This window comes from Sphingomonas sp. J315 (assembly GCF_024666595.1).
GTDB lineage: Bacteria > Pseudomonadota > Alphaproteobacteria > Sphingomonadales > Sphingomonadaceae > Sphingomonas.
This window is the reverse complement of sequence record NZ_CP088296.1, coordinates 3,866,487-3,921,565: the sequence shown is the minus strand read 5'-3', so window position 1 is coordinate 3,921,565 and position 55,079 is coordinate 3,866,487. Positions and strand designations below refer to the sequence as shown.

The window sequence follows — 55,079 nt, the reverse complement described above, 5'->3', positions numbered from 1 at the left end:
GGGGGCGACGGCGTTGATTGCGGTCGCCGCCTGCGATCCCGGCCCGGTCAAGACCAAGGCGGATCACGTCAAGGACGCGCGCGCGCAAGCGGCGCGTGACGAAGCCGAGGGGCGGATCCCCTGCGCGCTGGGCGGTGGCGATGACTTTTCCACGCGCTGCACGATCGACCGCGCGCAGACGCAGGACGGGCTGATACTGACGATCCGCCACCCCGATGGCGGGTTCCACCGGCTGCGCGTCACGCGCGACGGGCGCGGGGTGATCGCCGCTGATGGCGCGCAGGCGGCGGCGGTGACGATCATCGACAAGGACGCAATCGAGGTGGCGATCGACGACGCACGCTATCGGCTGCCCGCGACGGTGAAGGGTGCGCGCAAGAGGTGAACGCCGCGAGACGATGGGGCTGGGCGCTGTTCTGGCTGGTCGTGGCGGCCGCAGCTGCCTGGTTCCTGAGCGACTCGTTCCGATTCATCGCGACGCGCGAGGTGCCGACCGGCGAGACGTTTTGGGGGCGTCGCATCTGGTATTTCGCGCATGTTGCGCTGGCCATTCCCGTGCTTCTGATCGCACCGGTTCAGTTCGCGGCGACGGTGCGCGGGCGCTGGCCATGGCTGCATCGCGCGCTTGGCCGGGCCTATCTCATCGCATCGCTGCTCGCCGGGCTGTTCGCGCTGCATCTTGGCAGCAGCATCGCAGCGCAGGAGACGCAGGTGCCCCTGACGCTGTTCGCAGCCGTGTGGATCGGATTCGTCGTGGTGGCGTGGCAGGCGGCGTGTCGGCGACGGTTCGACCTGCATCGCGGCTTCGTCATACGGGCGACCGCGATTGCGCTGTCGTTCGTGTGGCTGCGGATGATGGCGGCGGGGGAGGGTGCGTTGTTGGGCTTTATCGAGAATTCGGAACTGCGTGCGGCGACGCGGGGGTGGCTGAGCTTCGTCCTGCCGCTGCTGGTAGCGGAAGTGTGGTTGTCGTGGTGGCCGGCTGCAAAGCCGCTATTTGCACCGCGCCGGGATTGAGCCTATCGCAGCCGACGCCAGAGGGCCGGGCGGCCGCGTTGCATGAAGATGCACCGAGGAAAGTCCGGGCTCCACGGAAACACGGTGCCGGGTAACGCCCGGCGGTCCCGGTTCGCCGGGGTCAGGGAAAGTGCCACAGAGAGCAGACCGCCCACTGGTCTTCGGACTGAGGGCAAGGGTGAAAGGGTGCGGCAAGAGCGCACCGCGCGACCGGCAACGGAAGCGGCACGGCAAACCCCACCGGGAGCAAGATCGAATAGGGACCGCATATGGGGAGTTCCGCCCCGCGGTCCGGGTTGATTGCTTGAGCCCCCCATGCAAATGTGGGCCTAGAGGAATGGTCGCCTATCGCGCGCACCTCCCTTGCGGGAAAGGGCCGCGTGGACAGAACCCGGCTTACAGGCCCTCTGGCAACTGGTTTCGTCTGAATTGAAAGGCTTGTCACGGCATCTCCCACTGGGGGATAAGAGGGTGGAGGCGGATCCATGGCACGCGGCATCCTCTTTGGCACCGGCGTCTCGATCGCGGCGTTGATCTGCGGTCATGCAGAGGCGCGTGACGGCGATTTGCGCAGGGCGTGCGCGCAGGAAGCGCGGCTGCCCACCCCTGATGACAAGACTGGCGTGCAGTTCGACGACATGGTCGCCGAGCGCGCGATCGAACTGTGTCGCCGCGCGCTGGAGGCGCATCCGCGCGACGCTGCAGTCATGGCCAATCTCGGCCGTGCCTTCAGCAAGGCCGGGGATAGCAAGGCGGCGCTGAGCCTGATCGAACGTGCGGCGGCGGCGGGCAGTCTTCAGGCAGTGAACACGCTCGCGTCGATGTATGAGACCGGCAATGGCGTGCCCAACGACCCGGCTCGCGCCTTCGCGCTGGCCAAGTCGGGGGAGAGGGGGGCGCAACATCTGGCTGCTGGGGCGGTTGGCGGAATATTATCTGAATGGCACCGGCACGCCGAAGAATGTCGAGGCGGCGATCGCCACCTATGTTCGTGCCGCCGACCTTGGCCATGATGGCGCGGCGAAGGCGCTGGCGGATCACTACCGGTTCGGGACCAGCGGAGTGACCAAGGATCTGGCGCTCGCCCGCAAATGGTATCAGCGGGCGATGGAGCTGGGAGAGGCCGACGCCATCGTGGCGCTCGGCTATATGGCGGAGATGGGTCTTGACGGCCCGAAGGATCCGGTTGAGGCGCGGCGGCTCTACAAGCTCGGTGCCGATCGCGGATCGGGTTGGGGCGCGGAGAATTACGCGATCCTGCTTCAGGTCGGCAAGGGCGGCGCCAAGGACGAAAAGGGCGCTGCGGACTATATGCGTCTGGCGGTCGATCGTGGGCAGACCGGCGCGATGCGGCGGCTGGGCACCTATTATCGCGACGGGATCGGCCTGGAGCGCGACACCCAGATGGCGATCGCCTGGTACCGCAAGGCGGCGGATGCCGATGATTCCGACGCGATGGTCGAACTGGGCGACATGACAACCAACGGGCGGGGGATGCCGCGCGACGAGCTTGCAGGGCGCGAATGGTACCGCAAGGCGGCAGAGGCCGGGAACGGGGCCGGCATGCGGAAATTGGCGCTCGGGCTCGCGTCGAGCGAGTTCACCGGCGTCCCGAGCGACAATCCCGCCGCGATCAGATGGTATCACAAGCTCGCCGAGACCGACGATCCCGAGGATGCTGCCTTTGCCGCCGACGCGTTGGCCGAGGGCAAGGCGGTGCCGATGGACCTCAAATCGGCGCGCAAATATTATGAGAAGGCCGTTGCCGCCGATGTCGCCGATACCGCGCGGCCGCTGGTCGAAACGGTGTTGCGCGACAATCCCGGCGAGGCCGAGCGTGCCTACGCACTGAAAATACTGATCGAGCGCGCAGAGAAGGGCGAGGGCTGGGCGCTCGCGGCATTGGCGCACCCTGGACCGATGATCGACGCAGCCCGGCTCGAAATTGATAGTGCCGCCTGGCGCGCGAAGGTCGCTGCGTTGACCGACCCCAAGGTGCTGACCGACGTTGCCAAGGCCCTGCAGTCGGGCAAGCTGGCGAAGCAGCAATTCGGGTTGGCGGTGCAATATGCCAAGGCGGCGAGCGACCCGTCGGTGGCCAAGGAATATCAGCTCAAGCTGATGATGGATCTTCGGTTGCAGGAGGCAGCGCAGCGCGAACTCGTCCGCTACGCCGAAACCGATGAGTTCAAGGCATTGCCCGAGGAGCGGCGCACAGTCTTTCTCGCGCAGTTCGATACGCCGTACATGTTCAACTTCAACGGCGATGCGTCGCATATTCCGACCTTTGCCGCGCTTGCGAATCTCGGGATGAAGGAGGCGGCTGCCAAATATGCGTGGCGGTTGCTCGACGACGGCAAGGGGGATTCTGCCGCAGCGATGAAGTGGTTCGTGATCGCCGCCGAGCGCGGATCGGCCGATGCGCAGCGGGCGATCGGCTATCTCCACTCCAAGGGGTTCGGCGTCGACAAGAGCGCGGTCAAGGCGGTGCGGGCGTGGGAGGATGCCTATCGCAGGGGGAGGGCTATGCGGCACTGAGCCTGGCGCTCTATTACAAGGGCGATCTGGAGTTTACCGAAGCGGAACTGGCAGGAGCGCCGCAACGTGACGCTGCGCAGGCGTTCGAATGGATGCAGCGCGCGGCGTCGGCAAGCTTTGCCAATGCCGTGCTGCTCGCGCGGATGTACCTGGCCGGCGACGGTACCAAAGCCAATCCGAAGGAAGCGATCCGCTTGCTGCGCTGGGCGGTGCATTGCGGTGATTACAGCGCGCGAGTGGCGCTCGGAGAGGCGTATCTCCACGGCTCCGGCGTAGCGAAAGACCCGGACATGGCGCTGCGCTGGTTCAAGCACGCGGCAGGCTCGGGCTGGAGCGGCGGCGCGGTGGCGATGGTGCGCGCGTCTGCGCTTGGCTGGGGGATGAAGCCCGACATCAAACAGACCCGCTTGTGGCTCGCCGAAGCGGTACGGCGTGGCAGCGACGACGCGAAAAAATGGCAGGAAGCGTGCGGAATTCAGGCCACGATCAAGTGTCTGGTGAAGATCGAGGGCTTTACCCCGCTGCCGATCGGCCCAGAAACCGAGGGCATTGCGCCTGAACCGACATTCGCGGCGCGTGAGGCGACGCTCAAGAAGGAACTCGACGCCGCGGTCGAGAATGGCTCCGAATTCGCGGTGTTCGAAGGGTTTCGCGGGCTCGAGGAACATTATCTCCTCTTCGGAGAGATGGACCGGTATCTCGCGACCAAGGTCCGTTCGCTGGCGATCAAGGAAGCCGCGCTGACCAACCGGTTCGGCAGCCGCGACAATTATTTCGCGCTGATCGAATCTTCGTGCCACTGGTCGAGCGCGGCCAAGGAGGCGAGTGGCGGCGGACGGCGCGAGGCGGCGCTGTTCTTCGCCAAGGTCGCGGTCAACAAATTGCAGGACGCGCGCAAGCGGATCGCCGACCTCGATCCGTCGATCCGCGAATGCTTCATCCGCGTGCATCAGGACCGCTATCGCTACCTCGCCGGCATCTTCATGGAGATGGGGCGGTTCGGTGAGGCCGAGCATGTGCTGGCGATGCTCAAGGATTTCGAGAGCTACAACTATACTCGCGACCGGCGGCGAGAGGGCGAAGCCTTCGAGCAGATGCCGCTCGATGCCAAGCAGACACAGAGCATCGCAGCGTTCGAAGCCGCGACGACCGCGCTCGCAGAGGCCGGAGCCGCGCGTGACCGGTTGATCGCGCTTCAGCAGAAGGGGGCGCTAAGCCCGGAGCAGCAGCAGAAGCTGGCTGCGGCGACGACGGCTCTGGGGGCGGCGCAGACAGCGTTCCGTGGCGAACTGGGCGAACTGGCCGATGTCGTCGCCGGGCTGGATGCTGCCGTGACGCAGGATCAGGCAGCAAAAGCGGATCGCGTCGCGTCGATCCAGCCCCGCCTCATTTCAACCGTCCGGCGATTGGGGAAGGACGTCGCCGCGCTGCACGCCGTCGTGCTGCCCGACAGGATTCATTGGCTGCTGACCACAGCCAATTTCCAGAAGACGATTGTCGTGCACGTCGACACTACCGCGGTGCGCAAGGATATCGGCCTGTATCGTCAGGCGATCAGCGACAAGGCGGTGTTCATCACCGATCCCGCGTCGAAGCTGTACAGATCGATGTTCGAGCCGGTGGACAGAGCGCTGCGCGCCGCCGGGATCAGCCGGGTCATGCTCTCGCTCGACGATGCGTTGCGCTATCTGCCGATGGCGGCACTGCACGACGGCAAGGACTGGCTGGCGAAACGCTATGCGTTCAGCGCCTTCCGATCGATCGATGAGGTGCAGACCGGCCCCTCCGACGCGAAATCATGGCGTGTCGCCGCGCTGGGGGCGAGCCAGGGTGGGGCGGGGCTCAGTCCATTACCCGCCGTTCCCGCCGAACTGTCCGGTATTGTCCGTGCCGATGGCACGACGACCGGTGTGTTGCCGGGTGTCGTGAAGCTCGACGCGGCATTCGACCGAACCGCGCTCGGCACCGCAATGGCCGGCGGCTATCGCGTGATCCATATCGCGTCGCACTTCGCGCTCGATCCCGCGAGCGCCGACAAGTCGTTCCTGCTGCTCGGCACGGGCAAGGAGTTGCCGCTGACCGAATTCATCAAGGACGGCAGTTTCACCGCGATCGACGTCGACCTGCTCGCGCTGTCGGCGTGCCAGACCGGCGTGCCAGGCAGCAGTCAGAACGGGTCGGAGGTCGATGCGAGCCTAGCCGAACTGGCGCAAAAGGCCGGCGCGTCGGCGGTGCTGGCCTCGCTTTGGTCGGTGGCGGACGAATCCACCGCAGTGTTGATGCAGCGCTTCTACGCGATCCATGCCAAGGGCGGTACGAGCAAGGCGGAGGCGCTGCGCCAGGCGCAGATCGCACTGATGACTGCTCAGGGAGAGGCGGGCGCCGATCGGGGCGCGGGTCGCGCCGGGCCTGACCAGCCGACTGGACCAGCTGTCACCGGCTACGCCCACCCATTCTACTGGGCGCCGTTCGTTCTGTTGGGGAACTGGCAATAGAGCCGCCGCTCACGCCGCCTTGCGCCGCTCCGCCATCTCCTCATTGAGCATTTCGGCGAGGAGGAACGCCAGCTCCAGGCTCTGACCGGCATTGAGTCGCGGGTCGCAATGGGTGTGGTAGCGGTCTGCAAGGTCATGCTCGCCGATGTCGATCATGCCGCCGGTGCATTCGGTGACGTTCTGTCCGGTCATCTCGGCATGGATTCCGCCGGCATAGGTCCCTTCGGCGCGATGCACGGCAAAGAAGCCGCGTACTTCGGCCAGAATGCGCTCGAACGGGCGCGTCTTGTAGCCGTTGGCCGCCTTGATGACGTTGCCGTGCATCGGGTCACAGCTCCACACGACCGGATGCCCCTCACGCTTCACCGCGCGAACCAGCGCGGGCAGGCCGCTCTCGATCTTGTCATGGCCGTATCGGGTGATCAGCGTCATCCGCCCCGGCGTGCGGGTCGGGTTGAGCGTGTCGAGCAGGCGCAGCAGCGCGTCCGGCTCAAGGCTCGGCCCGCACTTCATCCCGATTGGATTGCCGATGCCGCGGAGGAATTCGACATGCGCCGAATTCTCGAAGCGCGTGCGGTCGCCGATCCACAGGAAATGCGCGCTGGTGTCGTACCAGTCGCCGGTGAGGCTGTCCTGCCGGGTCAGCGCCTGCTCATAGGGCAGGAGCAGCGCCTCGTGGCTGGTGTAGAAATCGGTGCGCTTCAGCTGGGGCACGGTATCGGGGTTGATCCCGCACGCCTCCATGAAATCGAGCGCTTCGCCGATGCGGTCGGCGACGTCGGCGAATTTGTCGGCCCAGGGGCTGCGGCCCATGAAGTCGAGCGTCCATTTGTGGACCTGATGGAGGTTCGCATAGCCGCCGCTGGCGAAGGCGCGCAGCAGGTTCAGCGTCGCCGCCGACTGGGTATAGCCGCGGATCAGCCTCTGGGGGGTCGGGAATGCGCGCTTCGGGGGTGAAGGCGATGTCGTTGACGATGTCGCCGCGATAGCTGGGCAGTTCCACGCCATCGATCGTCTCGGTATCGGCCGAACGCGGCTTGGCGAACTGCCCCGCCATGCGGCCGAGCTTCACCGTCGGGAGTTTCGACGCAAAGGTGAGAACCACCGCCATCTGGAGAATGACGCGAAACGTATCGCGGATATTGTTCGGGTGGAACTCGGCGAAGCTTTCGGCGCAGTCGCCACCCTGCAACAGGAACGCCTCGCCGCGCGATACGCGGGCAAGCTCCTGGGTCAGTGCGCGCGCCTCGCCCGCGAAGACCAGCGGGGAAAGCTGGACAGGGTGTCGGTCGCGGCGGTCAGTGCAGCGGCGTCGGGGTAAACCGGAAGCTGACGCGCTTCGGCCCGGGTCCAGCTGTCGGGTGTCCAGTCCATCGCCTGCTCCAGGTTGCGGACATGGACGTACCAGTCCTGATGATGCGCGATGCCGTTCGCCGCGATCTGGTTGAGCACCGCCGGAGACGCGCGCTTGCCGTCCTCTTCCCAGCCCTGAACCGTCGATCCGGGCGTATCGAACCACGCGCCGAACGCGGCGCGGGACATGGAGCGTTCCTCGCGGAAGCGACGGATTTTGGAACCGGCAAGTGTCGTCATGCGCCGCCCTTACCCCCTGTGGGTAAATAATGGCAAGCGCAATTTTCACCCCACAGGGGTAAATGCCGCACTTCACGGCTGATACAGTTCAGCCGTGCTTCATCTGCGTATGTGCGATAGAGGAAGCGGACCTGTGGAGACCTGTATGATCCGTCCCTTCCTGATCGCAATGCTGGCCGCTGCTCCCGTGCTGGCGCAGGAGGGGGAATCCGCCGGGGCCGGTGCGCCGCCGCAGAAGGTGCGCAGCGTCCTGCTATATGGCGATGAGAGCTGTCCCAAGCCGGAGAGTCCCGATGAGGTCGTGATTTGCGCGCGACCGGGCGATTCGCCGTTCCGGATCCCCAAGGCGCTACGTAAGACCGAGCCGGGACCGGAGGGCACGAGTTGGGTGCGCCGCGCCGAGCTGATCGACGAGGTTAACCGTGCGGTGCTGCCGGGAAGCTGCAACCCGATCGGCAGCTATGGCCAGAGCGGGTGCACCATCCGCATGCTCCAGCAATGGAAGGCCGAGCAGCGGGCGAAGAAGGCCGAAGAGGCAGCTATCCCGGGCGGCGAGGACTGAGCCTTATTGGCCGAACCTGGCTTCGCCGGAACGTGCGGTTGCTTCCCGCGCCGCAGCGAACAGCGCACCTGCCTTCGCCTCGCATTCCCGCTGTTCATAGGCCGGATCGCTGTCAGCGACGATACCCGCGCCAGCGGTGACGTGCATGGTCCCGTCCTTCACGATCGCGGTGCGCAGGACGATACAGCTGTCCATTGAGCCGTCGGGCGAGAAATAGCCGACGCCCCCGGCATAGGGTCCGCGCTGGTCGCGCTCCAGTTCGGCGATGATCTCGCACGCGCGAACCTTGGGCGCGCCGCTGACGGTTCCGGCGGGGAAGCCCGCGAACAACGCGTCGAGCGCATCGGCGTCGAGGCGCAATTTACCCACCACGTTCGACACGATGTGCATGACATGGCTGTAGAATTCGACGGTGTAGCTGTCGGTGACCTTGACCGATCCAGCTTCTGCGACGCGGCCGACATCGTTGCGACCCAGGTCGAGCAGCATCAGGTGTTCGGCGCGCTCCTTTGCGTCGGCGAGCAGGCTGGTTCTGTTCGCTTCGTCCTCCGCGGCGTCCTTGCCGCGGGGACGGGTGCCAGCGATCGGGCGGATCGTCACCTCGTCATCGCGGACGCGGACGAGGATTTCGGGGCTCGACCCGGTCAGCGCGAAGCCGGGCAGATCGAGGAAATAGAGGAAGGGCGACGGGTTGATCCGGCGCAGCGCGCGGTACAGCTCGATCGGCGGCAGCGCGAACGGCGCAGTGAAGCGCTGGGCAAGGACGACCTGAAATATGTCGCCGGCGGTGATGTACTCCTTGGCGCGGGTGACCATCGCCGCATAGTCGGCGGCGGGCACCACCGGCTGGGGCACGATATCCATCGGATCGGTCGCGGCGCGCGGCGGAAGCGGGGCGGAGGCGAGCCGCGCGGCGGTCGCCTCGATCCGGTCGGCGGCTTCCTCGATCAGCCGTTCGGGGTCGCGACCGGGCCAGACCGGCGCCACCACAAACAGCGAATCCGCCAGCCGGTCAAAGATCAGGATCACCGTCGGTCGCACGAAGATCATGTCGGGCAGACCCAGTGCGTCGTTCGCGGCGCGGGGTAGGGGTTTCGACCAGCCCGATCGTGTCGTAACCGAAATAGCCGACCAGGCAGGCGAGGGCGCGGGGCAGTTCCGGCGGCACGTCCATCCGGCACGACTGGACGAGGGCGCGCAGGGCATCGAGCGTCGGGGCTTCGGCGGCGCTGAATGCGTCGCGGTCGGTCAGCCAGTGCGGATTGACCTCCGCCGCTTCGCCATGTGCGCGAAACACCAGATCGGGAGCGAGTCCAAGCAGGCTGTGGCGACCGCGCACCGCGCCGCCCTCTACCGATTCCAGCAGGAAGTCGCCGCGGCCCGGTTCGATCAGCCTGAGCGCGGCGGCGACCGGGGTATCGGTGTCCGCCAGCTGTTTCCGCCAGACCAGGGCCGGGCGGCCATCGGCCAGCGCCGCGCGGGCGGCGTCGAGGCCCTCAATCCCGCCGCGCATCGGATCAATTGCCGCCGGTTGCCTGGCCGCTCAGCTGCGCCTTGAGTGCGGCGATGGCGGCTTCGTTGCGCTTGACCTTCACCGCCTTGCGCGCCGCAGCGGCGAACTGTTCGACATATTCGTTGCCGATCAGCTGGGCGAGGCCGCCCCGGGTCTGGCCGATCAGCGCGGCGTTGCCCTTGGCATTGCCTTCCTCGATATCGTCGAGCCAGACGATCCAGTAGCCGCCGCCTTGAGGTGCCGGGACGGTCTTGGCCCTCTTTTCGGCCATGCTGAACATCAGGCGGACGGGCGGGGGAGCTGATCGCCCATCTGCGACAGCTGTCCGCGCGAGGCGTCGAGTGCTTCGACCGGAGGCAGCTTCAGCCCGCTTTCCTGCATCGCCTGGGCGAGCGGCATGCCCTTGCTCACCTTGGCAAGGATCGCGTTGGCGGCCTTGCGCGCGCCGTCGAGCTGGCGGCTGCGGACCAGGTCGTCGGCGACGCCTGGGCGGATTTCGGCGAGCGGGCGGGGTGCCGCAGCGACGACCTTGTCGGTCTTGACCAGCGCAAAGCCGCCATCGGTGCCGACCGGGATCAGCTGGGGGTCGTCGCTCGGCTCCATGCTGAAGCCGGCCTGGGCGATCTGCGCGAGCATGGGATCGGGTGCGGCTTCGTCGGCGACGGCCGCGCGCCCATCGGCGAACAGCGGCGCGCTGGTCTGCGCGGTCAGCTTTGAACTGGCGACGAGCTCGTCAAAGGTCGAATTGTCGGCGATCTCGCCATCGATCTTGGCGCGCAGATCGGCCAGCGCGGTCTCCAGCTTCGTCTTGGTGATCGCTTCTGCGAGTTCGCCCCGGACCGAGTCCAGCGACTTGCCCGCGACCTGCTCGATCCCCTCGACCCGGACGATATGCCAGCCGAGCGGCGAGCGGAGCGGGCCGACCACAGTGCCCTGAGCCCCGGCAAAGGCGGCGTCCGCGATCGCGGTGCTGCTGGCGCGGGCAAAGGCTGCCTTCTCGGCATTCGGGATGGTCGATGCCTGCAGGCCAGCAGCCTTGGCGGCATCGACCATCGACGCGCCGCCCTTCACCTTTGCAGCGATGCCCTTCGCGGCGTTTTCGTCGGCAACGATGATCTGGGCAAGGTTGCGGCGGGTGCTGGCGGCATATTGCGCAGCATTCTTCCGGTATTCGGCGGCGATCTCCGCCTCGGTCGCTTTGGCGCTTTCCGCAAACTGGGCGGGATCGACCACGGCGTAGCGCACCACGCGGCGTTCGGGCAGCGTGTAGCGGCCCGAGTTCTTCTGGTAATATGCCTGAAGTTCGGCGTCGGTCGGCGGGTTGCCGGGGGCAATCGCGCCGATTGGGACATAGCCGACCGAACCCTTGCGCCGCTCCAGCATCAGCGAGGCATAGGGCAGCGCGAGTTCGACCGGAACCGGGCCGGGGTTCGCGATCGGGCTGATGAGCCACTGAACCAGCGTTTCGCGACGGATATCGGCCCGCACCTGCTCTGCGGTCAGCCGCTGTTCCGCCAGGAGCTGGTCGAAGCGCTGCTGGCTGAACTTGCCGTCGAAGCCCTGAAAGGCGGGGATCGACGCGATCTGGCCGTCGATTGCGGCGGGGGACACCGCCATGCCCTGCTGCGTCGCATATTCCTCCAGCGCCATACCGTCGATGACCTGGTTCAGCACTTGTTCGAACCCGCCGGTACGGACGAACTGCGCCATGTCGAGCATCGGCTGTTGCTGCCGCACCCGCTCCAATGCGTTGCGGAGGCGGTCCTGAAGCTCCTGCTGCGTCAGCTTCTTGTTGCCAACCTGAACCAGCGGGCCGCTGGACGACGGGCCGCCGACGCCAAGATTCTGGACGTCCATCATCGCAAAGCCGACGCCGAGCGCCACCAGCAGCAGCAGGGCAACGATCTTGCCGGGGGTCGAGAAAATGACGCGGCGGAAGTTGGTGAGCATGGAAACCCGCTGAAATGGGAAAGATTGGCCTCGCTTTAGGGGGCAGGGGCATTGGCATCAAGCGACAACGGCAGCGGTGGCGGGCAAGATGCTTGTGCGGCGTGGGATCGCCGCCTATCGGGCTTGTCCGATAATGGACAACAGGGGAAGCGGGATGCGGCGCAAGCTGGTGGCGGGCAACTGGAAGATGAACGGCGTCACCGATTCGTTGGGCGAAGTGGCGGCGATTGCCGAAGCGGCGGCTGCCCATTCCGGCGTTGATGTCGCCTTGTGCCCACCGGCGACGCTGATCGCCCGGGCAGTGGCAGTGGCAGGCGGCATGCCGATCGGCGGGCAGGATTGTCATGAGAATGACAGCGGTGCGCATACCGGATGCATCTCTGCCCCGATGCTGAAGGATGCCGGCGCCACGCTGACCATCGTCGGGCATAGCGAGCGGCGGGCGGACCAGAACGAGACCAGCCACGACGCCTGGGCCAAGGCGGCGGCGGCGCATCGCCATGGCCTGAACGTAATCCTCTGCGTTGGGGAGACCGAGGCGGAACGCAATGCCGGTCGCGCCGAGCGGGTGGTGCAGGCGCAGATCGAGAAATCGGTGCCCGAGGATGCCGACGGCAGCTGGTTCACGCTGGCCTATGAACCGCGCTGGGCGATCGGGACCGGGCGGACCCCGACGCTGGAGGAAATCGAGCTGATCCACGCCATCGCCCGCGCCAAGCTGGGCATGATGGTCGGGACGGAGAAGGCCGAGGGTATTCGTATCCTGTATGGCGGGTCGGTTACGGGTTCGAATGCAGGCGAGATCCTGGCGGTGGACAATGTCGACGGCGCGCTGGTCGGCGGGGCGAGCCTGACCGCCGCGAAGTTCGTGCCGATCATCGAAGCCGCCGCCAAGCTGTAGGCGATGGCGGAGCTGCCGGAGACGCGGGGGCGGCGGATCGGGCGGTGGCTGCTCGCGATCTTCTATGCGACGGCAGGGGTGGCGCATTTCCTGTTCACCGATGCGATGGCGCGGATCGTGCCGGCATGGGTGCCGTGGGACGCGCGCGAGTGGGTGCTGACTACCGGCGCGGCAGAACTGATCTGTGCCGCCGCGCTGATCACCCGGCGGTGGCGGCTGGCGGCGGGTTGGGCGCTGGCGCTCTATGCGCTGTGCGTGTGGCCGGCCAATGTGAAGCACGCGATGATCGACCTGGCGTGGCTGGGCGGGAGCGGGACGGGGCTGTCGGCGTGGTATCATGTGCCGCGGTTGCTGGCGCAGCCGTTGATTATCGCGTGGGCGTTGTGGGCGGTCGGCGCGGTGCGCGTGGAGCGGGGCGTCGCGGCGTCGCGAAACTGACGAAGTTCCGCGCAACGCGCTTCATTCTGTCAGTTTGCGATGGCGCTGCGGCGGTTTGGGAGGTTCGGCGAGCGCCGCCATCGCCATGCGGAAATCGGGGCGGGTGATCGTGCCGATCTCACGCCCGCGATAGTAACGCGGCGGGTGACGCCATTGAGCGCGCGGTCCATCGCCATGCTGAACATGCGGTCATAGCCCATCATTAGTGCCGCATCCCACGCGCGGGCGAAGTCGGCCGCCTCGGGCCGCTCGCGCAATTTGTAGGCTGTCTGGCGGCTCATCCCGACCGCTTTGCAGGCGCGGGTGACGGTGCCCATGACGGCGAGGGCGTGGATGAAGTCGGTTTGTCGGCGCGCAGTCCAGCCATCGGCGCGGCCACAATTGGGGGCGGGCGTGAAGGCGAGGATGGCTTCATCCTCGTCAGACGCGGCGGGCGGGGTGGGTGAGTCGTTCATCCACCAGTTTATGTGCTGGGATGGGGCTTGTAGGAAAGGGGGCGCTTATCCCCTTGCGACATGTAAGGCTTTGTGGCATACAATCCCTATGTCGAACAAAGCCCCAACGCTCCGTCAGTTTCAGGACCGCTTCCCGACCGAAGATGCGTGCCTGGATCACCTGTTTCAGGTTCGCTACGGCACCGACTTCGCTTGCCCCGGTTGCGACCGCCCCGCGAAGTTCACCCGCGTAAAGGCTCGCCGTTCGTATCAGTGTCAGTGGTGCGCCTATCAGGTCTATCCGACCGCTGGCACGCCGTTCGACCGCACCCGCACCCCGCTGCGGGACTGGTTCTTCGTCATGTTCCAGTTCTGCGCATCGCGGAACGGTGTCGCGGCGAAGGAAGTCGAGCGTCAGCTGGGAGTGACCTACAAGACGGCATGGCGCATGTGCCACATGATCCGCGAATACATGGGCGCGGTTGACGGCAGCGCCCCGATTGGCGGTCTAGGCCGCACGGTCCAAGTCGATGAAACGTTCATCGGTGGCTATCAGAGCGCCAAGGACAAGCGCGATGCTGGCGCGTCAAACAAGACGGTCGTGTTCGGGATGCTTGAGCATGGCGGCGATCTGGTCACGCACGTTGTTCCCGACCGCAAGAGCGGCACCCTGCTTCCGATCATCCGCGCGACCGTGAAGCGCCCCAGCAAGGTCCATACCGACGATTGGCTGGGCTATGGCGGCGTTGGCACGATGGGCTATCAGCACGCCACCGTGAACCACTCGCTTGACCAGTATGTTTGCCGCAAGACCGGCGCGACCGTGAACGCAATCGAGGGCTTTTGGGCGCAGCTAAAGCGCGGCATCAACGGCACGCATATTCACGTCAGCGGTCGTCACCTTCCGAAGTATCTGGGCGAGTTCGAGTATCGCTGGAACATGCGTCAGACGCCTCACCTGATGCTTGATCGTCTGATGTTTTCTTTCGCCCGGTAACAGGCGCGTGACCGTGGGCCATCGCGTCTAGGAGGCGGTCGAAGCGGGTGTTGGGGTTGTCAGGCACCATTCTCTCCAATCTCAATACGCACGAAACTTTGGGTCGACCATGCTGGATTGCCGGCCCTCAGGTCGACGCCTTCAAGGCCCGATGCGGACAGCGCGTTCGCGATGACTGTGGCAAAATCTATTGATTGCTGGTTCTCTGCGGGGTTCACACGAACGCCAACAAAGGTCTCGCCGCCTCCAAACATACCCTGCGAACCAGCCTCGAACCCTAGCTCCTGAAACGCCGCGTTAATCGACGATTCGAGCACCTTCTTTTCGTGTTCTGTGCCAAATGACCGGGTTCGGACGGGGACGGGCGCGGGAGCAGATGCCAACATTTGAGCGAACGTAGATCCGACACTTCGCTGCGGCGGCGCTTCGTGATAATTTTGCGTGCCAAAGTTATTGCCGGCAAAGTTGCCCTTGCGATTGTCGTCGCCCATGATCCTCGCTCCTTCGCCGATAGCGAGAGTATTATCATTTCCGGTTATGATCGGCGAGTTGGGGCCGGAAGACCCTGGCATCGTCGGCGATGAATTCGGCTTTCGAAGTCCCCAGAGCCACAAAATAACAGCTATAAAAAGCATGGCGGCGGCGGCCCACAATAGAGCATCCGCCACCCAAGGTTGAAGGTTCGGGTATCTCATCGGCAATACCCACCCGCCAATGGCGAAGGCCACCGACGACAGGCCTGTAATGATCGCTGGACGCATACCTCCCCCATCACGCCGACTCGCTTCCGGCATGGTGGTGCGTTACTACATTTGCTCCTACATGTCCAAAGGGGATAGACGCCGGAAAGGGGTTTGTTTGTGGTTTGTCCACATCGGTTGTCGAGGGGGCTATGGCGTGCCGATAAACGGCAAGCGCTTGTTCCGTTCGCTCGTGTCACCTTGCTACGTGAATAGATGCGCGCCACAGTGCATCCATGGGTCCGTCGCACTTGCAAGCCGCGCAACAATACTTCCCAACCTATAAGCTCGACAATGATCGTGCTGAGGTTGGGATCAAAGAATATGAACTCGCCGCCACGGCACTACAAGCCGACCAGAGAAGCCTCACCGCTGCGGCAGGGCTTGCGCTGTTTTTCAGCGGAACCTTGATCACTATTGTGGGATCTACGGGAAATTTGGCCAGCCTACAAAACATGGCGACTAAGTTAGGCACCAACGCCGAGATTGTGATCTCACTGATGCTTCTGACCGTTTCAAGTATCACGGTGCGATATTTCGCGCTTTTGCAGCGGTCGGCAGTCTATGCCGCACGGAAGATAATCGTGCTCAGGCGCCTGTTAGGGTCGGGACCCATAAACGGGATTCCCTTGGCGGCTGGGATGTGATTCATGCGCTGCGCCAGCAGGAGCGTGGATTTGAGCGAGTTTTGGTTGAGTGAAGCCCAGTTCGAGCGGCTGCGTCCGCTGCTGCCGGACAAGGTGCGCGGTGTGGCGCGGGTCGATGATCGGCGGGTGATCAGCGGCATCATTCATGTGGTGAAGTCGGGCGGGCGCTGGGTCGACGCGCCGGCCTGCTACGGGCCGAGGAAGACGCTCTACAACCGGTTCGTGCGCTGGGCGGCAAAGGGTGTGTGGCAGGAGCTGTTCGTCACGCTCGCGGCAGCAGGCGGGCCGCCCGCCGAGGTCCTGATCGACAGCACGCATATGAAGGCGCACCGCTCCGCGGGCGGTGGAAAAGGGGGGCGCTCGTCCAGGCGATCGGGATCAGCCGGGGCGGCCGCAACAGCAAGCTCCACGCGCTCACCGACGGCGAAGGTCGGCCGCTCCGCTTCCTGCTGACCGGTGGCCAGGTCGCCGACTGCCGCGCAGCCGATGTGTTGCTCGATGATCTCGCGCCGCGCACCATCGTGCTCGCGGACAAGGCTTACGACAGCAATGCGATCCGCGACCTGATCGAGCGGCAGGGTGCCGTTCCGAACATCCCCTCCAAGACGAACCGCCGCTGGAAAAGCTGCTTCTCCAAGACGCTCTACAAGGGCCGCAACGCCGTCGAGCGCATGTTCTGCCGCCTCAAGGATTATCGCCGCATCGCCACCCGCTACGACAAGCTCGCCACCAACTTCCTCAGCGCCATCTACCTCGCCGCAGCCGTCACATGGTGGTTATGAGTCCCGACCCTAGGATTGGATTATGGGAGCATTGAAACAGTGCTCCCAGCCGATCGACTTGAGGGAGCGAACGAGCCCTTTGCCATCCATATGTTCCCTGGCTGGACGTCCCTACAAGCAATTCCAACCCTATCGGTGGCGTTGTTGGCAGCGGCAGGGCAGGGGGTGGTATTCACCGCATTTCGCGTAGCGTTTCCTGGTAGTCCAACTTGGTTTCTAGGGTCGGGACCCATAAACGGGATTCCCTTGGCGGCTGGGATGTGATTCATGCGCTGCGCCAGCAGGAGCGTGGATTTGAGCGAGTTTTGGTTGAGTGAAGCCCAGTTCGAGCGGCTGCGTCCGCTGCTGCCGGACAAGGTGCGCGGTGTGGCGCGGGTCGATGATCGGCGGGTGATCAGCGGCATCATTCATGTGGTGAAGTCGGGCGGGCGCTGGGTCGACGCGCCGGCCTGCTACGGGCCGAGGAAGACGCTCTACAACCGGTTCGTGCGCTGGGCGGCAAAGGGTGTGTGGCAGGAGCTGTTCGTCACGCTCGCGGCAGCAGGCGGGCCGCCCGCCGAGGTCCTGATCGACAGCACGCATATGAAGGCGCACCGCTCCGCGGGCGGTGGAAAAGGGGGGCGCTCGTCCAGGCGATCGGGATCAGCCGGGGCGGCCGCAACAGCAAGCTCCACGCGCTCACCGACGGCGAAGGTCGGCCGCTCCGCTTCCTGCTGACCGGTGGCCAGGTCGCCGACTGCCGCGCAGCCGATGTGTTGCTCGATGATCTCGCGCCGCGCACCATCGTGCTCGCGGACAAGGCTTACGACAGCAATGCGATCCGCGACCTGATCGAGCGGCAGGGTGCCGTTCCGAACATCCCCTCCAAGACGAACCGCCGCTGGAAAAGCTGCTTCTCCAAGACGCTCTACAAGGGCCGCAACGCCGTCGAGCGCATGTTCTGCCGCCTCAAGGATTATCGCCGCATCGCCACCCGCTACGACAAGCTCGCCACCAACTTCCTCAGCGCCATCTACCTCGCCGCAGCCGTCACATGGTGGTTATGAGTCCCGACCCTAGGGTCGGGACCCATAAACGGGATTCCCTTGGCGGCTGGGATGTGATTCATGCGCTGCGCCAGCAGGAGCGTGGATTTGAGCGAGTTTTGGTTGAGTGAAGCCCAGTTCGAGCGGCTGCGTCCGCTGCTGCCGGACAAGGTGCGCGGTGTGGCGCGGGTCGATGATCGGCGGGTGATCAGCGGCATCATTCATGTGGTGAAGTCGGGCGGGCGCTGGGTCGACGCGCCGGCCTGCTACGGGCCGAGGAAGACGCTCTACAACCGGTTCGTGCGCTGGGCGGCAAAGGGTGTGTGGCAGGAGCTGTTCGTCACGCTCGCGGCAGCAGGCGGGCCGCCCGCCGAGGTCCTGATCGACAGCACGCATATGAAGGCGCACCGCTCCGCGGGCGGTGGAAAAGGGGGGCGCTCGTCCAGGCGATCGGGATCAGCCGGGGCGGCCGCAACAGCAAGCTCCACGCGCTCACCGACGGCGAAGGTCGGCCGCTCCGCTTCCTGCTGACCGGTGGCCAGGTCGCCGACTGCCGCGCAGCCGATGTGTTGCTCGATGATCTCGCGCCGCGCACCATCGTGCTCGCGGACAAGGCTTACGACAGCAATGCGATCCGCGACCTGATCGAGCGGCAGGGTGCCGTTCCGAACATCCCTCTCAAGACGAACCGCCGCTGGAAAAGCTGCTTCTCCAAGACGCTCTACAAGGGCCGCAACGCCGTCGAGCGCATGTTCTGCCGCCTCAAGGATTATCGCCGCATCGCCACCCGCTACGACAAGCTCGCCACCAACTTCCTCAGCGCCATCTACCTCGCCGCAGCCGTCACATGGTGGTTATGAGTCCCGACCCTAGGGGGGCAGGTGCTTGTTTCAGAAACGAAGGTCGCGGCGGCGTTGGCTAGCTTCACATTAGTGCTGTTGCTCACATTGTATCGATGGTCGCTCCGCGAAGATTACGAGAATACTCGGCTTTATCTTGGTAGAAAGGTAGCGTGGCTGGTTGGCTCTCGTCTGAAGGAGCGAATTGGCCATGTGCTGTATCGCATGAGATTGTCCGTTTTCGAAGCGGGTCGGTTGGGAATCGATTTAACAAAATACCATGCGATGCTAGTTTTCATCGAGGATAAGAGGCACTTTGAGCATAATGGAAACAGTATCAAAGCTGCTGCTGCTGCTCTATATCGCAGAGTGCGTTATGGGACTCGGAGTGGTGCATCGACAATTCATCATCAACTTGTACGATCTAATTTTCTCAAGTCGATAGAGCGGCCTATATCGCGTAAAATAGTTGAATGGATAATTGCGCCTTGGGTCAACAGGATGTTCTCAAAGTCCGCAATTCTAGATTTGTATCTCTGTTCTGTGAGATATGAGCGAGGTGTTATTGGCCTTCCGGCTGCGATCAGGCATTTTTTTCCTCAACATGAACTGAGCAAGCCGCTGGATATTGCACAGCGCTTCTTTCTGCTTGAACGGCTATCCAATGTGACTGGCACATTTCCTAAAAAAAGAGTTGAAGCCTTATTGCGCAGTCTTCGAGAGAAGGGGCTTATCGAATCTACGGATGTCGCCAAAATTGGTAGAATTTATCGGGATCAGGGTAAGGCAGGGCGGATAAATCTGGTCGGACAAGATACTGTTCTTCGGGCATAGTTCACCCTAAACTCACAAAACTATCCATCACCCGCTTCCGCCCGGCGGCCTCGAACTCGATCTCCAGCTTGTTGCCTTCGATCTCGACGATTTCGCCATAGCCGAATTTCTGATGGAAAACGCGCATGCCGAGCGAGAGGTCGTCGCGGCCCTTGTTGCCGAGGCTCACCGCGCTACCGCGGTTTTCGACGACGCGTTTGGGGGCGGTGGTGAAGCTGGAGCTGGGGGCGGCGGCGCGTTGCCAGCCGGGGCCGCGGCCGGTGCCTCGGCCTACGTCAGCGAAGGGGTCGGCGTGTTCGCTCCAGTTGGCGCGCCACAGGCTCGCGCCGCCGGATAGGGTCGATTCCTCGTCGACATGCGCCTTGGGTAGCTCGCCGACGAAGCGGCTGGGGATGGAGCTGGTCCATTGGCCGTAGATGCGGCGGTTGGCGGCGTGGAGGATCGTCGCCTGGCGGCGGGCGCGGGTGATCGCGACATAGGCGAGGCGGCGTTCCTCCTCGAGGCTGGCGAGGCCGCCTTCGTCGAGCGCGCGCTGGCTGGGGAACAGGCCTTCCTCCCACCCGGCGAGGAAGACGGTGTCGAATTCCAGCCCCTTGGCCGCGTGGATGGTCATGATCGTGACCTTGGGCTCGTCGGCGTTATTCTCGTTATCCATGACGAGGCTGACATGTTCGAGGAACGCGCCGAGCGTTTCATACTCCTCCATCGCGCGGACGAGTTCTGAGAGGTTTTCGAGGCGGCCGGCGGCTTCGGCGGTGCGGTCCGCCTGCCACATCGCGGTGTAGCCGCTTTCGTCGAGGATGATCTGGGCGAGTTCGGTGTGGGGCAGCTGGCCGATGCGGGTTTCGGGCAGCGCCTCACCCTCCGTGGGCACGGGCGCGCGGAGCATCTGGCTCCAGCGGGCGACGTCGCCGACGAAGCTGCCGAGCGCGCGGCGGGCCTGCGGCGTCAGCTCGTCGGTGTCGAGGATGCGCGCGGCGGCGGTCAGGAGCGGGATGCCCTCGGCGCGGGCGAGCATGTGGATCTTCGCGATCGCCTTGTCGCCCAGGCCGCGCTTGGGGACGTTGACGATGCGTTCGAAGGCGAGGTCGTCGGCGGGCTGGTGGACGAGGCGGAGATAGGCGAGCGCGTCGCGGATTTCGGCGCGTTCGTAGAAGCGGAAGCCGCCGACGATGCGATAGGGCAGGCCGATGGCAATGAAGCGGTCTTCGAACTCGCGCGTCTGGTGCTGGGCCCGGACGAGGATAGCGAAATCGTCGAGGCTCTTGCCGGTGCGGATGCGGGCGCTTTCGATGTCCTCACCGACGCGGCGCGCTTCTTCCGGGCCGTCCCACACGCCGATGACGCGGACCTTTTCGCCCGCATCGATCTCGGTCCACAATTCCTTGCCGAGGCGGCCGCTATTGTTGGCGATCACCGCGCCGGCGGCGGCGAGGATATGGGGGGTGGAGCGGTAATTCTGTTCGAGGCGGATGACCTTGGCGCCGGGGAAGTCCTTTTCGAACTTCAGGATGTTTTCGACCTGCGCGCCGCGCCAGCTGTAGATCGACTGGTCGTCGTCGCCGACGCAGCAGATATTCTTGCGCTCCTGCGCGAGCAGGCGGAGCCAGAGATACTGGACGCTGTTGGTGTCCTGATACTCGTCCACCATGATGTAGCGGAAGCGCTGTTGGTATTGCTGCAGCACGTCGCGGTGGGTGCGCAGGATGGTGAGCATGTGGAGCAGCAGGTCGCCGAAATCGCAGGCGTTGAGCGCGCGCAGGCGGTCCTGGTACTGCTGGTAGAGCGACTGGCCCTTGCCGTTGGCGAAATGCTCGGACTCGCCCGCGTCGAGCATGTCGGGGGTCAGGCCCTTGTTCTTCCACCCGTCGATCAGGCCGCCGAGCTGGCGCGCGGGCCAGCGCTTTTCGTCGAGGTCGTTGGCGACGATGAGCTGCTTGAGCAGGCGCAGCTGGTCGTCGGTGTCGAGGATGGTGAAGTTGCTCTGCAGCCCGACCAGCTCGGCGTGGCGGCGCAGCATCTTCGCGCCGATCGCGTGAAAGGTGCCGAGCCAGGGCATCCCCTCGACCGCGTCGCCGACATGGTGGCGGACGCGCTCCCGCATCTCGCGCGCGGCCTTGTTCGTGAAGGTGACCGACAGGATCTCCGACGGATAGGCGCGGCGGGTCCAGAGCAGGTGGGCGAGGCGCGCGGTGAGCGCGGCGGTCTTGCCCGTGCCGGCGCCGGCGAGGACGAGGACGGGGCCGTCGACGGTGAGCACCGCTTCACGCTGCGGCGCGTTGAGGCCACGCAGATAGGGGGATCGTCGGCGGAAGGCTGGGGTACGGACATTGCGAACAGGTAGGGAACGGAGCGAGTCGGGGCAAGCGCGATTGCGTGGGGAGTTGCCGGGCGGCGCGGAGTGAGGCAGGGATGCGCGATGTTCGAGAAATATCGCAAGCGGTTCGACAGACGCAGGCTGGTGCTGATCGCGGCATTGGCGCTGGTGGGGCTGTATGTCGGGTGGCGCACGGGCGGGTTTCAGGAGCAGCAGCCTGAGCAAAAGCCGTGCGTCGAGGGGCGGAACGAGATCAAGGACAAGGACGGCAAGGTGGTGCAGGTGACGCGCACCACATGCTTTGAGGACGCGAAGAAATAAGCGGCGCCGGGGGCGCTGAATTTGGGAGGGACGGATGGACGCTGACCGGACGCGGCGACGGCGCGCGCTGTGGGCGAGTTTCGTGGGGACGGGGATCGAGTTCTACGATTTCTATATCTACGCGACCGCCGCGGCGCTGGTGTTCGGGCAGATCTTCTTTCCCAAGAGCGATGCCGGGGTTCAGCAGATGCTGAGCTTCGCGACATTGGGCGTGGCGTTTTTCGCGCGGCCATTGGGTGCAGCGGTGTTTGGCCATTATGGCGACCGGATCGGGCGCAAGGCGACCCTGGTCGCGTCACTGCTGACGATGGGGCTTTCCACGACATTGGTGGCGTTCCTGCCGACCTATGCGACCGCAGGGGTCGTCGCGCCGCTGGCCTTGTGCGTGCTGCGCTTCGGGCAGGGGTTCGGCCTGGGTGGCGAATGGGGCGGGGCGGCGTTGCTGGCGGTGGAGAATGCGCCGCCGGGCTGGCGCGCACGCTATGGCTGTGCGCCGCAGATGGGCGCGCCGGCTGGGTTCATCGCCGCGAATGGGCTGTTTCTGCTGCTGTTGAGCTGGATGACTCCGGCGCAGTTCGCCGAATGGGGCTGGCGCATTCCGTTTGCGCTGTCGGCGGCACTGGTGCTGGTCGGGCTGTGGGTGCGCCTCAAGCTGGGCGAGACGCCCGAGTTCAAGGCGTGCCTCGCCGAAGCGCCGCCGCCGCGGGTGCCGCTGGGCGAGTTGATCGAAAAGCATGGCGCGACGTTGCTGGCGGGCACGGTGGGGGCGATCGCGTGCTTTGCGGCCTATTACGTTGCGACGGCGTTCCTGCTCGGCTGGGGGACCAAGACGCTGGGCTATTCAATGCAGACGTTCCTGGGGTGCCAGCTGGTCGCGATCCTGTTCATGGCGCTGGGCATCTATCTCGCCGCGTGGCTGGCCGACGCGAAGCTCGACCCGCGCCGCGTGCTTGCGGGCGGGTGCGTCGCGGTGGTCGGCGCGGGGTTCGTGATGGCGCCGCTGATGGCGGGCGGAATTGCCGGGGTGCTGGTGTTCCTGTCGGGGATCCTGTTCCTGATGGGGTTTGTCTATGGGCCGCTCAGCGCATGGCTGACCGACCTGTTTCCCGCGCGGGTGCGCTATACCGGCGTGTCAATGGCGTTCAACGTGGCGGGAGTGATCGGCGGCGGGCTGACCCCGGTGATCGCGCAGAAGCTGGCGATGAGCTACGGGCTCGCCCCGGTGGGCTGGTATCTGAGCGGGGCTGCGGCGGTGAGCCTTGTGGCACTGGTGGCGATGCGCTCGAAAGCCTAGGCGGGCCGCAAGATCGTCAGCTTGGCCTTGCCGTGAACCCGCTCCGTATCGGTGATGAAACCGGCGACGTCGACACTTTCGGCCTTGGCGGTTTCGATGCTGATCCAGGTGGCGGGACCGGTCCAGCCGAGGCGGGCGAGCTTGTCGAGCGCGACAGATCCCGCGCCGGTGCCATAGGGCGGGTCCATCATGATCAGGTCGAGCGGCTTGGGTGCGGGGCCGAGCCCCATTACCGAGCTGGCGCGGATGTCGGGACGGATGCCGAGCTTTTCGGCATTGGTGCGCAGCGCGTCGAGCGCGGCGCGGTCCTGTTCGACGAACAGGCACGACGCGGCACCGCGTGACAGGGCCTCGAGGCCAAGTGCACCCGAACCGGCGAACAGGTCGGCGACGGCCAGCCCCTCGAAACTGCCGACGCGGCTGGTGAGCATCGAGAACAGCGCCTCACGCGTGCGGTCGGCGGTGGGGCGGGTGGCGTCGCCCTTGGGCGCGACCAGCGGGCGGCCGCGCCAGGTGCCGGCGATGATTCTCATTTGCGCGGGCCTCGCTTGCCGGGCGCGGGCGTACCGCGCGGGGGGCTTGGGCGGTCCGCCCTTGCCGGCGGGCGGGCGGTTGCCGGGAGCCGCACCGGGGCGGCGGTCATTGGGGCGGTAGGCGCGCTTGGGCCGGTCGAGCAACGGGCCGGCGTCGTCGTCATGCTGGGCGTGACGCGCGGCGGGCGTTTTGCTGAACGGCTTCCCTTTCGGGGAGCGGTTCGACCGGAGGAGTCCGGGCGCGGGGGCCGTGTAGCACCTGCAGCTGCATCGGGCCGCTGTCGGCGCTGCCCTTCCCCTTGGCCGTCGCCGAACGGGGCGGGGTTGGATTGACGTTGGGTCCTGGCCTGATGACGGCGGCGCTGGGCCACGCCGAACTTCTCGGGACCTTTCTTTTCCGCTGCGGAGCGCTGCGGACGCGCGGGTTTATAAGCCTCGGGCTCCCGAGCGTTGGCGGGGGCCTGCGCGACGATCTTGCGGCGTTCGGCGCGGTTGGTCGGGAGCGCGGCAGTGGGTGCAGCGGGCGTTTCCTCTGGGTCGGCGTCCACCGCCTTGGGCTTGCCCGACAATTGCAGGTTCGACGCCGCCTTGCCGCCGCCGGGTCCGGTCAGCGTGTTGCGGAACACCACCAGATCATGCTGGCGAATCTCGTCCACTCCTCCGATGGGCATGTCGCCGAGGTGGAAGGGGCCGTAGCGGGTGCGGATCAGGCGGCTGACCTTGAGCCCGAGATGTTCGAGGACGCGGCGGACTTCGCGGTTCTTGCCCTCGGTCAGGGTCAGTTCGATCCACACATTCGCGCCGGTGCGGCGTTCGAGATTGGCGTTGATCGAGCCATAGCGGACGCCGTCGATCTCGACACCCAACATCAGCTCTTCCAGCTGCTCCTGGCTGACCTGGCCATAGGCGCGAGCGCGATAGCTGCGCTCGACCCCGGTTGCGGGGAGTTCGAGCTGGCGCTTGAGCTCGCCATCGGTGGTCATCAGCAACAGCCCCTCGGTCGCGAGATCGAGGCGGCCGACCGGCATCAGCCGGGGAGCCCCTTGGGCAGCTTGCTGTAGATGGTCGGGCGACCGGCGGGGTCGCGTTCGGTGGTGAGCAGCCCGGCGGGCTTGTGGAAGCGGAACAGGCGTGCGGGGGCGGGGGCGGCAACCGGGTTGCCATCGACGGTGACGCCATGGAGCGAGGTCAGCACGGTTGCGGGGGTGGTCAGGACCTGACCGTCGAGCGCGATGCGGCCATCAGCGATCATGCGTTCGATTTCGCGGCGTGACGCGATTCCGGCACGGGCGAGCAGCTTGGCGATACGCTCACCGGATTTGGCTGGTTGCCGTTCAGGTTCATTGGTGGATGAGGGGGACATTGGCGCGCGATACAGCGGGTTGGGCCGGGGCGCAAAATTCTTGTGCGCGGACGAACCCGAAAGCGTTCAATGCGTTTGGCAACCGTAACATTCGGGTGGGTGCAGCGTGTTCGGGAAGAAGAAGCGGCGGATCGTTCGGGTGCTGATCGTCGAGGACGAGCCGCTGGTGGCGTTCGACACCGAACATTTCCTGTCGGAAGAAGGCTTTACCGTCGTTGCCACGACCGATTCGGTAGGCGAGGCGATTGGGTACATCATTGCGCCGGACAAGCCGGATATCGTGCTGGTCGATCTGGGCCTGAGCGATGGGAGCGGCGCGGATGTCGCCCATGCCGCCTGCGCCGAGAATATCCCCGTTCTGATCGTCACGGGCCGCAATCCCGACGAGATCGAGGCGGTCGGTCTTGGCTGCCTGACGAAGCCGTACAAGCAGCGTGACCTGATCGCCGCGATCGACATTTGCGAGGCGCTGACCGAAGGGAAAAGCCCCAAGCGCATTCCATCCGCCCTGCGCCTGTTCCAGCCCGCCGCGCAATAATCCTTCGCCGGGCTTTGCAGCGTCGAATTTGTCGCTAGGGTCGCCCGACCTAGGGAGGATTTGGATGAGCGACGCGGGGGATTGGAAGCAGGGGTGGAGGCGCGCAAGCGCAGCATTGGCGAGGTCATGCTGCCCTATGTGAAGCCGCGCCCGCTCGCCGCGCTGCTGCTGGGGATTTCGAGCGGATTTCCGCTTGCGCTGCTGCTCGGCACGATGACGTTCTGGCTGGCGAAGGTCGGGATCGACAAGAAGACGATCGGCTTCGCAGTCGGGCTGACGACCCCTATACGCTCAAATTCTTGTGGGCGCCGCTGATCGATCGGATCCGCTTGCCCCTGCTCTCGGATCTTTTCGGGCAGCGGCGGGCCTGGCTGTTCCTGATCATGGCGCTGTTGTTCGGTGCGGTCTGGATGCTGGGCGCGAGCGATCCGCGCGACGGCAATATGGGGCCGTTCGCCTTCTGGGCGATCGTCGTGGCGTTCCTCGGGGCGACGCAGGATATCGTGATCGACGCCTATCGCATCGAAATCCTGCCCGACGAGCAATTGTCGCACGGCACCGCGAACAACCAGTTCGGATACAGGCTGGGCGCGTTCGCGGCGGGCGTGGGAACGATCGCGCTTGCATCGTCGGAGGGATTCAACCTTGGCTGGGCGGCCGCTTATGGTCTGACCGGACTGTGCATCGTGCCGGGGATCATCGCCGCGTTCTGGGCCGGGCCGGGGCTGCACGAGGCGGTGATGCGGGACAAGGCGCGCCAGAGCATCGGCGGGTGGCTCCAGGAGACGCTGGTCGGCCCGTTTCGCGAGTTTTTCGGACGCAAGGGCGCGGTGCTGATCCTGTTGTTCGTGCTGATCTACAAGCTGGGCGACGCGATGGGGCAGGTGATGCTGAACCCGATGATCGTCGAGCTCGGCTTTACCGATACCGAGTTTGTGGCGATCAACAAGGTCGTCGGCTTTTGGGGGTTGATCGTCGGCACCGCGCTCGCCGCGCCACTGATGGCATGGTTGGGGCTCGGTCGCTCGCTGTTCGTGTCGGGCGTGCTCATGATGGTGAGCAATCTGACATTTGCGATGCTCGCCAGCCGTGGGCATGACGTGACCTGGCTGACCATCGCCGTCGCGACCGAACAGGTGACCAGCGGAATGGGGCTGACGGTGTTCGTGACGTACCTCTCCGGTCTGTCCAACCTGGCCTATACCGCGACCCAATATGCCCTGCTCTCGTCGCTTGCGGGCGTCGGCCGGACTTGGCTCTCGAGGTCCGGCGGGCATCGCGGCCGATGCGCTGGGCTGGACGGGCTTCTGGCTCCTCACCACGCTCGTCGCGTTGCCCGGCATGGCATTGCTGTGGCTGTTGTGGCGCAAGGGATTTGTCGTCGAAAGTGTGCGCAAGGCGCGGTCGGGCGTGACCTAAACCTCTACCGGCATCCCGGCGTCGGCGAAGGCGTTGGCGAGGGCGTTGGCGGTCGCCAGCACGCCGTCCACGCGGCGGATGCCGAGCAGGTCGGAGAGGAGGAGGCGGGCGCGTTCGCTATCGCGCTCGATGCTGGCGATCACTTCGATCAGCGCGCCTTCGGACGCGGTCATGCGCGCACAGCACCAGGGCGCGATCTGGATCGGGCCGGCGCTGGCGGCCGACATCTCTGCCATCAGCGCGCGCAGCAGCAGCAGCGGGCCGCGGAATCCCTTGCCGAAGGCGGTGATGAAGGCATGGGCGGTGGCCGCGTCATTGAGGCCCTGTGCGCCGAGCTGACGCACGCCGAACAGCAACAGGCGCGCGGCGGGGTCTTCGGGCTGGACGCGGGGGAGGGCGTTGCCGAGAGTGGCGGCGGTGAGGGGGGCGGGGGGATGAATGGCGCAACGGGGCGACTCCTTGCTCTGGAGTGCCAGTCTGCCATCCTTCTATTGATAGTCAATCGCAATAAGGGTCAGTCGGGGAGTTCGTCGTTTTCCCGGAGCACTTCGCCCGCCAGGTAGAGCGAGCCGAGGATAAGGACGAGCGGGGCCGCCGCCTGAATGCTGGCGAGTGCCGTCGGAACGTCGGGTGCGGTCGCGGTGCTGGGGATGCCGAGCGCGCGGGCGGTGGCGGCGAGGTCCGCCGGGTCGTGATGCGCGTGGCCGGGGACCGGGACTGCGGTGAAGCTGGCCGCGAGCGGGGCGAAGGGGGGCGAGCAGACCGGTCGCGTCCTTGTTCGACAACATGCCGAGGATCAGGTGCGCGGGGCGGCCGTTTGCGACCTGCGCCAGCGTGGCGCTGACCGACTGGGCGGCGGCCTCGTTATGGCCGCCGTCGAGCCAGATTTCGGCTCCGGCGGGCAGAAGCGCGTGGAGTGGGCCGGGGGTCAGACGCTGCATCCGCGCGGGCCAGCGCGCGGCGCTGGCGGCGCTGGCGAAGGCGCTGTGGGGAATCGTCAGCGTGCGCTGGTGACGCAGCGTGGCGATGGCGAGCGCGAGATTGGCGGGCTGATGCGGGCCGGCGAGGGTGGGGAGCGGGGCTTCTACCTCGCCCTGTGCGTCGCGGTAGAGCAGGCGATCGGGGGTGACGGTGAAGTCCCATGCGGTGCCGCGCGCGTGGACCGGAGCGTTCGCGGCGGCGGCGACCTGCGCGATGCGCGCGGAGACGCTGTCGCCATAGGCCATGGTGACGAGCGGGACGCCGGGCTTGGCGATGCCCGCCTTTTCGCCCGCAATCGCTTCGGCGGTGTCGCCGAGGAACGCCTGATGGTCGATGCCGAGCTGGGCGATGGCGCAGGCGGCGGGGGCGGAGATGACGTTGGTGGCGTCGAGACGGCCGCCCAGGCCAACCTCGATGATGCAGGCGTCCGCCGGGGTGCGGGCGAAGGCGAGGAAGGCGGCGGCGGTGGTGACCTCGAAAAAGCTCGCGCCGATGTCGCCGCCGGCGTCGAGCACCTGTTCGAGCAGGGCGGCGAGGGTCGCGTCGTCGATCAGCTTACCGCCAAGGCGAATACGCTCGTTGAAGCGGACCAGATGCGGGCTGGAATAGACATGCGCGGCGAGGCCCGCGGCCTCGACCGCGGCGCGCAGGAAGGCGCAGGTCGAGCCCTTGCCATTGGTCCCCGCGACATGGAGCACGGGGGGCAGGTTGAGATGCGGGTTGCCGATCCGGTCGAGCAGTGCGGTGATGCGGCTGAGGCCGAGCACATCGGCACCGGGGCCGAGCGCCCAGAGACGGTCGAGCTGGCGTTGGACGGCGGGGTGGGAGGAGGTCGCGTGGTCCATCAAACCCTCTCCCCTCCGGGGAGAGGGTTTGGGAGAGGGGCGGTGTCGAGGGCTTCGCTCAAGGCGGCCAGGACGCCATCGAGGTTGTTCATCACATCGTTGTTCCAGAAGCGGATCACGCGGTAGCCTTGCGTTTCCAGATAGGCCGTGCGCCCGTCGTCGTGCGTTGAATCGTCGTGGGTGGCCCCGTCGAGTTCGATGATGAGCTTGCGCGAGCGGCAGACAAAGTCGGCAATATAGGGGCCGATCACGACCTGGCGGGTGAACTTGACCCCTTCGAGCCGCTTGGCGCGGAGGGCGGTCCAGAGTTCGCGCTCGGGCTGCGTCATCTCGCTGCGCATCGAGCGGGCGCGTTCGAGTAACTTGGGGTTGGTCTGTGGCACTGCCCCTCTCCCAACCCTCTCCCCGGAGGGGAGAGGGCTTTTACGAATGCCTCACGCCGCCGCCTTTTCCTCCACCAGCAGGCCGATCAGGGCGCCGAGCTTTTCGCGCAGGTCCTTGCGGTGGACGACCATGTCGATCAGACCGTGGTCGAGATAATATTCGCTGGTCTGGAAATCGTCGGGGAGCTTTTCGCGGATCGTGCTTTCGATCACGCGGCGGCCGGTGAAGGCGAGGGTGGCCTTGGGCTCGGCGATCTGGACGTCGCCGAGCATCGCGTATGCCGCCATCACGCCGCCCGAGGTCGGGTCGGTCAGCACCACGATATAGGGCAGGCCGGCGTCGTGGAGCATCGAGATGGCGACGGTGGTGCGCGGCATCTGCATCAGCGACAGGATGCCCTCCTGCATGCGCGCGCCGCCGCTAGCGGTGAAGACGATGTAGGGGGCGCGGGCGCCGATCGCGGCCTCGACCCCGGCGATGAAGGCTTCGCCGACCGCCTGGCCCATCGATCCGCCCATGAAGGCGAAATCCTGCACGCCGATCACCGCGCGCTGGCCGAGGATGGTGCCGCTGGCGTTGAGGAACGCGTCCTGCTCGCCGGTGCTGGCGCGCGCGGCCTTGATGCGGGCGGGGTAGGGTTTCTGGTCGCGGAACTTGAGCGGGTCTTCGGCGACCTTGGGGTTCGGGAGGACGGTGTAGCTGCCCGCGTCGAACAGTTGCTCGAACCGCGCGCGGCCGCCGATGCGTTCATGATGGTCGCAGATCGGGCAGACCGACTGGTTTTCCTGGAGTTCCTTGACGAACACCATCTGCCCGCAGCCCTTGCACTTGTGCCAGAGGTTGTCGGGCGTCTCCGCCTTGTTCGGGATGACGAGCGAGATCGCGTTGCGGACGCGGGTGAGCCAGCTCATGCGGCGATTTCCTTGCGTGCTGCGGCCAGTGCGGCCGACAGGGATTGGATATAGGTACGGACGGCGGCGGGGGCATTGGCGCCCTGTGCCGCGATGATGTCGATGATCGCAGAGCCGACGACGACGCCATCGGCGACGCGGCCGATCGCGGCGGCTTGCTCGGGCGTGCGGACGCCGAAGCCGACCGCGACGGGCAGGTCGGTTGCGGCCTTGAGCCGGGCGACGGCGGCTTCGATGCTGTCCTGTGCCGCCTGCTGCTTGCCGGTGATGCCGGCGACCGAGACGTAGTAGAGGAACCCGCTCGCGCCATTGAGCACGGCGGGCAGGCGCGCGGCGTCGGTGGTGGGGGTGGCGAGGCGGATGGTGGCGATGCCGTGCGGGGCCAAGGCGGCGATCTCGTCCGCTTCCTCGGCCGGAATGTCGACGATGATCGCGCCGTCGACGCCTGCGTCCGCCGCCTTTTGCGCGAAGGCTTCTGGCGTCGGGCGGGTCATGGTGTTGGCATAGCCCATCAGCACCAGCGGGGTGTCCGGGTGGCGCTGGCGAAAGGCGGCGGCGATGGCGAGCACGTCGGCCGTGCGCGTGCCGGCGGCGAGGCTGCGCAGGTTCGCCGCCTGAATCGCCGGGCCGTCGGCCATCGGATCGGTGAACGGCATGCCGAGTTCGATCACATCGGCCCCGCCCGCGACGAGCGCGTCGAGGATGGCGGCGGTGTCGCCGTCACCGGCGGTGACGAAGGTGACGAGCGCGGCGCGATGGTCGCGCGCGGCGGCGGCGAAGGTGGTGGCGAGGCGGTCAGCCATTCTTCTTGCGCTCAAAATGTTCAACGACTCCCAAGCCAATCATGAACAGCGCCATACTCACGACGGTAGCATTCCTGATAAAATCCGCGTCGCTGCGCTCAGTGAACAACCATGCCCAAATGCCTATGGCCATGCTTGCAGCAAGTGCCGACGCGAAAAGCCACCCAAGGATTCTCATATCGCCACCCCCAGCGCCTCGGCGACGGTGAAGATGTCCTTGTCGCCGCGGCCGCAGAGGTTGGCGAGGATCACCTGATCGCGGCGCATTTCCCGTGCCTTGACCGCGACCGCTGCGATCGCGTGCGAAGGCTCCAGTGCGGGGATGATGCCTTCGGTGCGGCAGAGCAGCTGGAATGCGTCGAGCGCTTCGGTGTCGGTCACGCTGGTATAGGTGACGCGGCCGATGTCCTTGAGCCAGGCATGTTCGGGGCCGATGCCGGGATAGTCGAGTCCGGCGCTGATCGAATGCGCTTCGGTGATCTGGCCGTCCTCGTCCTGCAGCAGATAGGTCTTGTTGCCGTGGAGGATGCCGGGTTCGCCGCCCGCGAGGGACGCGGCGTGTTTCTTGTCCAGCCCTTCGCCCGCCGCTTCGACGCCGAGCATCGCGACATCGGCATCGTCGAGAAACGGGTGGAACAGGCCGATCGCGTTGCTGCCGCCGCCGATCGCGGCGACGAGCAGGTCGGGAAGGCGGCCGGTGCGGGCGAGCATCTGCGCGCGGGCTTCCTTGCCGATCACGCTTTGAAAGTCGCGAACCAGTTCCGGATAGGGGTGCGGGCCGGCGGCGGTGCCGATGATGTAGAAGGTTTCGTGCACGTTGGCGACCCAGTCGCGCAGCGCTTCGTTCATCGCGTCCTTGAGCGTGCCAGCGCCGCTGGTGACCGGGCGAACTTCGGCGCCGAGCAGCTTCATGCGGAACACGTTGGGCTGCTGACGCGACACGTCCTTGCCGCCCATGAAAATGGTGCAGGGCAGGCCGAAGCGCGCGCAGACGGTGGCGGTGGCGACGCCGTGCTGGCCCGCGCCGGTCTCGGCGATGATCCGCGTCTTGCCCATGCGGATTGCGAGCAGGATCTGGCCGATGCAATTGTTGATCTTGTGCGCGCCGGTGTGGTTGAGCTCGTCGCGCTTGAACCAGATTTCGGCACCCATGCCCTCGGGCGCGTTTTCGCGCAGCGCTTCGGTCAGCCGTTCGGCGTAGTAGAGCGGGCTGGGGCGGCCGACATAATGTTCGAGCAGATCGTCGAACTGTGCGGCAAAGGCGGGGTCGGCTTTCGCGGCCTTATACTCGCGCTCGAGGTCGAGCACGAGCGGCATCAGCGTTTCGGCGACATAGCGCCCGCCAAACTGGCCGAAATGTCCCCGCTCGTCAGGCTGGGCGCGGAAGCTGTTGGGTGCGGTCATGGTCAGGCGCGTTTAGGCGGGGATTGGCGCGACGCCAAGCGTTGTTGGCGGAAGGAATTCTTGGGGCCCTTATCCTCCCCCTTGCGGGGGAGGATTGGATCTCGCTCAGCTCAGCGCCGCCTTCACAAGCCCGGACGCCTTGCTCATGTCGAGGCTTGCCGCGTGGCGGGCTTTGAGTTCGGCCATGACGCGGCCCATGTCCTTCATGCCGGTGGCGCCGAGGTCGGCCTTGATCGCCTCAATGGCTGCGGTGGTTTCCTCCGCGCTCATCTGCGCGGGGAGGAAGGTTTCGATCACCGCGACTTCGGCCTTTTCCTTGTCGGCGAGTTCCTGGCGGCCGCCCTTTTCGAACATCTCGATCGATTCGCGGCGCTGCTTGACCATCTTTTGAAGCACTTCCACGACGAGCGCGTCGTCGTCGGCGACCGGCGCCTGCGTGCGCGCCTCGATATCGCGGTTCTTGATCGCGCTCTGGATCAGGCGGATGGCGGCGGTGCCTTCCTTGTCGCCGCCCTTCATTGCGGTGACGAGGGCTGCCTTGATGTCGTCGCGGATCATATTCTCTCTACCCACAGGTGAATCGGAATTATCCGCCATTAGACCGCACAGGCGGTTGACGCGAGGGGGGTAGGGGTCTAGCGGGCAGCGCTTAGCGACATCGCCGGAAAAACTGACAGGAGCGACCTTCTCTGATGGCCGAAGCCACGCCTATTATCGTGCCTGAAGGAGCTACAGGCGTTCTGGTTCTCGCCAGCGGCGAGGTCATCTGGGGCCGTGGATTCGGGGCCGAGGGCGCGGCGGCGGGGGAAGTGTGCTTCCACACCGCGATGACCGGATATCAGGAGATCATGACCGACCCGTCGTTCGCGGGCCAGATGATCTGCTTTACCTTTCCCCATATCGGCAATGTCGGTGCGAACCCGGACGACGTGGAGGCGGACAATCCGCACGCGCTGGGCATGATCGTGCGCGAGGATGTGACCGAGCCGTCGAACTTCCGCAGCGTCGAGCATCTCGACACATGGATGAAGAAGCATGACCGCATCGGCCTGTCGGGGATCGACACCCGCGCGCTGACGCGGCGCATTCGCGGCAAGGGCGCGCCGAACGGCGTGATCGCGCATTCGGCGAGCGGCGAGTTCGACATTCCCGCGCTGATCGCGCAGGCGCAGGCCTGGCCGGGGCTGGAGGGCATGGACCTTGCCATTACCGTCACCACCGAGACCCATTTCGGATGGGAAGGCGGCGTGTGGCGGCTGGGATTTGGCTATGAGGTCGATGGCGATGGCGCGCGGCCGCATGTCGTGGCGATCGACTATGGGTCGAAGCACAATATCTTCCGCAATCTGGTGAAGGCCGGGGCGAAGGTGACGGTGCTGCCCGCGACCGCGACGGCCGAGCAGGTGTTGAGCTTCAACCCCGATGGCATCTTCCTGTCGAACGGGCCGGGCGATCCGGCCGCGACCGGCGCATATGCGGTGCCGGTGATCCGCGAGTTGCTGGCGACGAAGAAGCCGCTGTTCGGCATCTGCCTGGGCCATCAGCTGCTGGCGCTGGCGGTGGGCGCGCAGACGACCAAGATGTTCCAGGGCCATCGCGGCGCGAACCATCCGGTCAAGCGGCTGAGCGACGGGACGGTCGAGATCACGTCGATGAACCACGGCTTCGCGGTCGAGAGCGCGACGCTGCCCGCAGGCGTGGTCGAAACGCATGTGTCGCTGTTCGACGGCAGCAATTGCGGGATCGAGATCGACGGCGGGCGGGCGTTCAGCGTGCAATATCACCCCGAGGCTTCGCCGGGGCCGCAGGATAGTTTCTATCTGTTTGAGCGGTTTGTGGGGATGTTGCGGTGAGGGCTGTTCTAGCGCTCTGGCTTCTTGGCACATACGCAACGGACGCCGCACCTTCGAAGGATATGTCCTATTCGTGGGGGCCGCCCACAACGGGATCGTACTGGGTTCCGAAAGGCACGACGCCGACGAAGATTGATGAGGCGGCAGCGGCGTGCTCAGCAGCTGTCACTGTCGTGGCCATTTTTCACGGGCCGCCCGTTCCTGATAAATATGACGATACTTTCCTTTATAGATTTGAGCCTGCTTCGGATGAAAACTCGCGCATCTGCACGACTGAGCGCCTCGGAGCGATCCCGGAGCTGACCTTGACGGTACAAGAGAAAAAATAATGCCTAAACGCACCGACATCTCCTCCATCCTCGTCATTGGCGCTGGTCCCATCGTGATCGGTCAGGCGTGCGAGTTCGACTATTCGGGCACGCAGGCGATCAAGGCGCTCAAGGAAGAGGGCTATCGCATCGTCCTGGTCAATTCGAACCCGGCGACGATCATGACCGATCCCGAGCTGGCTGACGCGACCTATGTCGAGCCGATCACGCCCGCGGTGGTCGCCAAGATCATTGAGAAGGAGCGGCCCGATGCGGTGCTGCCGACGATGGGCGGGCAGACCGCGCTGAATACTGCGCTGGCGCTGGCGAACGATGGCACGCTGGAGAAGTTCGGCGTCACCATGATCGGCGCGAATGCCGAGGCGATCGACAAGGCCGAGGATCGGCTGAAATTCCGCGACGCGATGGACAAAATCGGGCTCGACAGCGCGCGTTCGGCGATTGCGCACACCGAGGCGGAGGCGCTGGAGGGGCTGGAGAAGGTCGGGCTGCCGGCGATCATCCGTCCGTCCTTTACGCTGGGCGGGACCGGCGGCGGCATTGCCTATAACAAGGAAGAGTTCATCGACATCGTCCGCAAGGGGCTGGACGCATCGCCGACGACCGAGGTGCTGATCGAGGAGTCGCTGCTCGGTTGGAAGGAATATGAGATGGAGGTCGTGCGGGATCGCAACGACAACTGCATCATCATCTGTTCGATCGAGAATGTCGATGCGATGGGCACCCATACGGGTGACTCGATCACGGTCGCGCCCGCGCTGACGCTGACCGACAAGGAATATCAGATCATGCGCAACGCCAGCATCGCGGTGCTGCGCGAGATCGGCGTGGAGACCGGCGGGTCGAACGTGCAGTTCGCGGTGAACCCGAAGGACGGGCGCCTGATCGTGATCGAGATGAACCCGCGCGTGTCGCGGTCCTCGGCGCTGGCGTCAAAGGCAACGGGCTTTCCGATTGCCAAGGTCGCGGCGAAGCTGGCGGTCGGATACACGCTGGACGAGATCACCAACGACATTACCGGCGCGACCCCGGCGAGCTTCGAGCCGACGATCGACTATGTCGTGACCAAGATCCCACGCTTTGCGTTCGAGAAGTTCAAGGGCGCGGAAGCGACGCTGGGCACCGCAATGAAGTCGGTCGGCGAGGTGATGGCGATCGGCCGCAACATCCATGAATCGATGCAGAAGGCGCTGCGCGGGCTGGAGACCGGCCTGTCGGGCTTCAACAATGTCGAGCATCTGCAGGGTGCGCCGCGCGACGTGATCGAGGCGGCATTGGCGCAGCGCACGCCCGACCGGCTGCTGATCGCGGCACAGGCGCTGCGTGAGGGGTTCACGGTGGCCGAGGTGCATGCGCTCGCGGCATACGACCCGTGGTTCCTGGAGCGGATTGCCGAGATCGTCGCGGCGGAGGAAGAGGTGTGCCGGGGTGGCCTGCCGCAGGATGCGGCGGGGATGCGGCGGCTCAAGTCGATGGGCTTCAGCGACAAGCGGCTGGCGTGGCTGGCGCTCCGCTCGGCGAATCTGCGCGAGGGCACCGACGCGATGGCGCGCTCGTCGGGCCTGATCGGGGACGTCGTCAAGGCGATGACCGGCGGGGTGACCGAGGCGGACGTGCGCAAGCTGCGCCACAAGCTGAACGTGCGCCCGGTGTTCAAGCGGATCGACACCTGCGCCGCCGAGTTCGACGCGAAGACGCCGTATATGTATTCGACATATGAGGCCCCGTCCTTTGGCGAGCCCGAGTGCGAGAGCATGCCGACGTCCGCCAAGAAGGTCGTGATCCTGGGCGGCGGGCCGAACCGGATCGGGCAGGGGATCGAGTTCGATTATTGCTGCTGCCACGCCTGCTTCGCGCTGGCGGATGCGGGCTATGAGACGATCATGGTCAACTGCAACCCGGAAACGGTGAGCACCGATTATGACACGTCGGATCGCCTTTATTTCGAGCCGCTGACGGCGGAGGATGTGCTGGAAATCCTGCACGTCGAAATGTCGCAGGGGACGCTGGCGGGGGTGATCGTCCAGTTTGGCGGGCAGACGCCGCTCAACCTGGCGCGCGCGCTTGAGAGTGCGGGCATCCCGATCCTGGGCACCAGCCCCGACGCCATCGACCTGGCCGAGGATCGCGAGCAGTTCGCCGACCTGGTGTCGAAGCTGGGGCTCAAGCAGCCGAAGAACGGCATCGCGCGCAGCCGCGAAGAGGCGATCGCGGTGGCCGAGCGGATCGGCTATCCGGTACTGACGCGCCCGAGCTTCGTGCTGGGTGGTCGGGCGATGGAGATCGTCGATACGGTCGAGCAGCTCGATCACTATATCCAGACCGCGGTTCAGGTGTCGGGCGATGCCCCGGTGCTGATCGACCAGTATCTGCGCGACGCGATCGAGGTCGATGTCGATGCGATCAGCGATGGCGACGATGTGGTCGTTGCGGGCGTGCTGCAGCATATCGAGGAAGCCGGTGTCCATTCGGGCGACAGCGCCTGCTCGCTGCCGCCCTATAGCCTGCCCGACGCGATCGTTGCCGAAATCGAGCGCCAGACCGACGCGCTGGCACGCGCGCTCAAGGTCCAGGGGCTGATGAACATCCAGTTCGCGGTCAAGGACGGCGAGGTCTACCTGATCGAGGTGAACCCGCGCGCGTCGCGCACCGTGCCGTTCGTCGCCAAGGCGATCGGGATTCCCATCGCGAAGATCGCGAGCCGGGTGATGGCGGGCGAGAAGCTGAAGGATCTGCCCAAGATCGACCGGAACATCGACTATGTTGCGGTGAAGGAAGCCGTCTTTCCTTGGGGCCGCTTCCCCGGCGTCGATCCGGTGCTGTCGCCGGAAATGAAGTCGACCGGCGAAGTGATGGGGATCGACCGCGATTTCCCGATCGCTTTCGCCAAGGCACAGCTGGGTGCCAGCACGGTGCTGCCGAGCGGCGGCGCGGTATTCGTCAGCGTCAAGGACGGCGACAAGCCGGTGGTGCTCCCGGGGGTGCGGCTGCTGGTCGAACAGGGCTTTACCATCGTCGCGACCGGCGGGACGGCGGAGTATCTCGCGGCGCAGGGCGTGCCGGTCGAGCGGGTCAACAAGGTCGCGCAGGGTCGGCCGCACATCGTGGACCGGATCCGCGACGGCGATATCGCGCTGATCTTCAACACCACCGAGGGGTGGCAGAGCCTGAAGGACAGCGAATCGATCCGCGCATCGGCGCTGTCGCTGAAGGTCCCGTACTTCACCACGGCCCCCGCCAGCGTCGCCGCATCACAGGCGATTGCCGCCTTGAGTGGCCAGTCCCTTGAAGTCCGCCCCTTGCAGGCTTACTATTCGCAATCGCACAATTGATCCCCCACAACGAAGGTTAGGGTGCGGGCGAGCCAATTCAGGCACGCCGGGGGAAGGGGCTTTGACGAAGGACGCGTGTTGAAATGGCGACGGTCGAGAAGATGCCGATGCTGGCGGAAGGCTATGAGAAGCTCAATGAGCAGCTCAAGGCGCTGAAAGCCGAGCGTCCGCTGATCGTGGATGCCATCGAGGAAGCACGCGCGCATGGCGACCTGTCGGAAAACGCCGAATATCATGCGGCGAAGGAACGGCAGGGCCAGGTGGAGGCGTCGATCGCCGACATCGAGGACAAGTTGAGCCGTGCGCAGATCATCGATCCGCGCGATCTGTCCGGCGACAAGATCGTTTTTGGCGCAACGGTGACGCTGCTGGACGAGGACGACAAGACGGTGAAGTACCAGATCGTCGGCCAGGCCGAGGCGGATGCCAGGACCGGCCGGATCAGCTACAACTCGCCGCTAGGCCGTGCACTGATCGGCAAGATGCTGGGCGAAGAGGTCGAAGTGACCGTTCCCGCTGGCGACCGCTGGTACGAGGTCAACAAGATCGAGTTCATCTGATCGGGTTCCCCTCCCGCATGCGGGAGGGGAGATTGAGTTCTCACCCCTCCGCTTCCGGCTCCATCAGCCGGTGGAGGTGAACCACCACATATTTCATCTCGGCGTCGTCGACCGTGCGCTGCGCGGCACCGCGCCATGCCTTTTCGGCGCTGGCGTAGTCGGGAAAGATACCGACCACGTCGAGCTTGGTCGGATCCTGGAAATCGAGCGTCATCGGGTCGGTTACGCGACCGCCGAAGACGAGGTGCAGCTTGCTCATATATGCTCCCGGGGAATGAGATACCGGAGCGCCTTAGCCGTTATGCTGCATCGCACTCAATACCGTGCGGTGACGGAGGTCTCATCAATCCTCCCCCTGGCGGGGGAGGAGAAGAGATGATTACGCGTCTGCCTTGGCGGACGCAGCGTCCTTTGCTGCGCTGAACGCCGATCCGATGATCTTGCCGATCTGTTCCTTGGCGGCGTCGCGCTGGGGGAGGATCGCGTCAATTTCGGCCTTCCCCGCTTCGCGCGCGGCAGCAGCGGCGGCGGTGGCACCTTCGGCGATGCGCTTGCCCACCGGGGCGAGCAGTTCCTTTTCCTTTTGCAGGCGCGGGACCAGCGCGCCGATCACGACGCCCAGCGCCACGCCGCCGGCGACGATCGCGAGCGGATTCTTCTCGATGCCCTCGGCGCGGTCGGGGGTCGCGGTCTTGCGGGGGGAGTGGTCATGTTGACGATCCTTTCTTCGGACGGGGCTTGGTCCTGGATTTGGGGGTTGCGCTGCGTTTCTTCAAACTCGCCTTGGCCGCTGCGGTTGCACTGCCGACGAGCAGGCGCGTGAGCGGGCGACGGGCGAGGAACAGCAACGCCGCACCTGCCACGGTTGCGACAGTGCGCGGATGGGCGCGGACGGTGGCGACGGTGTCGCGTGCGACGCCGATTGCGACATTTTCCACCGCGTCCTGCGCCAGCGCCATCGGATTGAGCTTGTCCTGCATCCGGCCGAGCGTTCCGAACAGCCGCGCGCGAGCATTGCGGCTGCGCGCTTCGGCTTCGGCCAGGTCGGAGGGAAGAAGGTCGCTCATGGCATGTTCCGGGGGCGGATGGCGCGGCGATAGCGGCGCAGCGCCGCGCGCCCCGCGAGGGCGGCGGCGGCGAGCGCAGAGACGAACACGATCAACGTCGCGGCGGTCGGGCCGACATGCGGCGAGAGGATCAGCACCAGTCCCACGATCAGCGCGATCGCAGCGGAATTGGCGAGCAGAAACACGATCGCGCCGAGGATCAACGCGGCGCGTGCATCCTCCAGCCGGGCGAGAGCGAGCGTCTTCCAATAGCTGATTTCCGCATCGGCAAAGGCGCGCGCATCGGCGACCGCCTGGGCCACCAATGCGCCGATGCTGTCATCATCCCGTTCGTCCACGCACGCCCCCCGTCACCGATTACACCTTGGGGCCGTTGCCCGGATCACCCTTGTCGGCGAGGTCGCCCGCGGCGTCGAGCCCGGACTTGAGCAGGCGGGCGAGGATGAAGCCGACCCCTGCGGCAATGCCGACCGCGACCGCCGGGCTTTTCTTCACGAACTCGCGCGCATCGTCGAGCAGGTCGTCGACCTGCTTGCCACGCAGCGAATCGGCAAGGCCGGAAATCTGGTCGGCGGCGGAACGGGCATATTGGCCATATTGCTCGCCCAACTTCTCATCGACCGTCCCGGCGGCGTCGCGCATCAGGTTCGAGAATTCGTCGAGCGCGCCGGTCGCCTTGTCCTTGCCGGTATCGGCAAAGGAGCGCGCCTTTTCGCCCGCCTGTCCGGCCAGCTTGCTCGCCTCGTCGCGCACGAAGGCGCCGGGTGCGCGCTTGCCTTCTTCGCCCGCTGCGCCGGTGTCCTTGACCGGGCGGGTCGCGACCAGCGCGTCGGTCGCGGGGTCCATGCTCTGATCCTTGGGGAAAGTTTCGTCAGCCATCGCTCGAAATCCTTTTGCTTGTCCAATCGAACAACCACGCCGCCCCATCGCGGTTCCCCGCACGACACGATTTGCCCGACGCCGCCGAACGGGATAGAGGCCCGCGCGACACCGTCATTGCCCAACGTAGGGAGGCCATTTCGTGACCGCAATCATCGACATCCATGCGCGCCAGATTCTCGACAGCCGCGGCAACCCCACGGTCGAGGTCGATGTCCTGCTCGAAGACGGCAGCTTCGGCCGCGCGGCGGTGCCTTCGGGTGCCTCGACCGGCGCGCATGAGGCGGTCGAAAAGCGCGACGGCGACAAGTCGGTCTATCTGGGCAAGGGCGTGCTGGAGGCGATCGAGGGCGTGAACGGCGAGATCGCCGAGGAGATTACCGGCCTCGATGCCGAGGATCAGGCCGAGATCGACTATGCGATGATCGAGCTGGACGGGACCGAGAATAAGGGCCGGCTCGGCGCGAACGCGATTCTGGGCGTCAGCCTCGCGGTCGCCAAGGCGGCGGCGGATGCGCGCGGGCTGCGGCTCTATCGCTATGTCGGCGGCGTTTCGGCGCATGTGCTGCCCGTGCCGATGATGAACATCATCAATGGCGGCGAGCATGCCGACAATGCGATCGATTTTCAGGAGTTCATGATCGTGCCGGTCGGCGCAGACTCGCTGGCCGAGGCGGTGCGCTGTGGTGCGGAGATTTTCCACACGCTGAAGAAGGGCCTGCACGACAAGGGCCTGTCGACCGCAGTGGGCGACGAGGGCGGTTTTGCGCCCAACATCGCGTCGACTCGCGAAGCGCTCGACTTCATCATGGCGAGCATCGAGAAGGCGGGGTACAAGCCCGGCGACGACGTGATGCTCGCGCTCGATTGCGCCGCGACCGAATATTATCGCGACGGCGCATACAAGATGGTGGGTGAGGGCAAGACCCTGACATCGGCGCAAAATGCCGATTTCCTGGCCGATCTGTGCGCGGGCTACCCGATCTTCTCGATCGAAGACGGCATGGCCGAGGATGATTGGGACGGGTGGAAGGCGCTGACCGAGAAGCTGGGCGGCAAGGTCCAGCTGGTCGGCGACGACCTGTTCGTGACCAATCCGAAGCGGCTGAAGCGCGGCATCGATGGCGGCTATGCCAATTCGCTGCTGGTCAAGGTCAACCAGATCGGCACGCTGACCGAGACGCTGGAGGCGGTGAGCCTGGCGCAGCGGTCGTCCTACACCGCCGTCATGTCGCACCGTTCGGGCGAGACCGAGGATGCGACCATCGCCGACCTCGCGGTCGCGACCAATTGCGGGCAGATCAAGACCGGGTCGCTCGCGCGGTCGGACCGGCTCGCCAAGTACAACCAGTTGATCCGCATCGAGGAAGAACTGGGCGATGCGTCGGTTTATGCCGGTCGCGGAATTCTACGGGGTTGATCGCCGACTCGGTTTGCGCGAGATTAACCCTATGAGCCGGTCCACCCCGTTCAACACGATCCTGCGTCGCGCCGGTCTTCCCGCCGTGGCGATCATCCTGATGGGCTTTTTCGCCTATTCGGCGGTGCTGGGTCCGAACGGGGTGCTGGTCTATGGCGACTACAAGCGCCAGCTCGACGTCAAGAAGGCCGAACTCGCCAAGCTGGAGGCGCAACGCGCACAGCTGCGCAACCGGGTGGCGCTGCTCAAGCAGAGCGGCGCCGATCCCGACATGGTCGACGAACTGACCCGCAAGAAGCTCAATGTCGTCCACCCCGACGAGGTGATCGTCACGCTCGATTGAGCGGAGCGGCAGCGCACCAGCGTATCCGCGTCCTTCCCGTTTTGCGAAACCATTTCGGTTGCGGTATAGTCACCGCGGGGTAACCGAAATATGGTGACGCAGAACGTGCACGGCGATGCCGTGACGGAAACGCCCATTGCCGCGACGCGGGGGATCGACCGGCCAGGCATGGCTGGTGGGGTCGACCCGTCTTCACCCACCGCAGCCGCCATACCGGTCTTCGCCGAACAGGCGGCGCAGGTTCAGTCTCTGCTTCAGCAGGCGCTGGCGGCGCGGGTCAGCGGCCTGATCCTGCTTGACGGGGTAGGCAACCCGTCCTTTGTCGACGACGGCGCGCGCGCGATATTGGCGGCGCGAGATGGCCTTCGTTGGGAATGTGACGGGTTTGCCGCCGTGCGGGGCCCCGAAACCCGGCGTTTGTGCCAGATGATATCCTGCGGCCTGTCGCGAGGGCCTGCCGCGCACCCGGCTATGCGGATGCAGATGCTGGTGACCCGGAATTCGGGCTGCCGGCCCTATCTGGTCCGGGTGATCGCGACGTCATGCGGCGAAGTTGTCTGTGCGGTGCACATCTTCGACCTTGGCATCGTGCATCTTCCCGATCCGGTGGTGCTGCGCGAAGTGTTCGGGCTGACCCAGCGTGAAGCCGATCTGGCGATCGAACTGGTGCGGGCAGGGGGATTGGCCTCTGCCGCTGCGGCAGCGGGGATGGCGCACAACACCGCGCGCAATCACCTGCATGGTATATTCGCCAAATGCTGCGTCATGACCCAGGCGGAGGCGGTGAGATTGCTCGCGGCGCTTCCCTGAATGCTGCGATGCGCTGGTCCGAACGGACCAGACGAGGTGAATCGACATGCATCTCACGTCGCCGGATGCTCCCCACCGCCAGATATGGCCGGGAAGAGGGATAGCACTATGAAATCGAGCATATATCCTAGAATTGGCACCGTCGCCGCAGCGTTGGCGATGACGCTGACAACCGCGAGCGCACCAGCGGGAGCACCGGTGCAGGCGGCCGGTCCTGCAAAGGTCGTTCGCGCGATTTGTTGTCGATGTGTCGATGGAAGCCAGCAGTCTGCTTCGATCAACACGCGCACGGCACCATGGACGGTTGCATTGGGGAATGGGGCAGCGCAGGCTGTCAGCAATGTCTCCAACCCCGCTTGGGGCGCTGCCGCTCCGGCGGGATGGGTCGGGCCGGCGACACCGTCGACGGGTACCTATATCTACAAGCTGACGATTGTAGTGCCGAAGTGCGTGATCGGTGGCAAGGTCTCGCTGAAGGGGCGTTTCGGAGCCGACAATAGCGGACAGTTGAGCATCGGCGGCAACGTGGTCGCATCGACCGCCGGCGGTAATCTCGGGTTCCAGGTACCCAATTTCGCCAGCTTCAGCGTCCCGGTCGGCGCGGGAACACATACGATCGAGGTGCGGGTTACGAACCCGCACGGTCCGACCGGAATGATCCTTCAGGGCGCGCTGCTGACCGATTGCCCGAGGTCGCCCGAACTGGGTGCCGCTGCGAGATCTTCGGATGATGCAGTCGCGTGCAGATGCGAGGCCGATAAAGCGAGCGTCTAACATTTAGAGCAACAGAAGGGGGGGCGGAGCCTCTGCCCCCCCTTTACCTGGCGATGATCGGCGCGCTTCGCGCGCCACACGCGATTCCGGTCATCCCAGCTATGAATGCATGGCCCCGCGCTGGCCCCTCGTGCCGCTTTGCCCCCGTGTCCCCGGGCAAGGCCCGCATCCGCCAGACCGTAACGTTAGATGCATTCGTTACTACCGGCGCCAGCCATTGCGCCCGGGGCGATAACCGGCCTATAGGGCCGCTTCCGTCTTTCCCCAGGATGAGGATCATCGTGGCAAAATCCCCGGCCAAGGGCCGCACTATCGAACCGGCTCCGACAAACCGCGAGCGCCCAAACGAACCAAAACGGTACGAGGCATCGAAGGAGGAGCTGCTCGAATTCTATCGCCAGATGCTGCTCATCCGCCGCTTCGAGGAAAAGGCGGGGCAGCTGTACGGCCTCGGCTTCATCGGCGGCTTTTGTCACCTCTATATCGGCCAGGAGGCGGTCGCGGTCGGCCTTCAGTCGGCGCTGGACGGTGACAAGGACTCGGTGATCACCGGCTATCGCGACCATGGCCACATGCTCGCATATGGCATCGATCCCAAGGAGATCATGGCCGAACTGACCGGTCGCGCCGCGGGCATCAGCCGCGGCAAGGGCGGGTCGATGCACATGTTCTCGACCGAGAAGAAGTTCTACGGCGGGCACGGCATCGTCGGCGCGCAGGTTTCGCTCGGCGCGGGCCTTGCCTTTGCGCACAAGTATCGCGGGGATGGTGGCGTCGCGATGGCCTATTTCGGCGACGGCGCGGCGAACCAGGGCCAGGTCTATGAGACCTTCAACATGGCCGAGCTGTGGAAGCTCCCGATCATCTTCGTGATCGAGAACAACCAGTACGCCATGGGCACCAGCGTCAACCGCGCATCGTCCGAGGACCAGCTGTACAAGCGCGGCGAGAGCTTCCGCATTCCGGGCCTCCAGGTCGACGGCATGGACGTGCTGGCGTGCCGTGGCGCGGCCGAGGAAGCGCTGGCATGGGTCCGCGCCGGCAAGGGGCCGATCATCCTCGAGATGAAGACCTATCGCTATCGCGGCCATTCGATGTCCGACCCGGCCAAGTATCGCTCGCGCGACGAGGTCCAGTCGGTGCGCGAGAAGAGTGACCCGATCGAGGGCGTGAAGAAGGAACTGGAGGCGATCGGCGTCAAGGAAGACGAGCTGAAGGCGATCGAGGCCGAGATCCGCAAGGCGGTGAACGAGTCGGCCGACTTTGCCGAGCAGGCGCCGGAGCCGGATCCGGCCGAGCTGTATACCGACGTTCTGGTGGAGACGTACTGAAATGGCGATCGAGCTGAAAATGCCCGCGCTCTCGCCCACGATGGAAGAGGGAACCCTCGCCAAGTGGCTGGTGAAGGAAGGCGATACGATCAAGTCGGGCGATATCATCGCCGAGATTGAAACCGACAAGGCGACGATGGAATTCGAAGCGGTCGATGAAGGCACGCTTGCGCAGATTCTGGTCGCCGAAGGCACCGATGGCGTGAAGGTCGGCACCGTGATCGCGACGATCGCGGGCGAGGGCGAGGATGCTTCGGCACCTGCGCCCGTTGCTGCGAAGGCCGAGGCTCCGGCACAGGAGCAGAAGGCTGCCGAGTCTGAAGCTGGTGAGGATGGCGGCCCGAAAAAGGCCGACAGCGGCACCAAGCAGCTGGCGAGCGACAAGGCGGCGAGCGTCGCCGATCCCGAACTTCCTGCGGGTACCGAGATGGTCAAGACGACGGTCCGCGAAGCGCTGCGCGACGCGATGGCCGAGGAAATGCGCTCGGACGATCGCGTGTTCGTGATGGGCGAGGAAGTCGCGGAATATCAGGGCGCCTACAAGGTGACCCAGGGTCTGCTCGACGAATTCGGTCCGCGCCGCGTGATCGACACGCCGATCACCGAATATGGCTTTGCCGGCATCGGGTCGGGCGCGGCGATGGGTGGCCTCAAGCCGATCGTCGAGTTCATGACGTTCAACTTCGCGATGCAGGCGATCGACCACATCATCAACTCGGCCGCGAAGACAAACTACATGTCGGGCGGCCAGATGCGCTGCCCGATCGTGTTCCGCGGTCCCAACGGCGCGGCGAGCCGCGTCGGCGCGCAGCACAGCCAGAATTATGGCCCGTGGTACGCCAGCGTCCCGGGCCTGATCGTGATCGCGCCCTATGACGCGGCGGACGCCAAGGGGCTGCTCAAGGCGGCGATCCGGTCGGAAGACCCGGTCGTGTTCCTCGAGAATGAGCTGATGTACGGCCGCAGCTTCGACGTGCCCAAGCTCGACGACTGGGTGCTGCCGATCGGCAAGGCGCGCATCGTGCGTGAGGGCAAGGATGTCACGCTGGTCAGCTATTCGATCGGCGTGGGCGTCGCGCTCGAGGCCGCAGAGAAGCTGGCCGAAGAGGGCATCGATGCCGAGGTGATCGACCTGCGCACGCTGCGCCCGCTCGACACCGCAACCGTGCTCAAGAGCCTGAAGAAGACCAACCGCATGGTGGTGGTCGAGGAAGGCTGGCCGGTCTGCTCGATCGCGTCGGAAATCGTCGCGGTGTGCATGGAGCAGGGCTTCGACGACCTCGACGCACCGGTGATCCGCGTGACCAACGAGGACGTGCCGCTGCCCTATGCCGCGAACCTTGAGAAGCTCGCGCTGATCACGGCCGACAAGGTGGTGGCCGGGGTGAAGAAGGTTACATATCGGTGAGAATTGCGCGCTCCTCTCCACCAGGGGAGGGGCGCCCCGATCAGCAAGTCGACGCCGTGACGCCGCTGACCTGATAGACGCCGTTGGTGCCGCCCACCGTGTCGCGGCGGTCCCGCACCATCATCGACGCTTCCTCGCGAAAATTGGTGTTGGGCGCGAGCGACGCCTTCAGCAGCGGCTGATATTCGTAATAGACCTCGACATACATTGTCACGCCGTCGGTCGGCGCGGTGGCGAGGCGTCCGGTCTTGCCCATGCCGTTGAGGTTGGTCGCACCGGCATTGCCGTAAGCCGAAGTCTGCGCGGTCTTCGCGCCGCGGCAGCGTTGCCAGCGGATGCGGTTCTTGCCGCTGTTGGCGGGGTCCGGCTCAAGGCTGGAAATGATGACGCGGCCATGGGTGAACAGACCAAGCTCACCCGACTGAAGGCCGGCACCGGTCAGCAGGTCATTGATATCAGCTTCATTGATCGTCTTGGCTTGCAGCTGGCTGCCCGACCCGATCCGCGCGGCGTTGTCGGCCAGGTGCAACGCAATCTGGCTGATCCGCATCCGGCTGATAATGTAGTTGGTAAGCTCAGCCCCGGTCAGGCTGAGCGCCAGCAGGATCGGCAGCGAGAAGGCGAATTCGAGCATCGCCACCCCGCCCGTGTCGGCGCCCAGACGGCGGAGGGAGCGGAAACGGTTCATGTGCAGTTGCGCACCTGCATCGCGCCATAGTTACCCTGATCGCCAAAGGGCTGGTTGCGCAGCACCGTCGATGCGGTGATCGTGGTGGTGCGCGATCCGCCGATCAGGTTGTAGAAGGGGAACATCCGGGGATAGGTGGCGGAAACCGTGTAGAGCGTTGCGTCTTTCGCACCGCCCTGTCCGGCATTGCCACCGTCGCGATCCCAGACATTGTTGCGGTTGGCGTCCTCATAGGGTTCGCCGGCGTCGCACACGCCATTGCTGTTGGTGTCGGTCCACGTTTCCGCGCGCGCGGCGGCCGCCTCGCTGAAGGTCCGGTAGAAGCGGCGGGTGATGGTGATTGTCGCGTTATTCGCCAACGCCTTGGCCTGAGCCTTCACCTTTTCGTCCAGCAAAGCCTGGGTCGCCGTTTCGCCCCCGCTCTCAAGCGTCGAGTCGCGTGCGGTCTTTTGCACCACGCCCTGCAATGCAGCGCGGGTGTACAGCGTGTGGGCCACGTCGAAGGCGCCGAGCAGGACAAAGCCAAGGACGGGTGCCACCATCGCGAATTCGACGATGGTGGCACCCGACTCGTCGCGCCTGAGCGCGCCGGGGGCGAAGCGACGGAGGGAGAATCGCCGCTTCACTTCGTAAGTCTCAACTGGGAAATCTGGTCCGCGATCGAGCGGAAGGTGTTCTGCAGGTCGGTCGAGTTGCGCGCCGCGAAGTAGCGGCCGGTGGTGGCGCAGCTCTGCATCATCCCTTCGATCGTGGCGCTCTGCGCACCGAACCAGATCACCCACAGCGTGATGTTCTTGTTCTTGACCGCAGTGCAGATGGCCTGAGTCCGGGCGTTTACCTGTTGCGTGATCGTTCCAGTAGTCAGACAGCCGCCGGTCGGCGCGCTTGACGGATCCGTCGTGCGGCGGTCGAGCCAGGGGAAGCCATACGCGGCATAATCGGTGTCGCCGGTACACGCTTCGCCATCGGTCATGAAGATCAGGTGGCGTTCGATCTCACCGCCCTGGGGAGTATATTCATTCTCCGAGCGGAAGATTCCCGTCGGCGACACGAACCGTGCGCCCCAGAGCAGACCGATATCGTGATAGGTGTTGCCGCTCGGAGTCAGCCCGTTGACATAGCTCTCGAAGGTCGAGGCGGTCGGCCAGGACTGGAGCTTCTTGGCCTCTTCCGGACAATAATAGGGGACATTGTTGTAATAGTCGGTCGTCGTCAGCGCCTCGTTCCGGTCGAGCTGGTTCCACGATGTGGTGACGTCGCGTGCGAAGATCGCGCCGGGCAATGCCGGACCCCACAAGGTGGTCGCGTCGCCCGAGTTGGGGACGAGGTCGATGTCGAGATCCTTCGCGCCCGAGGGGATCGGGGCGTAGCTCGCCTGTGAGACGGTCGCGCGCTCCTCGATACACCCGTCCCAGTTCACGCTGCGCGCCGCGCCCTGATAGCCGATCGGCAGGCTGACCGAATTGTTCCAGCTGGTGCCGTTCTTCAGGCCGCTGATATTGTGCGTGATCTGCGCATAGCGCCAGCGGTTGAACGTCTGGACAGTCGTTTCAGTGCCCGTCTGTGGCATGCTGTAATAGCGCAGGAAATATCCGTCTGCGGTGCGCCGCTGGAACCGGCACCGTCCGTCCGTCGAGCGATAGTCCCGATAGCGATACTCGTACCATTCCGCGTTCTCGCGGGTGTACCAGGTGACAGTGCGCGGGTTGCCGCCTGACGTACTTTCGTTGAGTCGACCCGACTCACCCCCCAGCTTGATGTGAGCTCATTGCCGGGCACCTTGGACTGGCAGTCGCTGGTGCTCGACGCGGTGGTGTTGGTGCTGGATGGCGCGTTGTTCCAACTACCTGAATCGTCGCGGTCCCACCCGGTACCCGTCTGCGTGGTCGCGCCGTCGGACCAGATTGTCTGGGTCGTCGTGGTGAACTGCGGCTCGCGCGACTGATAGGGCCAGCTGTCAGCGATATAGGCGGTGGGCAGCAGCTTCCCGACGTTCACATTGGTCGCATAGGGCATGAAGCCGAAGCGGATCTGGACCGTGTTGCTTGTGCCGCCTGACGGCGCACCGCCGACGCAATTCTCTGTTGTGTCGAGCCGGGCGACGGTTTCGTAGAAGCACTTCACCGCCGACTTCAGCGCTTCCATCTTGGTCTGGCTGTCGGTGTTGACCGCCTTGCTCGCCATCGACCCCGTCGTGTCGAGTACGAACATCACATCGGTATTGGGGAGGCGCATTTCGGCGTCGCAGGTGACGCTCAGCGTTTCTGTCGTCTTGCCCAGTACGCGCATCAGCGTCATCGGCAGCGTCGCGCTCGCGACGCCGGTCACCTTGCCGGCGCTTTCGGTGTAGCTCTTGGTCACCGAAGACGCGCCATAGGGCGTCTCCTGGATATTCGCGTCGAAGAAGCGTTCGGCGGCACCGCGCGCGGCGTAGTTGTTGAACGCCCATGTGCCACCGCCCATCTGCTTGCGCCCGGCAAGCGCACCGGCGTCGCAGGCATGTTGCAGCCGTGTCTTGACGATGTACATGCGGCTCAAGTCGACGCCGCCACCAACCATTCCCGCCAAGGGAATCAGCGATGCGGCGACGATGGCAAGCGTGTTGCCGCGCTTGTCGCGCGCAAGCGCGGCCATCGTGGCGCGAGCGCTGGTCACGGTGGTTGGGCGCAACGGCATGATATGGGATCCCCGGTTCCTGCATCTGCTATGCGCGAAGTTGGGCTAACGGGGATTGAAGGCGCATGGTTAACGAAACGATCAGGACTGTGTGGCGCGGAGTAGGCGGGTGATCGATGCCGAGCGCCGCCTGGTGATGACCTATGCGCCAAGCCCCGGGGCTGCGGCGGCGCTCGAAGCGCTGTTGGCGCTCGATGACAAACTCGCCGAAACGCTGCGCACCACGAGCGAGCCGATGCTGGGGCAGATCCGGGTGCAATGGTGGCATGACGCGCTGTCCCGGCTCGACGCCGCGCCGCCGCCGCCCGAGCCGGTGTTGCAGGGCATCGCGCGCGATGTGGTGCGAGATGGCATCACCGGGGCAAGGGTCGCGGAGATGGTCGAGGGGTGGCAGAGCCTGCTCCAGGCCGAGCTGGACGATGCGGCGCTGACGCTGCACGGCGCGCGGGGGCGGACATTGTTCGCGATCGCCGGAGCGGTGGCGGGTGCTGCGGGGGAGCGACCCGCTGGCGCTGGGGGGCGAGGGCTGGGCGCTGGCCGATCTGGCTGGCAAGCTGAGCGATCCCGGCGAGGCAGCGGCGGCGCGCCGGATGGCGGAGGCTGCACTGGACGAAGCCTGCGGTGCCCCTTGGAGCCGGAATGGCCGGGCGCTGGGGGCGATGGCGCATCTGGCGCGGATGGAGCTTGCGGGCGTCGCGCCGGGTTCGCCGCAACGGACGGGACGGGTCTTGTGGCACCGAATAACCGGGCGGTGACGGCTTGCTGCCGCTGCTGAAGGCGTTAGCCTGTCGCGGCGACAGGGGAGAGTCGGCATGTGGCGATATTTTGCGGGCGGCCTCGCGGCGCTGTTGATGGCCGGGGCTGGGGTGTTTCTGTTCCAGGGAAGTGCGACCCGTGAACCGCTGCCTTCGCCTCCGCCAGCCAAGGCCGCGCAGAGTGGCGAGGCTGTCGAGGAGGTTGCCGAGGTTCCGCAAGCCCCCGACCGAACCCGGGAGGAGAAGCGGTTTGACCGCAATGACAAGGACAAGAACGGGCTGATTTCGCTGGCCGAATTGCAGCAGCCGCGGCGCAAGGCCTTTGCCAAGCTGGACAAGAATGGCGACGGACGGCTGTCGTTCGAGGAATGGTCGGTGCGGACCAGCGACAAGTTCGCCGCCGCCGACAAGGACAAGTCCGGCACGCTGACCCGCGCTGAATTTGCCACCACCGCGCCGAAGCGCAAGCCCAAGACCACCCCGCGCTGCGACTGCCGGGCCGAGGTGGCCAAGGCGCTGGCCGAGGCGGAGGAGTAGCTCAGGCCGCTTTCAGCCACTCCGCGAACGCCGCGCGGGCGCGGGCGGTGTAGAGGAGTTTGCGGTCGGCCTTTTTCGTTCGCCCCTCGATCGGCGGCATCAGGCCGAAATTGACGTTCATCGGCTGATAGGTTTCGACCTCTGCCGCGCCCGTAATGTGGCCGAGCAGCGCGCCGAGCGCGGTTTCGACCGGGGGTGGCGTCAGGTTACGGCCGAGGATTTCCGCCGCGGCGAAGCGGCCCGCAAGCAGGCCGATGGCGCTGCTTTCGACATAGCCCTCGCACCCCGTCACCTGCCCGGCAAAGCGGATATGCGGGCGGCTCTTCAACCGCAGGGTCGCGTCGAGCAGCTCGGGCGAGCGGATGAAGGTGTTGCGGTGGAGGCCGCCGAGCCGGGCGAACTCGGCATTTTCGAGGCCGGGGATGGTGCGGAACAGGCGCACCTGCTCGGCATATTTGAGCTTGGTCTGGAAGCCGACCATGTTCCACAGCGTGCCGGTGGCATTGTCCTGCCGTAGCTGGACGACGGCATAGGGCCAGCGGCCGTTGGGAAATTCGTCACACGCGGTCCGCGGATCGTCGAGCCCGACGCCCTTCATCGGGCCGTAGCGCAAGGTGTCGACACCGCGCTCCGCCATCACCTCGATCGGCATGCAGCCTTCGAAATAGGGGACGTTCTCCCAGTCCTTGAACTGCGTCTTTTCGCCGTCGAGCAGGCCCTGATGAAAGGCCAGATACTGGTCCTTGGTCATCGGGCAGTTGATGTAATCCTTGCCATTGCCGCCGGGCCCCACCTTGTCCCAGCGCGACTGGAACCACGCCTTGTCCATGTCGATGCTCTCGAAATGGACGATCGGGGCGATGGCGTCGAAGAATGCGAGCGCGTCGCTGCCGGTGGCGGCGCCGATGCTGTCGGCGAGGCCGGGGGCGGTGAGCGGGCCGGTGGCGACGATCGTCAGCCCCTCGACGGGAAGCTGGTCGATGCGTTCGCGGACGATGGTGATGTTGGGGTGGGCTTCGAGCGCGGCGGTCACACCTTGCGAGAACAGGTCGCGGTCAACCGCCAGCGCCGAACCGGCGGGAACCTTGTGCTCGTCGCCCTTGGCGATGATCAGGGAGCCGAGGTCGCGCATCTCCTGATGCAGCAGCCCCACCGCATTGCGCTCGGCATCGTCGGAGCGGAAGCTGTTCGAGCAGACGAGTTCGGCAAGGCCATCGGTCTGGTGCGCCGGGGTCATGTCGCCAGACCCTCGCATTTCGGACAGCTTCACGCGGATACCGGCTTGGGCGAGCTGCCACGCCGCTTCCGACCCGGCGAGGCCGCCGCCGATGATATGGACTAAATGGGCATTCATAGAATTCGAGCCTGACACCCGGTGGTGGGGAAACTTACAAAAATGGAGGGTTGTCATGCGCGCGCTTGACACATGTCCGGTGGTGCCGGACGCCTCTGTCGATGCCCTTACGCCAAGGCGGGGCTTGTAGGAAAGGGTATGGGATGGGGTGGCTGTTCGGGGCGGCTGTGGTCGCGGGGGCGAGCTATTGCCTGGAGGCATGGGGGCTGGTCGAGCCGGGTGCGTGGGGGCCGGTGTGGAAGACGAGCGGCGTGGCATTGCTGGCGATCTGGGCGGCGACGCGGGCGCGGGGCACGGACGGGTGGTTGTTGACGGGGGCGCTGGCGTTGGGGGCGTTGGGCGATTTGTTGCTAGAGACGCACGGGCTGGTCGTCGGCGGCGCGGCATCTGCGGCGGGGCATCTCGTGGCGTGCGTGCTGTATTGGCGCAATCGGCGGGAGGCGCTGACGCCGAGCCAGCGGGCTTTCGGGTGGTTGCTCGCTCCGGCGACGATCGGGATTGCGGCGCTGTTTGCTGCGCCTACGGGTGGGGCGGTGCAGGCTGGAGCCTATTCGGCGTTTCTGGGCGTGATGGCGGCGCTCGCCTGGACCAGCCGCTTTCCGCGCTATCGCGTCGGGCTGGGCGCGGTGTTGTTCGTGGCGTCGGACCTGCTGATTTTCTCACGCTTCGGGCCGCTTGAAGGATCGGCGATCCCGAGCCTGTTGATCTGGCCCACTTACTTCGCAGCGCAGGCGCTGATCGCGTGGGGGGTGAGTCAGGCATTGTCCACGGACCAGTAGGTGCCGCGCCGGACAATCAGGGCGCAGATGCCCCCCGTGAACGCCATCAGGGCATAATGCTCCCAGCTGCTGGGTGTGCCGGGAATATCGAGCGGGAGGACGAGCGCCATGCCCAGCATCGCACCCGCTCCAGCCCAGATTTCGCGTCCGCGCGTTCGAGGCCATTTGACGCCGGCAAACGCCATGGCCGCTCCACCGACAACAATCGGGACGGCAGAGATCAACATGCCAATTGCTATAGACATCATCAGGACAGGGATGATGGTGAAAAGCCAGATAGGATCGAATGCGCCCGGATCGACCAAGAGGCTACCAAAGGTAACCGCGAGAACGAAGATCGGACCAGCGGCGAGCACCGCCCGAGCAACACCGCCCAAATAGGTAACACGACGCATTATTTTACTTCCTTCATCGCGTGAAATCCAAGCCGAACAGGCACCACCATCTTTGCCCCCAGCATTGGCGCAGCATTATCGATCCGCTCAGCGAGGAGCGGCAGGCGGCTCACCGGGACGGCCGGGAACAAATGGTGCTCCAGGTGGAAGAACATGTTGTAGCTGACGAGGTTGAGCAGGCGGCCGCGCTGCGTGCGGGCGATCAGGGCGCCGTCGCAGCCATGATGGGTGATCCACACCGCGAAGAAGGCGGTGAGGCACTGGGCGGTGACCATTGCGGCGATATGGTAGAGCAAAGGCGGGGACAGGGTCGCGAGCGCGGTGCCGATCACGGCGAGGTTGAGCGTCAGGTCGATTGCCATGCGCCGCCGCAGGACCGGGCCGCCGTTGCGCCAGCCATAGAGATGCGTCTCGAGCGGAAAGCGCGGGCCGAAGCACAGCACCTGCCACAGCGTCATCTGGCCGCAGCGGCCCTCGATATCGTCGTCGGTCCCGACCTTGCTGTGATGGTGGAGATGGTTGAACGCGACCGAGCTGTTGGAGCCGAGCATCACCGCGCTGAGCGCGTGGAGGACGACGCGGTGACCGCTCGGCCCGAAGCCAAGATTATGGTGGATCGCCTCATGGTTCAGCCGCAGCGCGGTGAGGAAGAACAGGAAGGAGGCGAGCGCGGCGAGCGGCCAGATGCCGAATGCGGCAGCGGTCAGCGAAACGGCGAGCCAGGGGATCGGGTGGAGGCACTCGACCAGCCCATCGCGCGGACGCATCGCCACCAGATCGCGCCAGGCTACGTGGCGGAGCGCGGGGTCGATCGTGTCGAGATGGTGCCGTGCCATGTCGCTTCTCCCTTGCTGTTATTTCTGTAAGATCAGAAACTGATGGATATGCGTTGTCGCCGGATGGAGTGGGTGGTCAGTCCTTCTTTGAAGCGCCGGGAATGAACCGCGCGACCTTGCCGCCCAGCTTCATCAGCGTGACGAGCGTGGGCTTGGGCAGGACGCGGACCTGGTCGTACCATCCGCCGAGGGTGCCGATGAATTCGTGCATCCGCGTGACGCGTTCGCGCACCTGCGGCGGGGCGGATTTGTCGGCGGCGAGGCGCTGGGCGAGTTCGCCGAGCAGCTGGACGGTCGGGTCGATCTCGCGCCGCTTGCGCTCGGCGACGATGCGCATGAGCATGTCCCACAGATCGGTCTCCGCCACGAAATGGTCGCGGCGGTCGCCCTCGACATGGACGCGGCGGACGATGCTGTAGCCCTGTAGCTCTTTCAGACCCGTGGAGACGTTCGAGCGGGCGAGGCCGAGCGCCTCGACGATCTCTTCGGCATGGAGCGGGCGATCGGCGAGGTAGAGCAGGGCGTGGATCTGCGC

Annotated in this window: 56 protein-coding genes, 1 other RNA gene and 5 pseudogenes (1 of these 62 only partly in view); 32 read left to right on the top strand and 30 right to left on the bottom strand. The window is 65.4% G+C overall.

What is annotated here, in order from left to right; all coding sequences use genetic code 11:
• Nucleotides 1–13 precede the first annotated feature (13 nt).
• The 6 genes from LRS08_RS19925 to LRS08_RS19900 all read left to right on the top strand — a co-directional run bounded on the left by LRS08_RS19925 (nt 14) and on the right by LRS08_RS19900 (nt 6,050).
• Nucleotides 14–385 carry a hypothetical protein gene (locus tag LRS08_RS19925; protein WP_257845562.1) on the top strand — a complete coding sequence of 124 codons (372 nt, stop codon included), beginning with the start codon at nt 14–16 and terminating at the stop codon, nt 383–385.
• Nucleotides 382–1,017, top strand: a complete 636-nt coding sequence (locus LRS08_RS19920) for a DUF2306 domain-containing protein (protein ID WP_260481163.1) — start codon at nt 382–384, stop codon at nt 1,015–1,017. Before LRS08_RS19925 ends, LRS08_RS19920 begins: the two co-directional genes overlap by 4 nt.
• A gap of 17 nt (nt 1,018–1,034) precedes the next feature.
• An RNA gene (gene rnpB, locus LRS08_RS19915) (RNase P RNA component class A) lies at nt 1,035–1,432 on the top strand.
• A 70-nt stretch (nt 1,433–1,502) separates the two neighbouring features.
• Complete coding sequence (locus LRS08_RS19910; protein WP_260481162.1) at nt 1,503–2,030, top strand: tetratricopeptide repeat protein; 528 nt, start codon at nt 1,503–1,505, stop codon at nt 2,028–2,030.
• Nucleotides 1,939–3,555 carry a tetratricopeptide repeat protein gene (locus LRS08_RS19905; protein WP_260481161.1) on the top strand — a complete coding sequence of 539 codons (1,617 nt, stop codon included), beginning with the start codon at nt 1,939–1,941 and terminating at the stop codon, nt 3,553–3,555. The genes LRS08_RS19910 and LRS08_RS19905 overlap by 92 nt, the downstream gene beginning before the upstream one ends.
• A complete protein-coding gene (locus LRS08_RS19900; protein ID WP_260481160.1) occupies nt 3,513–6,050 on the top strand; it encodes a CHAT domain-containing protein in 2,538 nt (845 codons plus the stop codon). The genes LRS08_RS19905 and LRS08_RS19900 overlap by 43 nt, the downstream gene beginning before the upstream one ends.
• Before the next feature lie 9 nt (nt 6,051–6,059).
• On the opposite strand, the pseudogene LRS08_RS19895 reads toward LRS08_RS19900, so the two are convergent.
• Nucleotides 6,060–7,424: pseudogene (locus LRS08_RS19895) on the bottom strand (class II 3-deoxy-7-phosphoheptulonate synthase).
• Between the two features lie 364 nt (nt 7,425–7,788).
• On the opposite strand from LRS08_RS19895, the gene LRS08_RS19890 reads away from it, so the two are divergent.
• Nucleotides 7,789–8,205, top strand: a complete 417-nt coding sequence (locus tag LRS08_RS19890) for a hypothetical protein (RefSeq protein WP_257845567.1) — start codon at nt 7,789–7,791, stop codon at nt 8,203–8,205.
• A gap of 3 nt (nt 8,206–8,208) precedes the next feature.
• Here LRS08_RS19890 and LRS08_RS19885 read toward each other — a convergent pair.
• The 3 genes and pseudogenes from LRS08_RS19885 to LRS08_RS19875 form a co-directional block, all read right to left on the bottom strand.
• Nucleotides 8,209–9,718: pseudogene (locus LRS08_RS19885) on the bottom strand (anthranilate synthase component I family protein).
• Between the two features lie 4 nt (nt 9,719–9,722).
• Nucleotides 9,723–9,989, bottom strand: a complete 267-nt coding sequence (locus tag LRS08_RS19880) for a hypothetical protein (RefSeq protein ID WP_260481159.1) — start codon at nt 9,987–9,989, stop codon at nt 9,723–9,725.
• An 8-nt stretch (nt 9,990–9,997) separates the two neighbouring features.
• Nucleotides 9,998–11,668 (bottom strand): SurA N-terminal domain-containing protein, encoded by a 1,671-nt coding sequence (locus LRS08_RS19875; RefSeq protein WP_257845570.1) that lies wholly within the window; start codon nt 11,666–11,668, stop codon nt 9,998–10,000.
• 154 nt (nt 11,669–11,822) lie between these two features.
• Here LRS08_RS19875 and tpiA point away from each other — a divergent pair, with 154 nt between their 5' ends.
• Nucleotides 11,823–12,569 (top strand): triose-phosphate isomerase, encoded by a 747-nt coding sequence (gene tpiA / locus LRS08_RS19870; RefSeq protein ID WP_257845571.1) that lies wholly within the window; start codon nt 11,823–11,825, stop codon nt 12,567–12,569.
• Nucleotides 12,570–12,572: 3 nt separating this feature from the next.
• The gene (locus LRS08_RS19865) at nt 12,573–13,007 is read left to right on the top strand and encodes a hypothetical protein (protein WP_257845572.1); all 435 of its coding nucleotides are present in this window, start codon (nt 12,573–12,575) and stop codon (nt 13,005–13,007) included.
• Between the two features lie 29 nt (nt 13,008–13,036).
• Here LRS08_RS19865 and LRS08_RS19860 read toward each other — a convergent pair whose 3' ends face one another.
• Entirely contained in the window at nt 13,037–13,462 is a 426-nt protein-coding gene (locus LRS08_RS19860; RefSeq protein ID WP_257845573.1) for a hypothetical protein, read from the bottom strand.
• A gap of 88 nt (nt 13,463–13,550) precedes the next feature.
• Here LRS08_RS19860 and LRS08_RS19855 point away from each other — a divergent pair, with 88 nt between their 5' ends.
• Nucleotides 13,551–14,438 carry an IS1595 family transposase gene (locus tag LRS08_RS19855; protein ID WP_257845574.1) on the top strand — a complete coding sequence of 296 codons (888 nt, stop codon included), beginning with the start codon at nt 13,551–13,553 and terminating at the stop codon, nt 14,436–14,438.
• 59 nt (nt 14,439–14,497) lie between these two features.
• Here the strand turns inward: LRS08_RS19855 and LRS08_RS19850 are convergent, their stop codons facing one another.
• Nucleotides 14,498–15,199 (bottom strand): hypothetical protein, encoded by a 702-nt coding sequence (locus tag LRS08_RS19850; protein ID WP_257845575.1) that lies wholly within the window; start codon nt 15,197–15,199, stop codon nt 14,498–14,500.
• Between the two features lie 215 nt (nt 15,200–15,414).
• Between LRS08_RS19850 and LRS08_RS19845 the strand changes: the two genes are divergently transcribed.
• From LRS08_RS19845 to LRS08_RS19825, 5 genes are all read left to right on the top strand, one after another.
• Nucleotides 15,415–15,825 carry a hypothetical protein gene (locus LRS08_RS19845; RefSeq protein WP_257845576.1) on the top strand — a complete coding sequence of 137 codons (411 nt, stop codon included), beginning with the start codon at nt 15,415–15,417 and terminating at the stop codon, nt 15,823–15,825.
• A 3-nt stretch (nt 15,826–15,828) separates the two neighbouring features.
• Nucleotides 15,829–16,607, top strand: a protein-coding gene (locus tag LRS08_RS19840; RefSeq protein WP_374580061.1) for an IS5 family transposase whose coding sequence is annotated in 2 segments (ribosomal slippage) — nt 15,829–16,186 and nt 16,186–16,607 — 780 coding nt in all. Because the reading frame shifts where the segments join, the coding sequence is not laid out codon by codon here.
• Nucleotides 16,608–16,874: 267 nt separating this feature from the next.
• A protein-coding gene (locus LRS08_RS19835) for an IS5 family transposase (protein WP_374580061.1) occupies nt 16,875–17,653 on the top strand; the annotation gives its coding sequence in 2 pieces (ribosomal slippage) (nt 16,875–17,232 and nt 17,232–17,653; 780 coding nt in all).
• A gap of 60 nt (nt 17,654–17,713) precedes the next feature.
• A protein-coding gene (locus LRS08_RS19830) for an IS5 family transposase (RefSeq protein WP_409456267.1) occupies nt 17,714–18,492 on the top strand; the annotation gives its coding sequence in 2 pieces (ribosomal slippage) (nt 17,714–18,071 and nt 18,071–18,492; 780 coding nt in all).
• 21 nt (nt 18,493–18,513) lie between these two features.
• Complete coding sequence (locus LRS08_RS19825) at nt 18,514–19,305, top strand: transglycosylase domain-containing protein (protein ID WP_260481157.1); 792 nt, start codon at nt 18,514–18,516, stop codon at nt 19,303–19,305.
• A 1-nt stretch (nt 19,306) separates the two neighbouring features.
• On the opposite strand, the gene LRS08_RS19820 is transcribed toward LRS08_RS19825, so the two are convergent.
• Nucleotides 19,307–21,565 carry an ATP-dependent helicase gene (locus LRS08_RS19820; RefSeq protein ID WP_260481156.1) on the bottom strand — a complete coding sequence of 753 codons (2,259 nt, stop codon included), beginning with the start codon at nt 21,563–21,565 and terminating at the stop codon, nt 19,307–19,309.
• Nucleotides 21,566–21,724: 159 nt separating this feature from the next.
• On the opposite strand from LRS08_RS19820, the gene LRS08_RS19815 reads away from it, so the two are divergent.
• The gene (locus LRS08_RS19815) at nt 21,725–21,943 is read left to right on the top strand and encodes a hypothetical protein (protein WP_257846205.1); all 219 of its coding nucleotides are present in this window, start codon (nt 21,725–21,727) and stop codon (nt 21,941–21,943) included.
• Between the two features lie 34 nt (nt 21,944–21,977).
• Complete coding sequence (locus tag LRS08_RS19810; protein WP_257845579.1) at nt 21,978–23,237, top strand: MFS transporter; 1,260 nt, start codon at nt 21,978–21,980, stop codon at nt 23,235–23,237.
• Here the strand turns inward: LRS08_RS19810 and rsmD are convergent.
• Nucleotides 23,234–23,770 carry a 16S rRNA (guanine(966)-N(2))-methyltransferase RsmD gene (gene rsmD, locus LRS08_RS19805; protein WP_257845580.1) on the bottom strand — a complete coding sequence of 179 codons (537 nt, stop codon included), beginning with the start codon at nt 23,768–23,770 and terminating at the stop codon, nt 23,234–23,236. The two genes, LRS08_RS19810 and rsmD, sit on opposite strands and share 4 nt — an antisense overlap.
• 602 nt (nt 23,771–24,372) lie before the next feature.
• A pseudogene (locus LRS08_RS19800) lies at nt 24,373–25,133 on the bottom strand (pseudouridine synthase); the annotation flags it as partial.
• A gap of 106 nt (nt 25,134–25,239) precedes the next feature.
• Here LRS08_RS19800 and LRS08_RS19795 point away from each other — a divergent pair.
• The 3 genes and pseudogenes from LRS08_RS19795 to LRS08_RS19785 all read left to right on the top strand — a co-directional run.
• The gene (locus tag LRS08_RS19795; protein WP_257845582.1) at nt 25,240–25,671 is read left to right on the top strand and encodes a response regulator; all 432 of its coding nucleotides are present in this window, start codon (nt 25,240–25,242) and stop codon (nt 25,669–25,671) included.
• A 93-nt stretch (nt 25,672–25,764) separates the two neighbouring features.
• Nucleotides 25,765–25,986 carry a hypothetical protein gene (locus LRS08_RS19790; RefSeq protein ID WP_260481155.1) on the top strand — a complete coding sequence of 74 codons (222 nt, stop codon included), beginning with the start codon at nt 25,765–25,767 and terminating at the stop codon, nt 25,984–25,986.
• A pseudogene (locus tag LRS08_RS19785) lies at nt 25,971–26,861 on the top strand (MFS transporter); the annotation flags it as partial. The gene LRS08_RS19790 and the pseudogene LRS08_RS19785, both read left to right, overlap by 16 nt.
• A gap of 225 nt (nt 26,862–27,086) precedes the next feature.
• On the opposite strand, the gene LRS08_RS19780 reads toward LRS08_RS19785, so the two are convergent.
• From LRS08_RS19780 to LRS08_RS19745, 8 genes and pseudogenes are all read right to left on the bottom strand, one after another.
• Complete coding sequence (locus LRS08_RS19780) at nt 27,087–27,434, bottom strand: DUF6628 family protein (protein WP_312026694.1); 348 nt, start codon at nt 27,432–27,434, stop codon at nt 27,087–27,089.
• A gap of 170 nt (nt 27,435–27,604) precedes the next feature.
• Nucleotides 27,605–28,919, bottom strand: a pseudogene (locus tag LRS08_RS19775) (bifunctional folylpolyglutamate synthase/dihydrofolate synthase).
• Nucleotides 28,916–29,299, bottom strand: a complete 384-nt coding sequence (locus LRS08_RS19770; protein WP_257845587.1) for an endonuclease domain-containing protein — start codon at nt 29,297–29,299, stop codon at nt 28,916–28,918. The pseudogene LRS08_RS19775 and the gene LRS08_RS19770 overlap by 4 nt, the downstream one beginning before the upstream one ends.
• 51 nt (nt 29,300–29,350) lie before the next feature.
• Nucleotides 29,351–30,211: an acetyl-CoA carboxylase, carboxyltransferase subunit beta gene (accD, locus tag LRS08_RS19765; protein ID WP_257845588.1), complete on the bottom strand. Its 861-nt coding sequence runs from the start codon at nt 30,209–30,211 to the stop codon at nt 29,351–29,353.
• Entirely contained in the window at nt 30,208–31,014 is an 807-nt protein-coding gene (gene trpA / locus LRS08_RS19760) for a tryptophan synthase subunit alpha (RefSeq protein WP_257845589.1), read from the bottom strand. The genes accD and trpA overlap by 4 nt, the downstream gene beginning before the upstream one ends.
• Nucleotides 31,007–31,147, bottom strand: coding sequence for a hypothetical protein (locus tag LRS08_RS19755; protein WP_257845590.1), 141 nt, complete (start codon nt 31,145–31,147; stop codon nt 31,007–31,009). Before LRS08_RS19755 ends, trpA begins: the two co-directional genes overlap by 8 nt.
• A 41-nt stretch (nt 31,148–31,188) precedes the next feature.
• Entirely contained in the window at nt 31,189–32,418 is a 1,230-nt protein-coding gene (trpB, locus tag LRS08_RS19750) for a tryptophan synthase subunit beta (protein ID WP_257845591.1), read from the bottom strand.
• A 105-nt stretch (nt 32,419–32,523) separates the two neighbouring features.
• Nucleotides 32,524–32,976, bottom strand: coding sequence for a GatB/YqeY domain-containing protein (locus LRS08_RS19745; RefSeq protein WP_257845592.1), 453 nt, complete (start codon nt 32,974–32,976; stop codon nt 32,524–32,526).
• 134 nt (nt 32,977–33,110) lie between these two features.
• Between LRS08_RS19745 and carA the strand changes: the two genes are divergently transcribed.
• The 3 genes from carA to greA all read left to right on the top strand — a co-directional run bounded on the left by carA (nt 33,111) and on the right by greA (nt 38,492).
• Nucleotides 33,111–34,271, top strand: a complete 1,161-nt coding sequence (carA, locus tag LRS08_RS19740; protein WP_257845593.1) for a glutamine-hydrolyzing carbamoyl-phosphate synthase small subunit — start codon at nt 33,111–33,113, stop codon at nt 34,269–34,271.
• A 328-nt stretch (nt 34,272–34,599) separates the two neighbouring features.
• Complete coding sequence (gene carB, locus LRS08_RS19735) at nt 34,600–37,932, top strand: carbamoyl-phosphate synthase large subunit (RefSeq protein ID WP_260481154.1); 3,333 nt, start codon at nt 34,600–34,602, stop codon at nt 37,930–37,932.
• An 83-nt stretch (nt 37,933–38,015) separates the two neighbouring features.
• Nucleotides 38,016–38,492 carry a transcription elongation factor GreA gene (gene greA / locus LRS08_RS19730; RefSeq protein ID WP_257845595.1) on the top strand — a complete coding sequence of 159 codons (477 nt, stop codon included), beginning with the start codon at nt 38,016–38,018 and terminating at the stop codon, nt 38,490–38,492.
• A gap of 40 nt (nt 38,493–38,532) precedes the next feature.
• Here the strand turns inward: greA and LRS08_RS19725 are convergent, their stop codons facing one another.
• The 5 genes from LRS08_RS19725 to LRS08_RS19705 all read right to left on the bottom strand — a co-directional run bounded on the left by LRS08_RS19725 (nt 38,533) and on the right by LRS08_RS19705 (nt 40,438).
• On the bottom strand, nt 38,533–38,751 hold the full coding sequence (locus tag LRS08_RS19725) for a DUF4170 domain-containing protein (RefSeq protein WP_257845596.1): 219 nt from the start codon (nt 38,749–38,751) through the stop codon (nt 38,533–38,535).
• A gap of 120 nt (nt 38,752–38,871) precedes the next feature.
• Entirely contained in the window at nt 38,872–39,120 is a 249-nt protein-coding gene (locus tag LRS08_RS19720; protein WP_257845597.1) for a hypothetical protein, read from the bottom strand.
• A 79-nt stretch (nt 39,121–39,199) separates the two neighbouring features.
• On the bottom strand, nt 39,200–39,559 hold the full coding sequence (locus LRS08_RS19715; RefSeq protein WP_257845598.1) for a hypothetical protein: 360 nt from the start codon (nt 39,557–39,559) through the stop codon (nt 39,200–39,202).
• Nucleotides 39,556–39,897 (bottom strand): phage holin family protein, encoded by a 342-nt coding sequence (locus LRS08_RS19710; RefSeq protein WP_257845599.1) that lies wholly within the window; start codon nt 39,895–39,897, stop codon nt 39,556–39,558. Before LRS08_RS19710 ends, LRS08_RS19715 begins: the two co-directional genes overlap by 4 nt.
• Before the next feature lie 19 nt (nt 39,898–39,916).
• The gene (locus LRS08_RS19705) at nt 39,917–40,438 is read right to left on the bottom strand and encodes a hypothetical protein (protein ID WP_257845600.1); all 522 of its coding nucleotides are present in this window, start codon (nt 40,436–40,438) and stop codon (nt 39,917–39,919) included.
• Nucleotides 40,439–40,580: 142 nt separating this feature from the next.
• On the opposite strand from LRS08_RS19705, the gene eno reads away from it, so the two are divergent.
• The 6 genes from eno (at nt 40,581) to LRS08_RS19675 (ending at nt 46,524) form a co-directional block, all read left to right on the top strand.
• Complete coding sequence (gene eno, locus LRS08_RS19700; RefSeq protein WP_257845601.1) at nt 40,581–41,858, top strand: phosphopyruvate hydratase; 1,278 nt, start codon at nt 40,581–40,583, stop codon at nt 41,856–41,858.
• Nucleotides 41,859–41,889: 31 nt separating this feature from the next.
• Nucleotides 41,890–42,201 carry an FtsB family cell division protein gene (locus tag LRS08_RS19695; RefSeq protein WP_257845602.1) on the top strand — a complete coding sequence of 104 codons (312 nt, stop codon included), beginning with the start codon at nt 41,890–41,892 and terminating at the stop codon, nt 42,199–42,201.
• A gap of 120 nt (nt 42,202–42,321) precedes the next feature.
• On the top strand, nt 42,322–43,011 hold the full coding sequence (locus LRS08_RS19690) for a helix-turn-helix transcriptional regulator (RefSeq protein ID WP_260481153.1): 690 nt from the start codon (nt 42,322–42,324) through the stop codon (nt 43,009–43,011).
• 108 nt (nt 43,012–43,119) lie between these two features.
• The gene (locus LRS08_RS19685) at nt 43,120–43,785 is read left to right on the top strand and encodes a hypothetical protein (protein ID WP_260481152.1); all 666 of its coding nucleotides are present in this window, start codon (nt 43,120–43,122) and stop codon (nt 43,783–43,785) included.
• 269 nt (nt 43,786–44,054) lie between these two features.
• Nucleotides 44,055–45,116: a pyruvate dehydrogenase (acetyl-transferring) E1 component subunit alpha gene (gene pdhA, locus LRS08_RS19680; RefSeq protein ID WP_257845605.1), complete on the top strand. Its 1,062-nt coding sequence runs from the start codon at nt 44,055–44,057 to the stop codon at nt 45,114–45,116.
• Nucleotide 45,117: 1 nt separating this feature from the next.
• Nucleotides 45,118–46,524 carry a pyruvate dehydrogenase complex E1 component subunit beta gene (locus LRS08_RS19675; protein WP_257845606.1) on the top strand — a complete coding sequence of 469 codons (1,407 nt, stop codon included), beginning with the start codon at nt 45,118–45,120 and terminating at the stop codon, nt 46,522–46,524.
• Nucleotides 46,525–46,564: 40 nt separating this feature from the next.
• On the opposite strand, the gene LRS08_RS19670 is transcribed toward LRS08_RS19675, so the two are convergent.
• From LRS08_RS19670 to LRS08_RS19655, 4 genes are read right to left on the bottom strand one after another with little or no spacing between them, the layout of a single operon-like run.
• Nucleotides 46,565–47,212, bottom strand: coding sequence for a TadE/TadG family type IV pilus assembly protein (locus tag LRS08_RS19670; RefSeq protein ID WP_257845607.1), 648 nt, complete (start codon nt 47,210–47,212; stop codon nt 46,565–46,567).
• Nucleotides 47,209–47,838: a TadE/TadG family type IV pilus assembly protein gene (locus tag LRS08_RS19665; protein ID WP_257845608.1), complete on the bottom strand. Its 630-nt coding sequence runs from the start codon at nt 47,836–47,838 to the stop codon at nt 47,209–47,211. The genes LRS08_RS19670 and LRS08_RS19665 overlap by 4 nt, the downstream gene beginning before the upstream one ends.
• Complete coding sequence (locus LRS08_RS19660) at nt 47,835–48,782, bottom strand: hypothetical protein (RefSeq protein WP_260481151.1); 948 nt, start codon at nt 48,780–48,782, stop codon at nt 47,835–47,837. Before LRS08_RS19660 ends, LRS08_RS19665 begins: the two co-directional genes overlap by 4 nt.
• Entirely contained in the window at nt 48,698–49,888 is a 1,191-nt protein-coding gene (locus LRS08_RS19655) for a TadE/TadG family type IV pilus assembly protein (RefSeq protein WP_260481150.1), read from the bottom strand. Before LRS08_RS19655 ends, LRS08_RS19660 begins: the two co-directional genes overlap by 85 nt.
• Nucleotides 49,889–49,997: 109 nt before the next feature.
• Here LRS08_RS19655 and LRS08_RS19650 point away from each other — a divergent pair, with 109 nt between their 5' ends.
• Both LRS08_RS19650 and LRS08_RS19645 read left to right on the top strand, forming a co-directional pair.
• Nucleotides 49,998–50,663, top strand: a complete 666-nt coding sequence (locus LRS08_RS19650) for a hypothetical protein (RefSeq protein WP_260481149.1) — start codon at nt 49,998–50,000, stop codon at nt 50,661–50,663.
• A 37-nt stretch (nt 50,664–50,700) separates the two neighbouring features.
• A complete protein-coding gene (locus LRS08_RS19645) occupies nt 50,701–51,180 on the top strand; it encodes an EF-hand domain-containing protein (protein ID WP_257845611.1) in 480 nt (159 codons plus the stop codon).
• Between the two features lies 1 nt (nt 51,181).
• Here LRS08_RS19645 and trmFO read toward each other — a convergent pair whose 3' ends face one another.
• Nucleotides 51,182–52,534, bottom strand: a complete 1,353-nt coding sequence (gene trmFO, locus LRS08_RS19640; protein ID WP_257845612.1) for a methylenetetrahydrofolate--tRNA-(uracil(54)-C(5))-methyltransferase (FADH(2)-oxidizing) TrmFO — start codon at nt 52,532–52,534, stop codon at nt 51,182–51,184.
• 143 nt (nt 52,535–52,677) lie between these two features.
• Here trmFO and LRS08_RS19635 point away from each other — a divergent pair, with 143 nt between their 5' ends.
• Nucleotides 52,678–53,313 (top strand): lysoplasmalogenase, encoded by a 636-nt coding sequence (locus tag LRS08_RS19635; RefSeq protein WP_260481148.1) that lies wholly within the window; start codon nt 52,678–52,680, stop codon nt 53,311–53,313.
• Here the strand turns inward: LRS08_RS19635 and LRS08_RS19630 are convergent.
• The 3 genes from LRS08_RS19630 to LRS08_RS19620 all read right to left on the bottom strand — a co-directional run.
• Nucleotides 53,289–53,708 carry a hypothetical protein gene (locus LRS08_RS19630; RefSeq protein ID WP_257845614.1) on the bottom strand — a complete coding sequence of 140 codons (420 nt, stop codon included), beginning with the start codon at nt 53,706–53,708 and terminating at the stop codon, nt 53,289–53,291. The two genes, LRS08_RS19635 and LRS08_RS19630, sit on opposite strands and share 25 nt — an antisense overlap.
• Nucleotides 53,708–54,544, bottom strand: a complete 837-nt coding sequence (locus LRS08_RS19625; protein ID WP_257845615.1) for a fatty acid desaturase — start codon at nt 54,542–54,544, stop codon at nt 53,708–53,710. The genes LRS08_RS19630 and LRS08_RS19625 overlap by 1 nt, the downstream gene beginning before the upstream one ends.
• Before the next feature lie 76 nt (nt 54,545–54,620).
• Nucleotides 54,621–55,079, bottom strand: the 3' portion of a protein-coding gene (locus LRS08_RS19620; RefSeq protein WP_257845616.1) for a GbsR/MarR family transcriptional regulator. Its footprint extends 90 nt past the window's final position; the window shows 459 of its 549 coding nt (coding positions 91–549); its start codon lies off the right edge, out of view — the gene reads right to left on this strand; the stop codon is at nt 54,621–54,623.

Excerpts from the sequence above, each read along its gene's own strand:
- LRS08_RS19890 (WP_257845567.1), top strand. The coding sequence starts at position 7,789 with ATGATCCGTCCCTTCCTGATCGCAATGCTGGCCGCTGCTCCCGTGCTG.
- LRS08_RS19705 (WP_257845600.1), bottom strand. The coding sequence starts at position 40,438 with ATGGCTGACGAAACTTTCCCCAAGGATCAGAGCATGGACCCCGCGACC.
- LRS08_RS19630 (WP_257845614.1), bottom strand. The coding sequence starts at position 53,708 with ATGCGTCGTGTTACCTATTTGGGCGGTGTTGCTCGGGCGGTGCTCGCC.
- trmFO (WP_257845612.1), bottom strand. The coding sequence starts at position 52,534 with ATGAATGCCCATTTAGTCCATATCATCGGCGGCGGCCTCGCCGGGTCG.
- LRS08_RS19715 (WP_257845598.1), bottom strand. The coding sequence starts at position 39,559 with ATGAGCGACCTTCTTCCCTCCGACCTGGCCGAAGCCGAAGCGCGCAGC.
- LRS08_RS19810 (WP_257845579.1), top strand. The coding sequence starts at position 21,978 with ATGGACGCTGACCGGACGCGGCGACGGCGCGCGCTGTGGGCGAGTTTC.
- LRS08_RS19695 (WP_257845602.1), top strand. The coding sequence starts at position 41,890 with ATGAGCCGGTCCACCCCGTTCAACACGATCCTGCGTCGCGCCGGTCTT.
- LRS08_RS19865 (WP_257845572.1), top strand. The coding sequence starts at position 12,573 with ATGGCGGAGCTGCCGGAGACGCGGGGGCGGCGGATCGGGCGGTGGCTG.
- LRS08_RS19745 (WP_257845592.1), bottom strand. The coding sequence starts at position 32,976 with ATGATCCGCGACGACATCAAGGCAGCCCTCGTCACCGCAATGAAGGGC.
- LRS08_RS19815 (WP_257846205.1), top strand. The coding sequence starts at position 21,725 with ATGTTCGAGAAATATCGCAAGCGGTTCGACAGACGCAGGCTGGTGCTG.
- LRS08_RS19725 (WP_257845596.1), bottom strand. The coding sequence starts at position 38,751 with ATGAGCAAGCTGCACCTCGTCTTCGGCGGTCGCGTAACCGACCCGATG.
- carA (WP_257845593.1), top strand. The coding sequence starts at position 33,111 with ATGGCCGAAGCCACGCCTATTATCGTGCCTGAAGGAGCTACAGGCGTT.
- pdhA (WP_257845605.1), top strand. The coding sequence starts at position 44,055 with ATGAGGATCATCGTGGCAAAATCCCCGGCCAAGGGCCGCACTATCGAA.
- LRS08_RS19675 (WP_257845606.1), top strand. The coding sequence starts at position 45,118 with ATGGCGATCGAGCTGAAAATGCCCGCGCTCTCGCCCACGATGGAAGAG.
- LRS08_RS19645 (WP_257845611.1), top strand. The coding sequence starts at position 50,701 with ATGTGGCGATATTTTGCGGGCGGCCTCGCGGCGCTGTTGATGGCCGGG.
- trpB (WP_257845591.1), bottom strand. The coding sequence starts at position 32,418 with ATGACCGCACCCAACAGCTTCCGCGCCCAGCCTGACGAGCGGGGACAT.
- LRS08_RS19875 (WP_257845570.1), bottom strand. The coding sequence starts at position 11,668 with ATGCTCACCAACTTCCGCCGCGTCATTTTCTCGACCCCCGGCAAGATC.
- LRS08_RS19850 (WP_257845575.1), bottom strand. The coding sequence starts at position 15,199 with ATGCGTCCAGCGATCATTACAGGCCTGTCGTCGGTGGCCTTCGCCATT.
- LRS08_RS19880 (WP_260481159.1), bottom strand. The coding sequence starts at position 9,989 with ATGGCCGAAAAGAGGGCCAAGACCGTCCCGGCACCTCAAGGCGGCGGC.
- LRS08_RS19685 (WP_260481152.1), top strand. The coding sequence starts at position 43,120 with ATGAAATCGAGCATATATCCTAGAATTGGCACCGTCGCCGCAGCGTTG.
- LRS08_RS19860 (WP_257845573.1), bottom strand. The coding sequence starts at position 13,462 with ATGAACGACTCACCCACCCCGCCCGCCGCGTCTGACGAGGATGAAGCC.
- LRS08_RS19660 (WP_260481151.1), bottom strand. The coding sequence starts at position 48,782 with ATGCCACAGACGGGCACTGAAACGACTGTCCAGACGTTCAACCGCTGG.
- LRS08_RS19670 (WP_257845607.1), bottom strand. The coding sequence starts at position 47,212 with ATGAACCGTTTCCGCTCCCTCCGCCGTCTGGGCGCCGACACGGGCGGG.
- greA (WP_257845595.1), top strand. The coding sequence starts at position 38,016 with ATGGCGACGGTCGAGAAGATGCCGATGCTGGCGGAAGGCTATGAGAAG.
- tpiA (WP_257845571.1), top strand. The coding sequence starts at position 11,823 with ATGCGGCGCAAGCTGGTGGCGGGCAACTGGAAGATGAACGGCGTCACC.
- LRS08_RS19755 (WP_257845590.1), bottom strand. The coding sequence starts at position 31,147 with ATGGCCATAGGCATTTGGGCATGGTTGTTCACTGAGCGCAGCGACGCG.
- rsmD (WP_257845580.1), bottom strand. The coding sequence starts at position 23,770 with ATGAGAATCATCGCCGGCACCTGGCGCGGCCGCCCGCTGGTCGCGCCC.
- LRS08_RS19625 (WP_257845615.1), bottom strand. The coding sequence starts at position 54,544 with ATGGCACGGCACCATCTCGACACGATCGACCCCGCGCTCCGCCACGTA.
- carB (WP_260481154.1), top strand. The coding sequence starts at position 34,600 with ATGCCTAAACGCACCGACATCTCCTCCATCCTCGTCATTGGCGCTGGT.
- accD (WP_257845588.1), bottom strand. The coding sequence starts at position 30,211 with ATGAGCTGGCTCACCCGCGTCCGCAACGCGATCTCGCTCGTCATCCCG.
- LRS08_RS19845 (WP_257845576.1), top strand. The coding sequence starts at position 15,415 with ATGGGTCCGTCGCACTTGCAAGCCGCGCAACAATACTTCCCAACCTAT.
- LRS08_RS19635 (WP_260481148.1), top strand. The coding sequence starts at position 52,678 with ATGGGGTGGCTGTTCGGGGCGGCTGTGGTCGCGGGGGCGAGCTATTGC.
- LRS08_RS19655 (WP_260481150.1), bottom strand. The coding sequence starts at position 49,888 with ATGCCGTTGCGCCCAACCACCGTGACCAGCGCTCGCGCCACGATGGCC.
- LRS08_RS19910 (WP_260481162.1), top strand. The coding sequence starts at position 1,503 with ATGGCACGCGGCATCCTCTTTGGCACCGGCGTCTCGATCGCGGCGTTG.
- LRS08_RS19855 (WP_257845574.1), top strand. The coding sequence starts at position 13,551 with ATGTCGAACAAAGCCCCAACGCTCCGTCAGTTTCAGGACCGCTTCCCG.
- trpA (WP_257845589.1), bottom strand. The coding sequence starts at position 31,014 with ATGGCTGACCGCCTCGCCACCACCTTCGCCGCCGCCGCGCGCGACCAT.